Here is a 57,523-nt window from a genome sequence, read left to right as displayed (position 1 = left end):
GGGTTCGGGAACCGCGACCAGCAGCGCCTTCTGCCCGGTCAGGCGCCGCACGGACGCCAGCCGCAGACCGGCCCTTTGCAGCAGCGCCTCGAACTCGCGGGGGGCGCGCTCGCGTCCGGGCAGCACGGACAGCATGTAGAGGCTCATCAGCGCGGTCATCCGGGCGGCGGCGTCCGTGCCGGGGCGGTCGTCGGCGGCGAGCTCGATCACGACGAGGCGGGCGTGCGCGGGCATGGCCCGGCGGCAGGCGGCGAGGACGGCGACGCACTGGTCGTCGTCCCAGTCGTGCAGGACCTCCCGGAGCAGATAGACGTCCCCGCCGCCGGGTACGGCGCTGAAGAAGTCCCCCGAGCGTGCCTCGGCCCGGTCGCCGAACCCGGCGGCGGTGAACCGGGCGAGGGCCGCGGCTGCCGCGGCGGGCCGGTCGAGCAGGATTCCGCGCAGGTCCGGGTGTGCCTGAAGGAGATGGCAGAGCAGGGCGCCGTCGCCGCCGCCGACGTCGACGAGCGTGCCGGCCGCCGAGAAGTCGTGGGCGCGCAGGATTGCCGCGCTCTCCAGTTCGACATCGCGGGCCTGTGTGGCGTCGAACAGGTCGCGCAGGTCGGGGCGCCGGTCGAGGGCGGTGAAGAAGGAGGCGCCGAACTCCTTGTCGAAGGCGGGTGTTCCGGTGCGCACGGTGTCCGGGATGCCCTGCCAGGCCCGGGAGGAGAGGGCCTGCGCCATCAGCGCGCTGGGCAGGGCGCTGCCGGGTGCGCCCGCGGTGAGGGCGGTGCCGAGGCGGGCGAGGCCGAACCGGCCGTCCGGCAGCAGCTCGAAGACCTCGAAGGCGGTCAGCGCGGTCAGCACCTGATGCAGGGCGGGCTCGTGGGCACCGGTGTCCCGGGCAAGCTCGCGGACGGTGCGCGGGCCGGCCGACAGGGCGTCGGGGATGCCCAGTTCGGCGACGCTGCACAGGGCGCGCGAGACCAGGGGCGCGTACAGCAGCGCACGCACGGCGACGGCGCTGTCGGCTTCCTCTGCACGCATCAGGACTCCTTCCGGCGGATGTGACGGCGCTCGGCCGTCGCGTACAGGCCGAGCATCAGCGGCTCGCGGATCCGTCCCTCGGCGAACTGTGCTCCGAAGCGCTCGCGGTAGGCGGCGAACCAGTGCGGGAGTTCGTGAAGGAAGAGGATGTCGTGCGAGGCCATGTGCCGGATTGCGAGCAGGGGCAGCGGGGAGCGGGAGACGCGGAACCCGTCGTTGCGTACCGAGCGCTCGTCGCAGGCCGGGTGGAACTGGCCGATCATGGCGCCGCCGGCCACGGCGGTGTCCTTCAGCCGGGCGTGTGCGTCGTCCAGGGCCGCGTACCCGTCCTCGCCGAGGTCGGGCAGGACCACGACGAGGCTGTCCAGCGAGTCCTCGGCGGGCCGGCGCATGAACCGCACGAGCTCCTCCTCCAGGAGGCTCCTCAGCTCGTCGGGGTCCTTGCCGGACACCTCGTAGTGGAAGCCGGCACGCAGTGCGTCGGCCTGGAGCGCGGCCGGCACGAACGGGCACACCGCTCCCTTGCGGAGCAGCTGCGGATCCGGCCGGCTGATGTAGTCGCACAGCCACGCGTCGAGGACGGCGACGTCCTCGGCGAGGCGGCGCTCGTACCCGCGCGGCGGCGACACACTGGTGTCACCGCTGAACCCGGTGAGTGACGGCTGTGTGCCCTGTTCGGCACCCGTGGTCATGTGATTCCCTCCGGTGGGCACGGCGGCCGGTCAGGCCGTCAGCTTCGTCAGGGCCAGAGTCATCCGCTCCAACTCGCTGCGGATGTACGGAAGTTCGACGGGATCGTCGGAGTCCAGCGCGGTACGGCGCTGTCGGTCGGTCGCCCCGTACAGCAGACTGGTCGCCGCGCGGAAGCGCAGGGCGCCCGGGTCGTCGCCGAAGTGGTGGCCGCCGAGCACGGCGACACCGGCCCGCTCCAGCAGGACGCGCTCCAGGGACGCCGAGTCGACGGCGCCGTGGGCGGCGAGCGCGGCCCGGGCGGGCTCGAAGTCGGGGTAGACGTAGAAGCCGCCGTCGGGGGCGCGGCAGTCGGCGCCCGCGTCGGTCATCGTGCGGTGCACGGCCCGGGCCACGGCGGCGTGCAGGCGCGCGCCGCGGGCGACGTGTGCCGTCAGCTCAGGGGGCTCCTCGTAGGCGTACCGGGCGACGCTCTGCAGCGGGCCGGCCAGGGAGGACCAGACCTCGCTGGCGGTGGCGAGCACACGGGCGCGCAGTTCGGCGCCCCGGTCCCCGGCGGGGAAGCGGGCCGATCCGATGCGCCAGCCGCCGAGGGCGTGCGTCTTGCTGAGCCCGGTGGTGACGACCGTGCGCTCGGGCGCGACCTCGGCGGGGCTGAGGAACGCGGCCGTCGGCTCGTGCAGGAGGTCCCGGTAGATCTCGTCGGAGACGACCGTGAGGTCCTCCGCGCGGGCGATCTCGCACACCGCTCGGATCAGCCCGGGCGGTGCCAGGGTGCCGGTCGGGTTGTCCGGCAGAGTGAGCACGAGCAGCCCGGGCCGCCGGCCCCGCTCCCGCACCTGCCGTACCGTATCGACCAGCGCGGCCGGGTCGGGCACACCGCCGCAGCGCCTCGGGATGTCCACCCCCCAGGCCCGCCGGCCCAGCAGCCGTGCCTGCGGACCATAGGTCACCCAGGCCGGGCGGGGCAGCAGCACATCGCCGTCGACGGCCGCGACCAGGGACATCAGCAGCGGTTTGCTGCCGGGCGCCACGACGACCTGGTCGGCTTCGGTGGGCAGGCGCCGCCGGGCGTGGTAGCCGGCGACAGCGGCCAGCACCTCCGGCCGGCCCGCGACCGGCCCGTACGCGGTGTGCTCGGCACCGTCGCCGAGCGCCCGCAGCAGTCCGGGGGGAAGCGGCAGCCGTGCCTCGCCGAAGCCGAGATGGACCACCCGATTCCCCGCGGCACGCAGCCGGGCGACCTCCTGGTCGAGCGCCAGGTTGGGCGAGATGGCGGTACCGGCGCTCACCGCAGGGCCTCCGTCCGGGCGGCCCCGCCGGAGGCGAGCGCGGCGCGCAGTGCGTCGTCGCCGCCGGCATCGGGCCGCAGTTCGTCGAACCAGGCGGCGGTCGCCGACCACGGCGCCCGGAAGGGCCGCCCGACGAGCCGCGGATCGCGGGCCTGGAGCAGCCGAAGCCGGAAGTACCGCCCCTCGGGGAGCTCTTCCACCCCGTCGACGACGGCCTTGCCGAGCGTCGTCGACATGACGGGACCACGGACCGTGCGGGCGAGACCGGGCAGTTCGCGGTAGGCGCCCTGGTAGACGTCGACCGCGCGGGCGAGCGGGACCCGGTAGTAGGCGTGCGGGCCGGTGTCCCGGGCCACGAACATGTAGTAGGGCACACAGCCGGCGGCGAGTTCGGCCCGCCACAGCGCGGACCAGGTGTCGGCGCTGTCGTTGACATGACCGATGAGGGGGGCCTGGCAGTACACCACGGCACCGGTCCGCCGGATCCGCTCCAGGGCGCGCTGGGCGAGCGGTGTGGCCAGCTCGCGCGGGTGGCTGAAGTGGGCCATCACCGCGAGGGTGCGGCCCGAGGCGACCACTCGCTCGAACAGGCGCAGGACGTCGTCGGCATCGGCGTCGCTGACGTAGCGCTGTGGCCAGTAGGCGGGCGACTTGGTGCCGATCCGCACGGTCCGCACGGTCGGCACTTCGAGCAGCGGCTCCAGATGGGCGCGCAGCCGTGCGGAGGTCATCACCATCGGGTCGCCGCCGGTGACCAGAACGTCGGTGACCTCGGGGTGGCCGCGCAGGTACCGGATCAGCTCCTGCGGGCCCGGGGCGGCGAACCGCAGTTCGGCGTCCCCGACGAACTGCGCCCAGCGGAAGCAGTAGGTGCAGTAGGCGTGGCAGGTCTGGCCCTGGCCGGGGAAGTACAGGACGGTCTCGCGGTACTTGTGCTGAAGGCCGGGGACCGGGCCGGAGTCGTCGCGCGGCACGTTCAGCTCCTGCTGACCGCCGGGGTGCGGGTTGAGCCGGGCCCGGATGGCGCGGACCGCGGCGACCACCTCGGGATCGCCGTCGCGGCGGCCGGCCAGGCGCCGCAATGCGGCCGTGTCGTCCTCGTCAAGCATGCCGTGCTGCGGGAAGACGAGCTGGTACACGGGGTCGTCCGGCACCTGCGTCCAGTCGACGAGTTCGGACAGTACGTATTCGTTCACACGGAAGGGCAGCACCCGGGAAAGCAGCCGGACCGTTTCGCGGGCGGCGTCCGGGAGGGGATACCGCCGGGCGATCTCGTCCAGCTGCCGCGGCCCGTACGCGCGGAAGCGGGTGGTGCCGTCGACCGTCAGGTACACGCTGGGTCCCCCGTCCTTCGACGCCCGGCTCTGGCACGGACGTTCGACTGCGACTCAAGGGGAACGCTAGGTCGGCCGTGCCCGCTCCCCGGGTGCATGGCACGTTCCTGACCGGACGACGTCAGCTTCCGGCAGCGGTCCGGTCCGACGGCCCGTCGCGGGGCTAGCGTCCGGCCTCAGGCGCCGAAGCGCCGGGCCGCCACCGTGCCACCAGCGCGCGCCGGTCGGCCGCATCCACCCGCGAGGAGTGAAGCTGCGATGACCCGACCGATGGAACCGGCGGACGCCGCCGGGACAGCAGAGGTGCCCAAGCCCCCGACGGGCGTCGGCGACGGCCGCGAACTGCTCCAGTGGCTCCGGACGATGCGTGACCGCCACCCGGTCTGGCGGGACGGGACGACGGGCGCCGCGCATGTGTTCCGCTACGACGACCTGCTGCAGGTGCTGTCGTCGCCCGATGTGTTCAGCTCCGACTTCAGCGGCATCATGCCGCCGCCGGACCCCGACGCCCCCAACTTCACCGAGGGCGTGCTGACGATGACCGACCCGCCCCGGCACGGCAAACTGCGCCGCCTGGTCAGCCAGGCGTTCACCCCGCGCATGGTCGCCCAGCTGGAGCCGAAGGTGGCGGCGCTGACCCGGGAGTTGTTCGACACGGTGGCCGGGGCAGGGGATTTCGACCTGGTGACCTCCGTCGCGTACCCGCTGCCGGTGATCGTCATCGCGGAGATGCTGGGCATCCCGCCGGCCGACCGTGAACTGTTCCGCGGCTGGGGCGAGGCCCTGCTGTCGACCAACTACGAGCTGCCGGTGGGCGCGGTGCCCGACGGCACGATGCCCGAGCACATCGTCGGCCAGCTCAAGGACATGCACGCCTATCTGCTCGGCCATGTCCAGGACCGCCGGATCTCCCCGCGCGACGACCTGATCAGCAGGCTGGTGACGGCGGAGGTCGACGGGGACGCGCTGACCGACGGCGAGACCGTCAGCTTTCTCAACTTCCTGCTGCTGGCCGGCCACTTGACGACGTCGCTGCTGATGGGCAACACCCTGCTGAGCTTCGCGGAGGAACCGGAACAGGGGAAGGCGGTGCGCGCGGACCGTGAGCTGGTGCCGGCCGCGCTGGAGGAGGTGCTGCGGCACCGCCCGCCGGTGGTCTTCCAGGCCCGCGTCACCAGCCGGGAGACCGAACTCGCCGGGGTCACACTGCCGGCGAGGACGCCGGTGATGTGCTGGCAGATGTCCGGCAACCGCGACGAGCGGCACTTTCCCGACCCGGACCGTTTCGACATCACACGCCGCCCCAACCAGCATCTGACATTCGGTCACGGCATCCACTTCTGCATCGGCACGCCGCTGGCGCGGATGGAGTCCCGGATCGTCCTCAACGAACTCCTCGACCGATACCGCTCGGTGGACGTGGGAACGCCCGTCTACTACGAACGCAGCCCCGAGATCTTCGGGGTCAAGAGCCTGCCGATCACCGTCCAGCCCGCCTGAGGAGAGCCGATGACGTCAACGACACCCGAGGCCGAGCCGTTCGAGGGGCCGCCGGCCGTGGTGGGGGACGGCAAGGAGCTGTACGCGTGGCTGAAGCGGATGCGGCGCGACGCCCCCGTGTGGCTCGACCCGGCCAGCGGCTCGTGCCATGTCCTCACCCACGCCGACGCGCTGCGGGTGCTGTCCGAGCCCTCGGTCTTCTCCTCCGACTTCAGTTCCCTCGCCCCGCCCCCGGAGCCGGGTCTGCCGAACTTCGCGGAGGCGTCGCTGAGCGTGACCGACCCGCCGTTGCACGGCCGGCTGCGCAGGCTGATCAGCCAGGCGTTCACGCCGCGCACGGTGGCCGGGCTGGAACCCCGGATCCAGGCGGTCACCGCGGAACTCCTCGACTCGGTGTCGGGGCGGACCGACTTCGACCTGGTGGAGGAGTTGTCGGGCCCGCTGCCCGTGGTGGTGATCGCCGAGTTGCTGGGCATCCCGGCCTCGGACCGGGAGATGTTCCGCCGCTGGGCGGAGTATCTGCTGCCGCCCAGCGACGAGGTGACGGCCGGTGAGTTCCTGGAGGGCGGCTACGCCAAGACGCGCGCCGCCGAGCTCAACGAGATGGCGGACTACCTGCTCGGCCATGTGCGCGACCGCCGCAGCACCCCCCGGGAGGACCTGCTGTCGCGGCTGGTCGCGGCGGAGGACGACGGAGAGCGGCTGAGCGACAGGCAGATGGTCAACTTCTCGGCGTTCCTGCTGCTCGCCGGGCATCTGACCACGACGCTGTTCATGAGCAACGCGCTGCTCAGCTTCGATGGGACGCCGGGCACCCTGGCGCTGCTGCGCGAGGACCCGTCGCTGATCTCCGGGGCGCTGGAGGAGGTGCTGAGGTACCGCCCACCGGTGTCCTTCCTCTACCGGCTCACCCGCGAGGACACCCGGATCGGGGAGGTGGACGTCCCGGCCGGCCGGATCGTGGTCGTCTGGCTGCTGTCGGCCAACCGCGACGAGCGGCTGTTCACCGACCCGGACCGCTTCGACCCGCGCCGCACCCCGGGCGGCCATCTGACCTTCTCCCACGGCATCCACTTCTGCCTGGGCGCGCCGCTGGCCAGGATGGAGTCGTCGATCGTGCTGCGCGCGATGCTGGACCGGTATGCCGACATCCGCTGCGGTACTCCGGTCTACCACCAGCGTCCCGACATCTTCGGCGTGACCAGCCTGCCCGTGTCGGTACGAGCGGCCTGAGGCCCGGGCAGGGGGCCGTTCCCGCCCATTTTGCGAGGGCGGCCCCGCGCACCGCGTACACCCTGCCTCGCGCGCACCGCGTACGTGCGTCACCCGGGCTCATCCGGCCGGGGCGACGTCCCATGTCCCGGTGGCGGTGAAGCGTGCCAGGTCGGACAGCGGCCCGTGCGGGCGCCACCCCTTGGCCTCGGTCCAGGAGTCGTCGTAGTACGTGTCCCGGTAGTTCTCCCCGCCGTCCCCGACGACCATCACCACCGACCCGCGGGCGCCTTCCCGGCGCATGCGGTCCAGGACATGGAACGCACCCCACAGACAACTCCCGGAGGAGGGGCCGGCCATCAGTCCGGTGATGGCGTGCAGATGGCGCATCGCCGCCACGCTGGCGACGTCCGGCACCGGGATCACCAGGTCGACCACCGAAGCATCGAAGGCGGGTTCCATGCGCGGTCGCCCGATGCCCTCGATCCGGGAGGGCATGCCGGTGGTGTAGCCGGGGAAGTCGGCGGCCCAGCCGGGGAAGTACGCCGAGTTCTCCGGGTCGACCACGGCGAGCCGGGTGCCCGCGCCGCGCATGCGCAGATACCGGCCGACGGCGGCCGAGGTGACCCCGCTGCCGACGCCGACCACGATCCACGCCGGTGCCGGCTCGCCACTCGTCTCCAGGTCGCGCAGGATCGCGGTGCCCAGGCCGTAGGGGCCGTTCCAGTCGACCGCGTCCCCCGCCCGCCGGAGGTGGTCGAAGAAGTGGCCGCCGGACTCCTGCGCGAGGGAGCGGGCCTTGTCGTAGATGGCGAGCGGGGGGTCGAAGGCATGGCAGCGCCCGCCCTGCTCCTCGATCCGGCGCCGTTTGGCCGGACCGGTCCTGCCCGGCACGACGGCCGTGTACGGGAGTCCGAGGAGCCGCGCGAAGTAGGCCTGCGCCACGGCCGTGTTGCCGCTGGTGGCCTCGAACAGGGGGGTGCCGGGGGCGATCTCGCCGCGGCGCAGGGCGTCGAGGAAGAGGTCACGGGCGGGCCCGTGCTTCAGACTGCCCGACGGCCGCCGGGACTCGTCCTTCAGATACAGCGCCGTGCCCGGCGGCCCGGCGAGCGGGAACGCCCGCAGGGGCGTGGGCGGTTCCGCGGCCCGGTCGGCCAGCAGCAGGTCGATCGCCCGGCTCACCCAGGAGCGGGCTGTGTCGTCACCGGTTCCCCGTGCCACGCGATGCGTCTCCGTTCTCGTAGCGCTCGGCTGTACGGACGGTCTTCCCGGCCCGGCCGCCTCTCACATCGCCCCTCGCAGGTTGGCCTGAATCAGCACCCAGGCAGGCTCGTCCAGTGTACGACTGAATCGTATGGTGTACGAGACCGCGCCGGAAGGAGCACGCGCATGGCGGCATCCGAACGTGACCGCAAGTGGTGGATCCTGGGGGTCCTCTGCCTGATCCTGCTGACGACGGTGCTGGACAACACCGTCCTCAACGTCGCCGTCCCCACCCTCATGGAAAGCCTCAAGGCCAGTACGGCCGACGTGCAGTGGGTGATCAACGGCTATTCGCTCGCGCTGGCCGGCTTCCTCATCGCATCCGGCGGCATGGCCGACCACTTCGGGCGCAAGCGGGCCCTCTTCGCTGGGCTCGCCCTGTTCGGCGCGGGATCCCTGACCGCCGCGCTGGCCTCTTCCCTGGGCACGCTGGTCGCGGCCCGGGTGGTCATGGGCCTCGGCGCCTCGTTCCTCATGCCGGCCACGCTCGCGGTCCTCATGCACGTCTTCGGCGACGAGGAACGGATGAAGGCCATCGGCATCTGGATGGCCCTGTCAGCCGCCGGCATGGCAGGCGGTCCCGTCATCGGCGGGTTCCTGCTGGCCCACTTCTGGTGGGGCTCGGTGTTCCTGATCAACGTACCGATCGCTGTCGTCGGTCTGGTCGCCATCGCCTGGCTGGTCCCCGAGTCCCGCAACCCGCACAGCGAACGGCCCGACTTCGTGGGCCTGCCGCTGTCCGTGCTGGGCATGGTGTCCCTGGTCTGGGCGGTCATCGCCGCACCGGAGCACGGCTGGACGAACGCGGTGGTGCTTGGTCCGCTCGTGGTCGCCGTGGTCGCGGTGGCCGTGTTCGTGCTGTGGGAGCGCCGGGCGCCCCATCCGATGCTGGACATGGGACTGTTCACCGAACGGCGCTTCACCGGGGCGGCGCTCGGCGGCCTGCTCGCCGCGTTCGGCATGGGCGGCTCGCTCTTCCTGCTCACCCAGCAGCTGCAGTTCGTCCTCGGCTACACCCCACTTGAGACGGGCCTGCGGATCGTGCCTTTCGCCGTGGCCCTGCTCATCGGCAGCGGTGCCGTCAGCGCACCGCTGGGCAAGAAGTTCGGCCTCGCCCGGACCGTCGCGCTGAGCATGGTGGTGGCCGCGCTCGGCCTGTGCGCCATCGCCGCGACCAGCGACAGCGGCTACGGCTGGACCCTGCCCGGCCTGATCGTGGTCGGTTGCGCCATGGGCACCGCAGGCCCCGCCGCCGGCGCCGCCCTGATGAGCGCCATCCCGCCGGCCCGGGCCGGCACCGCCTCGGGCGTCAACGGCACACTCCAGGAACTGGGCACCGGTCTGGGGGTGGCCGCGCTCGGCGCGGCGCTGGTCGCCCGCTTCGACGCGGGACTGCCGGACAGCCTTCCTCGCGGCGCGGAGAAGTCGCTGCCCGCCGCGCTCGCTGCCGCGGGCGGCAGCGTGGAGAAGGTCCGCGACGCCTTCGTCTCGGCGCTTCAGACCAGCCAGTTCCTCGGCGCCCTCGCGGTGGCGGTGGGGGGTGTCGCGGCCGGCGCGCTGCTCGGCTGGGCCGAGCGGGAGCCGACCGCCCCGCCGACGCCGGTCGGCGCGGTGGTCTCCGGCGACCCGGGCGAACCGGGTGACCCGGACCGGCACACCTCGGGATGACCGACGCGCACCCGTGATGGCACGCGGCCGTACGATGACAGGTCTGCGACGGAGTGGCGGAGCGAGACCGGGGAGGCCGGGCGTGGGTGAGCGCAAGCGGGGGGCGGCAACGTACGCGAGCGTGTGGCTGACACCCCCCGCGCGGCAGCCCGGTCCGCCGGGACTGAGCCGGGACCGCATCGTGCGGACCGCGGTCGAACTCCTCGACACCGAAGGCCTGCAGGCCGTGTCGATGCGCCGGGTGGCGGCACAGCTCGGCGCCGGGCACATGTCTCTGTACTGGCATGTGACCACCAAGGGCGCCCTGCTGGAGCTGGCCCTGGACGAGGCGTTCGGCGAGGTGGTGGCCCCCCCGGACGACCTCCGCTGGGACGAGCAGCTGCGTGCCCTCGCCGGCAGCCTGCGCGCGGTGTTCGCCCGGCACCGGTGGGCCGCCCGGCTGATCGGCGAGTACCTCAACATCGGCCCGAACGCCCTGCGCATGACGGACACCGCGCTGCGCGTGGTGAGCGGCTCGGGGCTCGCCCCCGACCAGACCGACAGCGCCGCTGCCCTCGTCCTTGAGTACGTCTGCGGATTCGCCACCGCGGAAACCCGCATGATCGATGACGCTGCGTCGGCGGAGCGGAACGGCGAGCAGTCGGCGGACGAGGGCTTCGCGGAGGTTTCCGACGCGGTGCGGTCCGGATTCACGGAATTCGCGTCCCTGCGCGAGCTCGCGAGCCGCGACATCGGCACGGCCACCGAAATCCGTGACCGCAACTTCGCCTTCGGCCTCCAGTGCATTATCGCCGGCCTCAAGGCCCTGGCCGACACCCGCGAGACACCTGCCTGACGCAGTCCCCCCTTGATTCGGTTGCGACGCCTGCCGGGACACTGGTCGGCACCTGCCGCTTGGCCGCGACGTGGACCCACACGTCTGCCTGCTCATCCCGCTCCAGGCTCCAGGAAGTGGAAACCGGGCCGCGGGTGCATCAGGAAGTCGTGGTGGGAGATGTTCCACGCGTAGGCACCCGCCAGCGAGAACGCCACCCGGTCCCCGGCCCGGAGGCCGGGCGCGGGCACCGAGCGGGCGAGGACGTCCTTCGGGGTGCACAGCTGCCCGGCCAGGGTGACCCGCCCGCTCCGTGCGGCGGGCCGGGGCCAGGGATGCGGCCAGGCGTCCGTCCGCAGGACCGAGCACGGCTGGTCGTGGCCCTTCGTCGCCGGGGTGCGCAGATGATGTGTGCCTCCCCGGACCACGGCGAACTCCTCGCCGTGACTGCGCTTCACGTCCAGCACCTCCGTCACGTACCAGCCGCAGTACGCGCTCAATGCCCGCCCCGGCTCTGTCCGCAGGGTCAGACCGGGGTGCGCCGCGGCCAGCCGGGCGAGCCCGCGGCCGTACGCGGCCCAGTCGAAGCGGCGCTCCGCGGCGGCGTAGTCGACCGCCATGCCGCCGCCGACGTTCACCTCGGCGAGCGGCACGCCCAGCCCCATGGCCCAGGACACAATGCTCCCGGCCACCGCCAGCTGGTCCGTCGCCTCCAGTCCGCTGGCCAAGTGGGCGTGGATGCCCCGCAGTTCGAGCTGGGGGTGGGTCCCGTCCGTCAGTGCCGTGACGGCCTCGCGTGCCTCGGCGGGATCCATGCCGAAGGGGGTGGGGCGCCCGCCCATCGTCAGCGAGCCGCCCGCGGGCGCCCCGTCGGCCGTCGGCAGGTTGACGCGCGGCAGCACCCCCACCCGCCGCCACGGCACGAGGCGCCGGGCGAGCTCCGCCAGGACGCGCAGCTCGTGCCCGCTCTCGACGTGGAAGCGCTCGACCCCCTGTGTCAGCGCGGCCGCCAGTTCGTCCGGGGTCTTGCCGGGGCCGCCGAAGGCGAGCGGCCGGCCCGGCACCGCCGAGGCGACATGGGCGAGTTCGCCGCCCGAGGACACCTCGTAGCCGTCGACGTACGGCCCCAGCGCGGCGAGGATCTCCGGCTCGGGGTTGGCCTTGGCCGCGTAGTACAGCTCGACGCGGCCGGGCAGCGCGCCCCGCACGGCCGCCGCATGGGCGCGCAGGGCTCCCAAGTCGTAGAGATAGGCGGGCAGTTCGCAGGAGGCCAGGGACAGGGCGCGGTCCCGGACCGCGGCGGTGGGGTCGGTCATCGGGCGCTCCCGGCGGTGTCGTGCAGAAGATCCTCGGCCAGCGGGGACGGCAGCCGGACGTAGCCGGCGTCGCGGTCTGCCCTGCGCTCCCAGCGGGTCAGCAGATTGGCCTTGGCGGGCAGCGGCACCCCCGCCAGCAGGGCGGCCAGGCGGGGCGGGCAGCCGAGCCGGTCGGCGTAGGCCTGGAGCGCGGCGCGCACCCGGGCCCACAGCGTCGCCTCCGCACCCGGGTGCAGGTCGGCGAGCGCGGCGAGCAGCTCGGCGACGTGGTTGACCAGCAGGCAGTACACGACACGGTCCCAGCCGCGCTGCGCATCGTACGCCAGCGGCCCCGCCACCTCGGCGGGCAGCGCGGCCAGCGTGTCCGCGTGGTGCTCGGGGACCAGCTTGGTGCCCTCCAGGTCGCGGAAGAGGACCTGGGCGGGCATGCCGTCGGGGTCGACGCAGACCAGCACGTTCTGCAGATGCGGCTCCAGGACCAGACCATGGTCGAAATAGGCGGCGAGGACGGGCGGCAGGAGCAGATCGAGGTATGCCGACCACCAGGCCAGGGCGTGCGCGGCGTCCCCGTCCCGCAGCAGCCGGGAGATGTGGGCGGCGCCGGTGGGGTACTCGTCGGCGACCGCGGCCGCGAGCAGCGCTGTCGTGCCCGGGGCGAGCCGTCGCGGCAGGCCCTCGCGGACGATGACGCCGAACCCCTCGAACAGCGCGCGGTCCGGTGTGCCGTCCGGCCCGGGCAGGGCGAGCGTGCGGTAGGCGGGCTCGCGGAGCACGGCGCTGCCGGGGAAGCGCGCGGCCAGGTCGCCGAGCGCCGGTGCGAGGGCCCGGCTCAGCGCGACGGCGCCGCGCAGCTCGTAACTGCTGTTCTTGCGCACGCAGTTGGTGATCCGCACGTTCAGGCTGAACTTCAGGAAGGTGTCGCCGTCGTACAGGGTGCGCACGGAGGCGGTGGCGGCGAAGGGTGCTCCGCCCGGTCCGAGGTCGAGGACGTCACCGCGGTCGAGGGCCGCGCGCAGGGCCGGATGCCCGCGCAGCGTCTCGTACTGCCAGGGGTGGGCAGGCAACAGCCGGTAGCCGTCCGGCAGTTCCGGGCGCTGCCGGTCCAGCGCGGCCGCGGCCCACGGTGCCGCGGACTCCTCCGCGATCAGCTCCGAGCGGACCGCGAGATGCCGCAGCGGGAAGGCGGCCCGGGCCTCCGGCGCGTACGCCGCCCAGGAGCGCGGGTCGCCGGTCCGGGCCTTGGGCGTGGGATGGAAACGGTGGCCGAAGAGCAGGGCCTGCTCGGAGGCGACATAGGCGGACACCGGACCGTCCGGGGCGCCGCTGCCGGGCCGGGCGGCCAGGGCGGACGCGATCGCCGCGTGGCTGGAGGCGATCTGTTCCAGGAACTCCTCGTTGCGCACACCGGTGCGCAGCCACAGCTCGTCGTGCGTGTACGCGGCCAGTTGCCGCCAGTCGACCACCGACCAGCCCCCGTCCCGCTGTTCGCTCACCGGGCCGGTGAACCGGTGCGCGCCGAACAGCGAGGTGCGGCGCAGCGCGACCCGCAGCAGAACCCCGCGGCGGGGCAGCCGCAGCAGCAGCCGGCCGCCGCTGACGACGCTCTGGTGCTCCGGTCCTGTCACCTCGCGCAGCAGACAGTTCAGGAGCGTATGGGCCACGGCCTCGTCGGCGGTGGGCAGTGCGGCGGGTGCGGTGCCGCTCCCGGGCGTATGGGTCAGCGAGGGCATCGACGGCTCCAGCGGATGCGGCGGTTGAGTGGGGGGATCAGGGTCGCGAGGGCGGTGACCGTCGCGGCCGCGCTGCCGGCCAGGACGGGGGCGGCCGGCCCGTAGCGGGCGCTGCCCACGGCCGCGGCCAGGCCGGCGGCGACCGCGCCGGCCTTGGAGAAGAACTCCAGCGAGCCGAACAGCCCGCCGGGCGAGCGGCCCGCGGCGCAGTCGGCGGCCAGCACCTGCAGGCACACGAGGCCGAGGGTGAGCCCGGCGCCGAGCAGGAGACGCACGGCGACCAGCGCGGGCAGCGAGCCGGCCACGCCGTGTCCGGCGAGGCCCAGGGCTATGCACACGAATCCGGCGGCCATCCCGGTCGACGGCCGGTCCCGGAAGGCGGAGTGCACGGCCAGGGCCGACACCAGATAGCAGAGATGGGGCAGGGCGAACAGCACACCGGACACCAGGGGCGTGGTGCCCGGCAGCCGGTCGTCGACCAGGGCGATCAGATAGGGGAAGGAGACGACGGTGCAGAACACGAAGGCGAACTCCAGCAGGAACAGCACCCGGGGCCGCACCCGCGGCGCGCCCACGACGCCCGGCTCGGGCAGTGCGCCGCCTTGTTCCGGCAGGGCGGCGTCCCGCTCCGGCAGGGTGGCGGCATCCGGCTCCGGCAGGGCCGCCAGCAGCAGCGCGGCCGTCAGCGGGAGCACGGCGAGCAGCGCGTACTGGCGGTGCGGCGACAGCCAGCCGGACAGCGCGCCGACCACGATCGGCGCGAGGACCAGCGCGGCCCGCGCGCTGCCCTGCATCACCGTGAGCGCCCTGGACAGCGCGGCACCCTCCAGGGCGGCCCCCAGATAGCCGTTGGAGGCGGCGAACGTGCCGCCCAGGATGCCCTGGAGGACCAGTGCCGCGGTGAAGGCGGCGAGCGAGTCGGCCCAGCCCGCCAGCAGGAAGGACAGGGCCAGCCCCAACTGGGCGCGCAGCAGCAGGCGTTTACGGCCGAAGCGGTCGGCGAGCCGCCCCCACAGCGGCGCGCAGAGCCCGCCGAACAGCGTCGGTACGACATAGAGGACACCGGCCCAGCGGGCGTGCCGGTCGCCCAGCTCCGGCAGGATCTCGGTGAGATAGGGCGGCAGTCCCAGCGCCGCGAAGGACGCGACGAAGTAGCACCCCGCCACGGAGAACACCTGGCCCCGGCCGGGCGCCGGACGCGGCAGTCTCAGCACACCCCCGCTCATGCCGGACCCTCGTTCCGCAGCAGGTAGTTGGGGCCCGTCGTGTAGTGCTTGTTGACGTCGGCCGCGCCCGAACGCTCCTTGGACAGCAGCGTGCCCGCGCTGACCATCGCCTTCACCGGAAGCCGGGGGGCGTTGAGCACCCGGGCCCGCAGCACGGCGCCCGCGTCACCGCCGAGCCGGTCCACCGCCTCGGTCAGCCGGGCCCGGACGAGGTCCAGCAGGGCCCGGCGCCGCCCGCCGAGTCCGAACGCGTAGGCGCCCGCGCAGAGATGGACCGTGATGGTGGTGAACAGGTCCGTGACCGGCCCGTCCTCGGTGGTGCACGTCCGCGCGTCGTCGAAGCCCCACGGCCCCGGGAGTACGGCGGCCAGGCGGCGGGTGTTGATGCGCGGCCCGTCGTTGTCCTTGAACAGCAGCCGCAGGCTCCCGGGCCGCAGGACCAGCGAGACGTTCTGCTGGTGCGACTCCAGCGCGACGCCGAGTCCGAACAGGGTGGTCTGCCAGTCGAAGAGCAGCGTCAGGAACGCGTCCAGCAGGGCGAGCGGGTCACCGCCGTAGTAGCGGTCGGCGAGATGGCCGAGGACCGGCCGTCCGTCGGGAGCCGGCGCGAGGAGCGCGGCCAGCGGCACGACCGCGGCGCCGTCCAGACCCGCGGGGTGGCGGCGGCACAGGACGGCGAGCAGTTCATGGCCCGCGTGCGCGTAGGTGCTCTCGTCGGCGTGCAGGATCATCGCTCGGAAGCGGGGCTCGCGGCCGGCCGCCGCCTGGAGCAGACGTTGCCCGGCGGCGCCGTCCACGAGCGTCCCGGGCTTGATGCTGCGCTTGTTGCGCAGGCCCAACGTGGCGGTGGCCAGCGGGAGTTTGAGGTGTACGGACGGGTCGGCGGCCACTGCCACGGTGCGCATCGACAGGGTCGGTACGACCTCCAGGTACGCGCGTTCGGCGAGCAGCGCGCTGCCGGTCAGCCCCGTCGCTGCCAGCGCCTCGTCGAGCGGGGCGCCGACGGTCAACGGGTGGACGGGCAGGGCCAGATGCGTACCCTCCGCCTCGGGCAGACCGAGTGCGGCGGGGGTGGGCCAGAAGTCCGGCAGCCGGCCGGCCAGGGTGACCGCCTCGCGCGGCACGGCGAGCCAGCGCAGCGCGAAGCGGGGGTGGAACTCGGGTGCGTAGGCGCGCAGTTGACCGTCGGTGAGTCCGGCGCGGCCGCGTGCGGTCGGGTAGACGGGATGATCCAGCCGGGCGGCGAGCGTGTCGTACGCCAGGCTGCCGGCCGGGCCGGTCCAGCGCGCGGGATCGGCGTGGTGGAGCGCCGTCAGCCGGCCGGTGACCTCCGCCCGGGTCGCGGCGTGCAGCCGCATCGTCGCCAGCGTCTGCCGGCACTCCTCGGCGAAGGCGTCGAAACCGTCCCGGTCCACCGGTGCGGCGAGCGCACGCAGCGCACCGAGGACGTCGGGGTACGCGCTCAGCTCGACGCCGTCCGACTCGCGCAGCAGCAGCGGCCGCCGGGCGGCGTACTCGCACTGGAAGCCGTCCGGGGCGACGGGCAGCAGCAGCGCGTCCGCGTCGGGTGTCGCCCGCCGCAGCCAGTCACCGTCCCCGCGCCGGACGAGCGTGCTGCGGGTGCGCAGCCCGACCACGTCCTCGCGCAGCAGGGCGCTGAGCACCCGGGTGAGCAGCTCGGCCTCGCAGGTGTCGGTCGTCGTCGGCGCGCTCACGGCCGGATCTCCCAGCGCCGCGCGGCCAGGAAGCCGGCCGAGACCCGGTCCACGGCCCGCTGGTCGGTGCCACTGGCCCGCAGGACGCCCAGGTAGTCGCGGTTGGTGTGATACAGCTCGTGCCGTTCGCCCAGCGGGCGCAGCGGGCGGTACACCAGACGCACGCCGTCGACGGTGAGGTCCTCGGCGGCGGGGGCGTCGACGAGGGTTCCGGCGCGGTCGGCGCAGGGGTATTCGAGCCGGGCGGCGCCGTCACGGCGGAGGTCCAGGCCGGCCGGGAGCGGTTCGCCGAGGTGGGTGCGCAGGATGTGCTCGAAGAGCGGGACGCCCAGCAGCCGGGCCAGCAGCAGATCGCACTGGTCCCCGATGGCACGGTAGTTGACCTCGATGATCCGCGCCCGCCCCGCGTGCACCACGAACTCGGTGTGGCAGGCCCCGAACCCGACGCCCAGCGCGTCGAGTTGGCCAAGGACCTGGGAGACCACCGGTTCGGGGTGGGCCGGGACATAGACGAGCCGTTCCTCGATGAAGTACGGCGGCGGGGACAGCTCGGTGCGGAAGCCGCCCAGGACATGCCGGACGTGTCCGTCGCCGAGCGTCTCCAGGGTGCACAGCTCGCCGGGAAGGTACTCCTCGACGACCAGCGCGGTGCCCGGACGCCGGTCGAGGATCTCCTTGGCGTGGGTGACGAGGTCCTCCGGGCCGTCGACAAGGACGACGTCCTCGCTGGCCACGCCCTCGCGCGGCTTGACCACGCACGGGTAGGGCGCGCCGGGCGGCGCCACCGGTCCGGTCAGCTCGGCCGACCACACGGTGTCGGCGCCGGCCGCGGCCAGCCGACGGCGCATCTCGGCCTTGTCCTTGGTGCGCAGGGCGGCCCGCCAGTCCTTGCCGGGCAGGCCGAAGTAGGCCGCGGCGAGGGCCGCCTGGGTCTGGAGGTGGTCGCTGTTGGTGAAGACGGCGTCGGGCCGGTGGTGCGTGGAGATCCGGGTGATGACGGCCCGGACGTCACGGACGTCGCAGTGGAGGACTTCGACGCCGGGATGTGTGCGGCGGTGGGGGCCGGGCTGGTCGGTCAGGACGGTGACGTCCAGGCCCAGCCGGGCGGCCGCGGGCAGGAACCCTTCCGTGACGGAGTCGGTCGGGTTGAGGGCGAGCAGATACAGGCGCATGACGGTGCACTTCCGCGAGCAGTGGGGGGTGGGGGGCGGGCCGCGCTCATGGCCGCGGCCCGCCCTGGTTCAGCGGGAGTCACTTCTTCGGGAGTGCCACACCTGTGTCCTTGGCGACGTCAGCGAGCATCTGTCCGGCGGCCTGGACACCGATGCCGGACATCCAGGTCTCGTCCGGCACCTCGAAGACCTTGCCGTTCTTGACGGCCCGCAGGGACTTCCACACCGGGTTGGAGGTGACCTGCCGCTTCTGCGTCTTGTCGGCGGCGTCGGCGGAGGTGACGAAGACCAGGTCGGCGTCGGCCCGGTCGATCTGCTCGGGGCTGACGTCCTTCATCGTGACCGCGGGGTCGTTCGACACCTGTGAGGCGGGGCGCCTGAGGCCGATGTCGTTCAGGACGACACCGCTGTAGGAGTTGGACTGGTACAGACGGGTCGGACCGGCGATGAAGCGCACCACGGAGGCCGTCGGCATGGTGCCGCCGTCCTTCTTCCTGATGGCCTCGCCCAGCGCCTTGGCGCGCGTCTCGTACTCCTTGAGCCGGGCCGCCGCCTCCTTCTCCAGACCGAGCGCCTCGGCATGGACCTTCAGGTTCTGCTTCCAGACACCACCGGTGGTCTCGGTGAAGACGGTCGGGGCGATGGCGCTGAGCTTGTCGTAGATCGCCTCGTGGCGGACCTTCGAGGACAGGATCAGATCGGGCTTGAGCGAGGCGATCTTCTCCAGGTTGGGCTCCAGCAGGGGGCCGACGTCCGCGGTGCCGCCGAGTTCGCCCTTGAGGTACGACGGGAAGCCGCCCTCGGTCTTGAAGTGCGGGGCGACCGCGCCGACCGGGTCGATACCGAGGAGGGTGACGTCGTCCAGCTCACCGGTGTCGAGGACGACGACCCGCTTCGGCCGCGCCGGGATCTTCACCTCGCCCATCACGGTCTTGAGGGTGCGCGGGAAGCTGCCGCCCGACGCGGTGCCGGGAGCCTTCGCCGAGTCGGTGCCGTCGGACTTCTCACTGCCGCAGGCGGCCAGCAGGGCCGTACCGAGGACGACGGACAGCAGCACGGCGAGCAGCCGGCCGATTCCGCGCAGGGGAGAGCGCTCGAACATGGGGGGTGGGTCCTTCTGAGAGGGGTCGGGGGGTGGTCAGGCGGACACTGCGGAGTGCCGCACCGCGCCGGCCTTCGGGATGACCAGCGGGGTGCCGGTCTCCGGGTCGGGAATCACCCGGCAGTCCACGTCGAAGACGGACTTGACCAGGTCCGCGTCGAGGACGTCGGCCGGGGCGCCGGTGGCGGCGAGACGGCCGTCCTTGAGGACCACCATGTGGTCCGCGTAGCGGGCGGCCTGTCCGAGGTCGTGCAGCACCATCACCACGGTGCGGCCCGCCTCGGCGTGCAGGGCGGCCACCAGGTCGAGGACGTCGAGCTGGTGGCGCAGATCGAGGAAGGTGGTCGGCTCGTCGAGCAGGAGCAGCTCGGTGTCCTGCGCCAACGCGAGCGCGATCCAGGCGCGTTGGCGCTGTCCGCCGGAGAGCTGATCGACCGGGTGGTCGCGCAGCCCCGCGGTGCCGGTGCGCTCCAGCGCCTCGTCGACCGCCCGCTGGTCGGCCGCCGACCAGGGGCTCAGCAGCCGCTGGTGCGGGTACCGGCCCAGGCGTACGAGGGCCTCGACGGTGATCGCCTCGGGGGTGACCGGCTGCTGGGGCAGCAGCCCCATCCGCAGGGCCAGCGCGCGGGCGGACATGCGGTGGATGTCGGCACCGTCGAGCGTCACCCGGCCGGCGGCCGGGGCGAGCAGCCGGCTGAGCCCGCGCAACAGGGTCGACTTGCCGCAGGCGTTGGGGCCGACGATCGCGGTGACCGCCCCGCCGGGCAGCGTCAGATCGAGTCCGCCCACCACGAGCCGGTCGCCGTAGCGCAGGTCGAGGCCGTGGGCGGCGAGCTGGTCGGCGGTGGTCATCTGCGGCTCCTTCAGGTGCTGTGCTGCGGCGGGCGGACGGCGCGCTTCGCGCACGCCGGCCGGGGGTGACGTCCGGCTGCCGGTCATACGTGCTCCCGGCGCGCCGGCGCGCTCTGGCGGAACATCAGCACCAGCAGCCAGGGCGCGCCGAGGGTGGCGGTCACCGCGCCGACCGGCAGCCCCTCGACCGGCAGCAGGTGCTGCACCACCAGGTCGGAGGCGAGCAGCAGCACTGCCCCGGTGAGCGCGGCGAGGACCGGTGAGGCGACGGTGGGCGGTCCGGTGAGGAAGCGCACGATGTGCGGCACGGCGAGCGCGACGAAGGTCACCGGACCGGCCAGGGCGGCGGCCAGTGACGCCAGCACGACGGCGAGGAACAGCAGACGGAGCCGTGCCCTGGAGGTGCGCAGGCCGAGGGCGCCCGCCGAGTCGTCTCCCAGGTCCAGCACCGCGAGCCCGCGGTGCAGGGCGAGGGTGGCGGCCAGCGCGACCACCATGGCGGCGCCCGCTCCCCATACCTGCGTCCAGGTGCGCCCGTACACGGAGCCCGTGGTCCACTGCAGCGCGGAACCCGCGAGTTCGGTGGGGAAGCGCACGATCATCAGGTTCACCGCGGCCGCGAGCCCGGCCTGCACGGCGAGACCGGTGAGCACGAGCCGGGTGACGGCGAGCCCGGAGCGCCAGGCGAACGCGCCCAGCAGCAAGGCCGCGACCAGTCCGCCGGCCAGCGCCCCCACCGGGACGAGGGTCTGGGAGGCCCCGGCGGCCAGCAGCGCCACCGCCCCCAGCGAGGCGCCGCCGGTCATGCCCATGACATCGGGAGATGCCAGGGGATTGCGGAAGAGCCGCTGCAGGACACAGCCCGCCGCCCCCAGCCCCGCACCGGCGACGACGGCGGCCACCGCCCGGGGCGCCCGGAACTGCTGGACCACCAGCACGTCCCCCGCATCCCCGAGCCCGAGCAGGGCGCGCAACGCGGTGGGCGCGGACATCGGCATCTCACCGGTCGTCAACGAGACGGTGAGCAGCGCGAAGAGGGCCACCAGGCAGGCACCGGCGAGCACCAGGACGCGGCGCCGGTGCCGGCGGCGGGCGCGGGACGCCGTACGGCGGGAGGCGACGGCGGCGGTCGTCGCCGGCGGCATCGAAGTCGTCGAAGTCGTCGGGGTCATCGGGTCACCTTCCGGGCCAGGAGAGCCAGCAGGGGCGCCCCGAGGAACGCCGTCACGATGCCGACCTCCAGCTCCGAGGGGCGGATCACCAGCCGGCCCAGCACATCGGCCGCGAGCAGCAGCAGCGGGCCGGCGATGAGACAGCCGGGCAGCAGCAGCCGGTGGTCTCCGCCGAGCAGGGGGCGTACGAGATGGGGCGCGGCGAGACCGATGAAGGCGACCGGACCGGCGACGGCCACCGCCGCCCCGGCGAGGAGCACCACCGCCACGCCGCCGGCGAGGCGGATCCGGGCCACCGGCACCCCGAGGGACTGGGCCGTGTCGTCGCCCAGGGCAAGGGCGTTGAGGGCGGGGGAGAGGGCCAGCGCGATCACCAGCCCGAGCACCAGCGCCGGCAGGACCGGCAGCAGCACATCGAGCGATCTGCCGGACACCGACCCGGCCAGCCAGAAACGGGCGTCGTCGAGCGTGCGCTGATCCATCAGCATCACCGCCGACGTCCAGGAGAGCAACACGAGTTGGAGCACGGTCCCGCCCAGAGCCAGGCGCACGGGGTCGATGTCGCCGGCGCGCCGCGCCATCGCTTGGGCCAGCAGGGCCGCGCCCGCCGCGCCGGCGCAGGCGAACCACACATACTGGGCGGGGGAGTCGAGCTTCAGGGCGAAGATCGCGACGACTACCGCGAAGGCCGCGCCCGCGTTGATGCCGAGGGTCGTCGGTGACGCCAGCGGGTTGCGGGTGACCGCCTGGGCGACGGCGCCCGCGACGCCGAGTGCCGCGCCGACCGCCAGGCCGATGACCGTGCGCGGCAGGCGCAGCCCGGTCACGACGAGCGCGTCGCGTCCGTGGGCGTCGCCGAACAGCGCGTCGGCCACCGTCGAGGGCGACACGGAACGCGCGCCGAGGGCGAGGCTGGCCGCGACGCACAGCGCCAGGGCGGCGAGGCCGGCCAGGAAGAGGGGCAGATGCCTGACGGCACGGAACGGCGCACCTGTGGTGGGTACGCCCTGGTGGGTCGCAGTCACAAGCCGTGAGCTTAGGTTAGCCTTGGCTTAATTTTCAACTACCCCTCGCGGCCCCTCACGCCCCCGCGCGGCCTCGAAGTACCCCCGCAACCTCGAAGTCCCTTGATCGCGCTCGCTCTGCAGTCGAGCTAAGGTAAGCCTTACCTGTCTGGTTCCCTTCGAATCCTCTGTGCGGGAGTTCCGTTGTCAGTTGGCTTGAAGACTCCGTCGGACGGCGCGGTCGCGGATGCGCTCGGCGAGGTCTACCGGCGGCTCGCCGACATCTGCGAGGCCCTGGCCGTGCGGGTCGCGGAGCCGGGTGAGGGTGCGGCGGGCGCGGGGGTGACGGCCGCCGCGCTGATGTCCGACCGGGAGGTGCTCGACGCCTTCGTCCAGGCGGAGATGACACGGATTCAGGAACGCCACGGTGTGCGGGTGCCCGCGCATGTCGCCGCCTCGCGGGCCCTGCACGGCTACGCCTGGACGCTCGGGGTGCTGCTGGGCGGAGCCTGGTACCTGGAGCGCCGGGTGCCCCGGATCCGGCCCGAGGATCTTCGGCTGGACCTCGACTCGGACACCTGTGTGATCACTCCCGGCGCGGAACTCGCCTGCCTGACGGGCGACCCTGTCGGCACCCTCCCCGGTGTGCTGACACTCCCTCAGGAAGAGGAACTGCGGGCCGTGTTGCGGATGTCGCTCGCCGATCACATGCGTCCGCTGCTGGTCGCGATCGGCCCGGTCGTACGACGCCGGGCGCATGCCCTGTGGGGAATGGTCGCCGACGATCTCGTCTCCGGTATCTGGTATCTCGGCCGGATGCTCGGCGAGGAGGGCGCGGCCGTGCGGGCGGCCACCGATGTGCTGCCGATCGGTATTCCGCCGTACCCGGACGGCGCCGATTTCCGCCACCTGCTGGGCGAGGGCGGTCGTCGCCATATGACGCGCACCCGAACCGGCTGCTGCATGTTTTATGCGGTCCGGCCCGAAGAAGCCTGCGTGACCTGTCCGCGCACCCGTGACGCGGAGCGGCTGCGGCGCCTGGGGAATTGAAAAGCCCGGTGCCCCGGCCGGTCGGCCGGGGCACCGGGGGAAGGGCTGTGAATTACTTGCCGACAGTGTTGTCGCAGCCCATCGTCGAGCCCAGGTGGGTGTCCTGCGCCCCCGCGTTGCCCTCGCCGTTCAGCCCGTTGCCCAGCAGGCCGTTGAGCAGCCCGACCGCGCCGAGGACGTCGAGGTTCAGGTCGTGCGAGCGGCAGGTGGTGCTCTGCAGGACGGTGAAGCTGTTGCCGCCGCGGCCCCCGCCGCCCTGTCCGCCGTGAGCCTGGGCGGCGCCGGTGCTCAGGAGTCCGACGCTGCCGAGGGCGACAACCAGAACGGCGGCCTTGCGGAGCTTGTACATGTTTTCTCCGGTGGTGGTGAAGTGGATGCGATCTTTGGCAGATCGACTTCATGTGTGGTGGAGGCTAATTAGAAATATCGCCAGAACATCTTGAGGCGCGCCGAATTCTGCGATTCATCACCGAATTGGCCGTTGGTCGGGAAGTATCACCCGTGCATGAATTGCGACGACAAAATAACAACGTGTCTATATGCTTTTATTCGGGTCGATATTCAGCTGAATTCATGCCCTTGGTGCCCGTCGCCGTGCGCATCCTGTTTTCACCCGTACGGCGGTATGCCTGATGAATCGCCCGTGATGCGACACGCCCGAGGCGAATCGTTGCTTCGGGGGCGGGGCGGAGGCACAGTGGAGCACCGGTCAAGACGCGGCTGGCTGATCCTTCCCCGCTCAGGAAGGCCGATCCCCATGGAAAACGGTCAGCTGTCCCGAAGACTCGCCGGCCCTCGGACCGGCGGTATCCGTCGGTGACCACGGCGCGGGTGATGCCATGAAGGCCCCCTCCGAAGCGTCCGCCGCCCCCGCCCCGCTCGTCATCGAATCGTCCGTCGTCGACGGACTGCCCGCCGAGGCGGCACTGCTGCTGCGCATCTCCGGCGGTCTCGACGCCGCGGGCGCCCAGGCCTGGTCGACGGAGCTGCGCGGCCACCTCGAACAGGCGGACCGCGCCGGTCTGCGGCCCGTCCTCGACATGGCGCATGTGCAGCTCGGCGGCGCGGCCGTGCTGCACACGCTCAGCGAGACCACCCGCTCGCGCACCGGCCGCCCGGACCTGATCATCGTCCGCGCCCGGCCTGGAGTGCGCGAGGCCGTCCACCTCGCCCGCCTGGACGGCGTACGGCTCTACGCCACCCTCGACGAGGCGCTGCGGGAACTGGCCCGCGCCGCCTCCCGCGTGGAGGACCTGCCCGCCTGGCGCTCACAGATGGCGGATCCGCTGCGGCCCAGCTACGAGGATCTCCGCAAGGAGGTCCGCGCGCTGCGCGCCCGGGTGCGCACCGCCCCCGTCATCGGCCTGGCGCAGGGCGTGCTCATGGTCCGCTACGGCCTGCCGGACGCCGGCACCGCGTTCCGGGCGCTGAGCGAGGCCTCACAGCGGTTCAACGTGCCCTTGCGCGTCCTTGTCTCCGCCGTGGTGGTGGCCCGGCCGCCGCAGGGCGAGGTGTGGTTCCCGGGCCGGCGCGCGCTGCCCGTGCCGCAGCTGCGGATCCTGGCCCGCGACGGCCGCGACTTCCGCTACCGGCGCCGCACGGTCGAGGCCGTGCTGCGTGCGGCGCTGGCCATCGGGCGGGCACCGGCCGGATACGTGCGATTCGTCGACCCGGCCGTGAACGCGCTGATGCTGGAGACCCACCACGGCTGCCCGGACCCGTTTCTCGACCACCTCGTGCGCGGTCGCGACGAGGGCACGGCCGATACCGTCGCCCGGCTGCGCGGGCGCCGGGTGGGTGTGCCCGACGTGGCCGACGACGCGCTGCTCTCCGAGGAGTCCCGGCGCGTCCTGCTGACCACGGGCACCGGCGCCCTGCAGAGCAACCCGGTGCTGTCCTCGGCCGGCTGCTGCGTCGGCGTGATCACCCTGCACTGGCCGGACGCCGGACACCGGCCGACCGCCGCCGAGGCCGAGGCCCTGGAGGCGCTGGCCGCCGACACGGCGGCCTGGCTGAGCTGGTACCACCGATCGGTGCTCCTGGACGCCCTCGAACACATCCACCGAACGGTGACCGGCGCCGCGTCACCCACGCCCGGCTGACGACAAGGCGCTGAGATCCGCTCCCGGCCCGGGCGCCGCAGGCACTACGCTCACCGGTATGCGGATCTCCGTCTCCTCCGACATGGACGAACCCGTGGCCCGTCTCCTCGTCGCCGAGCTGCGGCGCCGCGGCCACGAGGTGCGCACGCACGGCGCTCTGCGGCCCGGCGCCGACGCGCAGTGGGCGGCCTGCTCGGAGGCGGCCGCCCGGGATGTGGCCGACGGCGCCGCCGATCAGGCGGTGGTCTGCTGCTGGACCGGCACCGGCGCCTCCATCGCGGCCAACAAGGTGCCCGGCGTCCGCGCGGCCCTGTGCACGGACGCTGTCACGGCGGACGGCGCACGCCGCTGGAACGACGCCAACGCCCTCGCCCTGAGCCTGCGCCTGACCTCCGAACCGCTGCTGAAGGAGATCCTGGACGCCTGGTTCGCCGGCGCGCCCAGCCAGGATCCCGACGACCGGCAGAACGTGGCCCGCGTCGGCCGCCTGGACGCCGTCCGGACGGATTCCTAGCGGCGTACGGCGGTCCGGCGCGGGCCGGGCCTGCCTGCTGAGGGTCGGGATGTTCAGTGGGCGCCGAGTCCGCCGCCGCCGAACGAGCCGCTCGACCCCCGGCTCCAGCGCGGACGCTCCTTCGACGTGCTCGGCCTGGAGTCCATGTTGGTCAGCTCGTACGGGGTGAGCGGGCGGCCGCCCTTGGGGGTCTGGGGCACCTCCTGGGATTCCCTGTTCTCCCGGACCTCGCGCACCGGACCTTCCGGCGGCAGGGTGGGCTGTTCCTCGGGCCGCGGCCGGGGAGACTCGTGGTACTTGACGCGGGAGTTCATCCAGAAGCCGCCGGCGAGCAGCGCCAGGACGCCCACGGCCACGATGAACAGGACAAGGCTCATCAGGCCGCTCGCTGCGGCCAGCTGCATCGATGCGGTACTCATAGGACAGGGATACCCCCTACAGAACCGGGCGAATCGGACATGTTCCGTAGTGTGCCGTCGACGTGCGGCGACCGCGCGCCTCCCCTACGGTGCGCTCTCGCCGACGCGCGGCGGCCCCGCCCGTCCCGGAATTCGCCCGGGGCGTGTCATTCCCTATTTCTGAAACACGTTCTACGGTGTGCGCCGTCAGGACCGCCCTTGGGGAGCCTGGAGGCGCCGTGCATCTCGACCACACGCCCGAGCAGCAGCGACTGCGCGCCGAACTGCGCGCCTACTTCGCCCAGCTGGTCCCGGACCACGCCTATGCCCGGTACACCGACCCGGCCGCGCAGAAGCGCTTCTACCGCGACACCATCCGTCGGCTCGGCACGGACGGCTGGCTCGGCGTCGGCTGGCCCGAGGAGTACGGCGGGCGCGGCATGACGGCGATGGAGCAGTTCATCTTCTTCGACGAGGCCGCCCAGGCCGGCGTGCCGCTGCCGCTGATGGCGCTGAACACGGTCGGCCCGACGCTCATGCGCTTCGGCACCGACGAGCAGAAGGCGTACTTCCTGCCGCGCATCCTCTCCGGGGAGATCGACTTCGCCATCGGGTACAGCGAGCCGGACGCCGGCACCGACCTGGCCGCCCTGAAGACCAGGGCCGTACGCGACGGCGACGCATACGTCGTCGACGGACAGAAGATCTGGACGACGAACGGCGACACCGCGGACTGGGTGTGGCTGGCCACCCGCACCGACCCCGCCGCCCCGCCGCACAAGGGCATCACCATGCTGCTGGTCCCGACGTCCGACCCGGGCTACTCCTGCACGCTGATCAACACCCTCGCCTCGCACGACACGACCGCGAGCTACTACGAGAACATCCGTGTACCCGTCTCCCGGCGCGTCGGCGAGGAGAACCAGGGCTGGCGGCTGATCACCAACCAGCTCAACCATGAACGCGTCACCCTCGCCGCGCACGGCACCATGGCCATCCGCGCCCTCTACGACGTGCAGCGCTGGGCGCGCGAGACCAAGCTCGCCGACGGCCGCCGGGTCGCCGACCTGCCCTGGGTGCGCCGGCTGCTGGCCCGTACCCACACCCGGCTCGACGCGCTGAAGCTCATGAACTGGCAGATGGTCACGGCCGTCCAGGAGGGCACCCTCACCCCGCAGGACGCCTCCGCCGTCAAGGTCTACGGCTCCGAGGCCCGCCGCGACGCCTACGCCTGGCTCATGGAGATCGTCGCGGCGGCGGGCCCGCTGAAGGAGGGCTCGGCCGGCGCGGTCCTGCACGGTGAACTGGAACGCGGCTACCGCTCGGCCGTCATCTTCACCTTCGGCGGCGGCAACAACGAGATCCAGCGCGAGATCATCTCCTGGATCGGCCTGGGCATGCCGAGGGTGCGGCGTTAGGGTCTTGACCTCAGGAGGCGCTGCCCCTGGGCTTCGTCTGCCCCATGTTCTGAGCTGCTGTCTTACCGGGTCGTTCGGGGCTCGGATGCGATGTGCATGCTCGTCTCCTGTGCAACCGCGGTGGCTGTGTCGACGGAAAGCAGCTCGATTTGGTCGCGCGATGCCCCGAGTTGTGTCGCGCAGAGGCTCAGTCGTTGCCTGAGACCACCGACGCGTTACCTCTCAGAGGTGACGGCGCATCATCTCCAGGCACCTGGCCCGGGCACCGGCGCGTACGCGAGCCCAGCCAAGGTGAACAGCCCGAAGACCATGTCGCAGCAGCTCGCGGTGTTCCTGACGGTCATCTCGGGGCGCTAGCCGCCGTCGCGGTCGTAGAGGACGTCCAACACGTACAGCGAGTCGCGCGGGGTGCCTGGTCGGCCTGGCTTGCTCCCACGCTTCCCCGTCCGGCAGCTTCGCCCTCGGGTCGCCCCACTTCGAGGAGTTCTTCGCGACCACCTGCCTGCTTCGCAGCATCCGGTGGACCTGCTCCAGCACGCAGAAAAGGGCAAGCTCAAAGACCGACCGGCTTCCGCGGGCGCCTTGCGGGCCCCATCAGGGGTCATCTGGCGGGCGGTGCCGTTATCAGGTCCATGCTCGGGTAGCGGCCGGTGACGAAGCCCGCGGCTTCGGAGACCGGCTTTCCGCCCTGGCTGGCGTGCAGTTGGACGGAGTGGATGCCTGCTCCGTGGAGCCAGTCGACCAGTTCGTCCACGATGCGGCGTGCGTGGCCGCGGCCACGGGCCGGGGCATCGATGACGATGCCGTCGAGGTAGCCGCGGCGCCCGTCGGGCCAGCGCGAACCGGGCAGATGGTAGGTGACCCAGGCCATGCCGCAGGCGATGAGGGGTTCGCCGGGGTCGCCGCCGACGACGAGGCAGACACAGTCGTCGCGGCGGTTGATGCGCTCGTCGAACCAGTCGCGGGCGATCCGCCGCCATGGTGTGTCGGCCGGTCCGGGGTCGGTGCCCAGGCTCTCCAGCGCGACAGCGCGCAGCCGGATCAGTTCCGGAATATCGACCGTAGAGGCCTTGCGAGGCTGCTGCGCGCAAGGGTGAGCCCCGGCCGGCCCCGCTCGGCGCTTCAGCCGGAGCGGGCGGCCAGGGTGTCCCGCAGGACGTCCGCGATCGAGACCGCCGCGAGCTCCCGCCGGACGGCCTCCTCCGTGTCGACGTAGACGCGGCGCAGCGCGGGCTGGATGCCGCGGCCGACGGGGCATGCCTGGTTCGGTTCGCCGTGGTGCAGGGCGAACAGGGGCTCGGCGTGCACCACGCGGTAGACGTCGAGCAGTGCGATGGATTCAGGCTCGCGAGCCAGCGTCCAGCCGGCCCCGGCACCGTGCCGCACCGTCACCAGGCCCGCCTTTCTCAGATCGGCGAGGCTGCGCCGGATCACGACGGGGTTGGTGGCCACGCTCGTGGCGATCTGGTCCGAGGTGACCACGTCGCGTCCGCGGCCGTGCACCAGGGCCATCCAGGTCAGCACATGGACGGCGACCGTCATCCTGCTGTTCGCGCTCACGTCCTTCACACCCCCTTACTGTAACAATAACAGTTACAGCAGGGCCTTCAGGGGCTACGGCTGGTTCTTTTGCCAGGATCCGGTCCACGAAGTCGCACCAGGCCAGGTGTGCGGAGACGCCGAGGGCCAGGGCGCGTGTCGAGTCGTGATCAAATTTCGGGGGCGGGCCGCCTGCGGCGACTCGCGTGAGACCATCCGTCCATGAGTAGCGACCTGGAAGTGAGTGCTCTGGCGATCAACGTCACGATCCCGCAGGCGCTCCGTTGGACGGACACTCGACGCGGTGAAGCGTTCACACTCACCATACTCAACGTCCGGCTCCTCCCGGATGGTCACCTCGCCGTAAAGGCTTATGGCCGCCCAGTGGGCGGTGGTCGGGGCGCATACGTCTCGTTCCCTGTCCCCGACAAACCCGAGCCGGCGGCCCTGGTTGCCGACGCTGCCGGCCGCGCCGGGGCGTTGTGAGCCGCCCATCGTGGTCTCGGCTGAGCCGAGTTCGATCCGAAGACGGTTGGTGGCGGTCTCGGACTTCGCCCTCGTGGCGGGGCCTGGGACGGTAGATCTTCCTGCATGACGCGAGCGCAACTGGCGGATGCGGAGTGGGAGTTCATCGAGCCGTACCCTGCCGATCGGCGAGTACGGCCCGTACCCGGTACGGCTGCGGCAGCAGTTCGAAGGGGTCCTTCGGCGGTTCGCCACCGGAGCGCAGTGGCGGGAGATCCCAGCCGGGTTCGGTGCCTGGTCGACCGTCCACAACCGTTTCCGGCAGTGGCGCGACGCCGGTGTCTTCGAGTCCCTGCTGGAAGGGTTGACAGCCGAGGCCGCGAAGCGGGGCGAGATGGACCTGTCCCTGGTGAGCGTCGATTCCACCACTACTCGGGTCCACCACGACGCCGCTGCCGACAGTCCGAAATTCATCCCCGTGCTGAGCCAAGGTGCGGGTCCGCGGGCCCGTCGGCCGTCCCCGCAGCCGGCCGGACGCGGTCGCCGGGGACAAGGCGTACGTGTCCCGCGGCAACCCGCGCCCACCTGCGCCGACGCGGCATCAAGACCGTCATCCCAAAGAAGCGGGACCAGGCCGCCAACCGGAAGAAGAAGGGCAGCAGGGGAGGACGGCCCGTCAGTCACGACGCCGGGCTCTACAAGGAGCGGAACACCGTCGAGCGCCTGATCAACTAGCTCAAGGCGTGGCGCGGCATCGCGGCCCGCTACGACAAAACCCCAGAAAGCCACCTCGCCGGACTTCATCTGCGTGCCTCGATGATCTGGATCAAAGACCTCACCCGGATCACTGAGCTTCTTCGGGCCGGCCACCGATCAGATGACGGTCCGTGACGCGCAACGAGCGAGGCCCCGAGCTGTTGACCGAGATGTCTGACGTCTCAACCACGTTGCTCGGGGGCCTCGTTGGTCATCTGTCCTGCCCACTCGACCTGCCGCATGCGCTCGTGCAGTGGGTGACCGTGCTCGTCGTCACCGTGAGGGCGACCGGCGCTGCAAGTCCACCCGTCTCGGCGTGCGATGGTGGCACTGGTGTACCTGCGCGAGCACACCACCCTGGCGAAGACCGCCGCCGGGTTCGGGATCAGCGAGTCCACCGCCCATGCCTACACCGGCGCGGTCATCCACCTGCTCGCCGAACGTGCGCCGGGTCTGCTGAAGGTGCTGCGCGAGACCGAGGCGGACTTCGTCCTGCTGGACGGCACCCTCGCCGAGTGCGACCGGGTCGGCGACGCACGGGCCGACTATTCCCACAAGCACCGCCGGCACGGGGTGAACGTGCGGGTGGTCACCGATCCAGGTGGCCGGCTGCTGTGGATCTCACCCGCACTGGCCGGCCGCACTTACGACCTGACCGCTGCCCGCGCCCACCGGATCATCCGCATCTGCGAGCGCCGGGGCGTCCCCATCCTGGCCGACCTCGCCTACCAGGGCGGCGGCCCCTGTCACAGAGGCGGGAAGAGCTTCACCGACCGCTCGGGCCGTGCTCAGGCGGCGAGGTGTCCTCCCGCTATGAAGGCCGCGAGCACGAGATAGATCGAGTTCACCATCACGAGCTTGGACTGGCCGAGGCGGCCATGGGTGACCATCGCGCCGACCATCAGAAAGATCCAACACAGGGCGGTCACCGGCACCATGACCGGTGCGATGTCCAGCGCGGCGGGCAGGATCAGGCCCACCGCAGCGAGCAATTCAAGGATCCCGAGAGCCTTGACGAAGCCGGCGCCGGCCTTTGCGGTCCACTCGCCGCCATGCTGCGCAGCCAGTTTCTCCTTGGGGATGAACGTCTTGGTGATGCCGCCGAGCAGGGCGACGGAGGCCAGCAGTCCGGCAGTGATCCACAGCGCGAGGTCCATGAGGTACTCCTGATCTGGGTGGAAGGGGGAGGTCTGACCGTTCGGTTCCGGGCCAGTCGCGCGTCGCGCCTAGCCCCGGGGAGCTGCGGGCAGCGGCGAGCCTGCCAGCGGGGTGGAGTCCAGGTACCTGACCTCGTAGAGGCGTTCGCTGAACCTCCAGCCGTCCGGGGTGCGCTGGTAGTGGTCGTGGTAGAGGGCGTAGTTCAGGTGGGAAGCGCCGTCGCGCATCCGCCCGAATTCCTGGATGTACGCGCGGCCGGTCGCGGTGTCACCGTCCAGCCGGATGACGCCCGGGTGAACGTTCTGCACGAAGAACTCCCAGAGCCCCTGCCCCCACTCGACCCCGGCACGGATCTGCTCCCGGCTGATGAACTCCTTGTCGATGTGCGGCCACCGCATCACGCCCTGAGGTGTGAACAGCGATGCAACACGTTCGAAGTCACGCATCATCACCGCGTCGGTGAGCTCGGCGCGCAGCGCCTCGATCTCGACTCGATCAGCGATCGCCTGCATGGCGCTCATCGTTTTCCCCTGCCTTATCGATGCGTTCTTCGGACATGTGACGCCCGTCCAGTGGTGGTACTCAGCATCGATGCAGGTCAACGGCAGATCAATGTAAGGTTCGCGCAGAGATTAATAACATGGGGGTTATCCATGGAGCTGCGCGACATCGAGATCTTCCTGACCTTGGCCGAGGAACTGCACTTCGGCCGCACCGCCGAACGGCTCCACGTGTCCCAGGCCCGCGTCAGCCAGGCCATCGGCAGACAAGAACGGCGTCTCGGCGTGGCTCTGTTCGATCGCACCAGCCGACGCGTGAGCCTGACTCCCGTCGGCCGACGCCTCCGTGAGGACCTCCAGCAGGCACTCGACCTCCTCCACGCGGGACTGGCCCGCGCCGAAGCGGCCTCCCTGCGCGCCGGCCAGACCCTGAGGCTGGGCGTCTTCGGCCACGCTGGACACGAACTACGCCCACTCGTCGACGCGTTCCTCGCTCGTCACCCCGGCTGCGACGTCCAGTTCGGCGAAATCAACGGCAGCGACCCTTTCACCGCCCTGCGCACCGGAGACCATGACGTGCATGTGCTGTGGCTGCCCGTTGCCGAACGGGACCTCACTGTCGGTCCCACCGTGCTCACCGGAGGCCGCGTGCTGGCCATATCGACCAACCATCCGCTGGCCGATCGCGCCAGCGTGTCCCTGGAGGATCTCGCCGACAACCACGTCGCCGACCTCGGCCCCGGGGCCCCCGAGTACTGGGTGTCGGCCATGGTTCCCACGCGCACACCGCTCGGCCGCCGCATCCCACGCGGGCCCGCCGCACGGACCTTCCACGAGATCCTCTCCCTGGTCACCGCCGGACACTGCGTCCACCCGCTCGGCGAAATCGCCGCCCGCTACAACAGCCCCCCTGGCATCGCGTTTCTGCCCATCCACGACGCCCCTACCACCCAATTCGCCCTGACGTGGCGCTCCAACAACGACAGCCCCGTCATCCGTGCGCTGGCCCAAACCGCCGCCGACCTCGGCCCCATCTCCCTGTGACCAGGGGGACTCTTCCCATCTCCCCTCCCCCGTGCCGCGCCTCGCCGCCGTCGTGGCAGGGGTCGGCATGGTGAGAACACTGGTCCACCCACGCACTGGCGCCGGCCCGACACTCCTGCACGAGTAGACGCTGGGCGACGCGGAGGGTGCGGCCCGCCACATGAGATGCCCAACTGCCCCCTGATCCACAGGAATTGACAATCGCTCGCGGAGGTTACCAACCGACGGTGATCGGCTGGCGCTTGCCGGCCAACTTGCTCGGCACCACCGAGGCCGCCGAGCGCGCCGGCGCCCGCGTACGCGAGATCCACAGCATGCTGACGGCGACCGACCCGGACACCGGCGAACGGTACGGCGTCGACGAACCCGAGCTGCTGCTGTGGGTGCACTGCGCGGAGATCGACTCCTGTCTGCACGTGCTGCGCCGCTCCGGATTCCCGCTCACCGACGCCCAGGCCGACCGGTATCTCGCCGAACACCGGGTCAGCGCACGCCTGGTGGGCCTCGATCCGGCGGCCGTACCGGCGAGCCGGGCCGAACTCGCCGCGTACTTCGAGAAGGCGCGGCCGGAGCTGGCCGCGGGACCCGAGGCGCGCGCCGTGGACGACTTCCTGCTCCGCCCGCCGACGCACCCGCTTCTCGTACCGGCGCGCGAGGTGCTGTGGCGGCGCGTGGCGCAGTTGGCGTACGCCGCCCTGCCGCCGTACGCCCATGAGCTGTACGGAAGACCGGCCCCCGCACCCGCCGCCGTCACCCGCAGGCTGAAGGGCACGGGCGCGATGCTGCGCCGCGTTCCGGCACGTGTGCGCTGGCAGCTGCCGCCCAAACACATCCTGCGGGCCATGGCCAGGCTCGGCCCCGAGGCACGTCCGGCGCCGTACAAAGTCGGGCTATAGGTCGTCATACTGGACGAGCAGGGGGGTAGGAGTGGACCGGGCCGGCGTGGTGCGGCCGGGCGCGGTCCGGGGGCGGCCTCCCGGCGGCGGGGCGGACGGCGACGGGGGCGGCGGATCGCTATGGGGGAGAACAGACTGATTCACGGCCGGTACCGACTGCTCGACCTGATCGGGCGGGGCGGGATGGGCGAGGTGTGGCGGGCCCGGGACGAGTCCCTGGGCCGGCAGGTCGCGGTCAAGTGCCTGGAACCGCTCGGCCCGTACCGCGATCCGTCCCTCACCCGGGTCCTGCGGGAGCGGTTCCGCCGTGAGGCCAGGGTCGCGGCCGCCCTCTCGCACCGAGGGGTGACCGTCGTTCATGACTTCGGCGAGTCCGACGGGGTCCTGTACCTGGTCATGGAGCTGCTGGAGGGCCGCGACCTGAGCCGGCTGCTGGAGGACAACAAGGGGCACCCGCTCCCCGTGGACGATGTGCTGGACATCGCCGCCCAGATCGCCGCCGCCCTCTCCTACACCCATCGGCAGGGCGTCGTGCACCGCGACCTGAAACCGGCCAACATCGTGCGGACGGCCGACGGCACCGTGAAGATCTGCGACTTCGGCATCGCCCGCCTCGCCCACGACATCGGCTTCACCACCCGGCTGACCGGCACCGGCGTGGCCCTCGGCACCCCGCACTACATGTCCCCGGAACAGATCGCAGGCGGCGAGGTCGACCAGCGCAGCGACCTGTACTCACTGGGCTGCGTCCTGTACGAGATCGCCACCGGCGCACCGCCGTTCGACCTGGAGGACGCCTGGGCGATCCTCATCGGCCACCGCGACACACCGCCCCCGCCCCCGCGCGAACGGCGCCCCGAACTGCCCGGCCACCTGGAGGAGATCATCCTCGGTCTGCTGGCCAAGCAGCCCGGTGAACGCCCGTCCGGCGCGGGCGAGTTGGTCGACCGGATCCGGGCCGGGCGTGCCACGGGCGCTCTCCCCGGGCCGGTCGTGCCCGCGCCCCCGGACGCCGCGGACACGCCGACCCCGCCGCCGACCTGGACCCAGGGCATGACCACCGGCCGCAAGGCACTCGGCACCGGCCTCGGCGCGCTGCCGCCGGTCCCGGGGGCGCTGCTGTCCTGCGAGTGGGCCGCGGTGCCCCGGAAGGACGCGGGGCTCCGGCGCCCTACGGCTGCACCGCCCGACGCGGGCGACCACGGCGGCCCCGTGGACGCTCGACGGCCCGTACCGGCACCTCCCGCGAAACGCGCGGCACCTCCCGCGGAGCGCCTGGTGGCCCTCGCCGTGCGGCACCGCGAGGGCGTCCGGCTGGCCGGGCTCGGCCGGTGGGCCGAGGCGGGCGAGGCACACCGGGCCGTGGCCGCCGAGCGGGCCGCGCTGCTCGGCCCCGACCATCCCGAGACCCTGGCGAGCCGCTACGAGACCGCCTTCGCCCTCGTCCGGGCCGGCCGTGTCACCGAGGCGCTGACCGCCTACACGGACCTCGCCGAGGCCAGGGCGGGTGTGCTCGGCGCCGACCATCCCGACACCCTCGCCGCCCGCCAGGAGACGGCCTACGCGCTGGGCCGGCTCGGCCGCCACTTCGAGGCCCACCAGATGTACGCCGAGGTGCTGGCCGCCCGGGTGCGCGCCATGGGCCCGGACCACCCCGACACCCTGCGCTGCCGGCACAACCTCGCCTGTACCCTCGGCCGGCTCGGCCGGCTGGACGACGCCCGCCGTACGGCCCTGGAGGTGGCTGACGCACGGGCCCGGGTGCTCGGTCCCGACCACCCCGACACCCTGGTCTCGCGCTGCGAAGTCGCTTATGCCGAGGGCCAGTCGGGCCGCTGGGAGGAGGCGCTGCGCCTCTATCACGAGGTCGCCGGGGCGCGGGCGCGGGTGCTCGGCGCCGACCACCCCGACACCCTCGCCGCCCGCTACGAGACCGCCCTCAGCCTCGGCCGCCTCGGCCGCAGCGCGGACGCCCTGCGCCTGTACCGCGAGCTGATCGTGGACCGCACCCGCGTCCAGGGCCCCACCCACCCCGAGACGCTCCGCGCCCGGCACGGCCGCGGAGTCAACCTCGGCCGGCTGGGCCGCTGGGCCGACGCCCTGGCCGAGGCACACGACGTCTGTCTGCTGCGCGAGCAGACCCTGGGGCCCGCCCATCCGGACACGCTGGTCAGCCGGCGCGAGGTCGCGGTCGCCCTGGGCTGGCTGGGACGCTGGGCCGAGGCCCTCACGGAGTACCGGAGGATCACCGCCACCCGCGCCCAGACCCTCGGCCCGGACCACCCCGACACCCTGGCCGGCCAGGGCGACGAGGCCCACTGCCTGGAGCGGCTCGGCCGGGCCACCGAGGCCGGCGAGCTGTACCGCAGGGTCGCGGTGGTCCGCCGGCGCTCCGGGCCCGACGGCGCCTGACCCGCTCGGGGCGGCGGCGCGTGGCCATGGCCGGGGCCCGCCTCTGGCCGCCGTGGATCATCACGTGTTACGAAGAACCATGGCTGCCCACGAGCACACCCGCACCTACGACGCCGTCATCGTCGGCGGAGGACACAACGGCCTGGTCGCCGCCGCCTATCTGGCCCGCGCGGGGCGTTCGGTCCTGGTACTGGAACGGCTGGACCACACCGGTGGCGCCGCCGTCTCCACCCGCCCGTTCGCCGGCGTCGACGCCCGGCTGTCGCGCTACTCCTACCTGGTCAGCCTGCTGCCACAGAAGATCGTGCGCGATCTCGGGCTCGACTTCCGGGTGCGCGCCCGCACCATCTCGTCGTACACCCCCGCCGACCGGGACGGCCGGCCCACCGGACTCCTCGTCGGCGGGGGCGAACAGCGCACCCGGGAGGCCTTCGCCCGGCTGACCGGGGGCGAGCGCGAGTACACGGCCTGGCAGCGCTTCTACGGCATGACAGCGCGCGTCGCCGAACGGGTCTTCCCGACCCTCACCGAGCCCCTGCCCACCCCTGACGAGCTGCGCCGCCGTATCGACGACGAGACCGCCTGGCGGGCCCTGTTCGAGCAGCCGATCGGCGTCGCCGTCGAGGAGAACTTCACGGACGACCTGGTGCGGGGCGTGGTGCTCACCGACGCGCTGATCGGCACCTTCGCCGACGCCCACGACCCCACCCTCGTGCAGAACCGCTGCTTCCTGTACCACGTGATCGGCGGCGGCACCGGCGCCTGGGACGTGCCGGTCGGCGGCATGGGCGCCCTCACCGACGCGCTGGCCGGCGCCGCCCGCTCGGCCGGCGCGGTCCTCGCGACCGGGCACGAGGCGGTCCGGATCGCCACCGACGGACACACGGCCGAGGTCACCTATCGCACGCCGGACGGCGAAGGTGTCGTCGCCGCCCGGCACGTCCTGGTGAACGCCTCCCCGCAGGAGCTGGCCGTCCTGACGGCAGACCCGTCACCCGAACCCGCCGAGGGCGCCCAGCTCAAGGTCAACATGCTGCTCACCCGGCTGCCCGCACTGCGCGACCCGGCCGTCGACCCGCGCGAGGCCTTCGCCGGCACCTTCCACATCGCCGAGGGCTACCGGCAGCTCGCCACCGCCCATGCCCAGGCCGCCGCCGGTGAGCTCCCCGCCGCCCCGCCCTCGGAGATCTACTGCCACTCCCTGACCGATCCCACCATCCTCGGCCCCGACCTCGCCGGGCGCGGCTACCAGACCCTCACCCTGTTCGGACTGCACACCCCGGCCCGGCTCTTCGACCGCGACAACGACGCCGTACGCGAGGAACTGCTGAAGTCCACCCTCGCCCAGCTCGACGCCCATCTCGCCGAGCCCCTCGCCGACTGCCTGGCGACGGACGCCGACGGCCGCCCCTGCATCGAGGCGAAGACCCCGCTCGACCTCGAACGCGATCTGCGGCTGCCCGGCGGGAACATCTTCCATCGCGCCCTGTCCTGGCCCTATGCCCAGCCGGACACCGGCCGCTGGGGAGTGGAGACCCGGCACCCGAACGTCCTGCTGTGCGGCGCCGGCGCGGTGCGCGGCGGAGGGGTGAGCGGGGTGCCGGGCCACAACGCGGCGATGGCCGTCCTGGAGGCCACCGGGTAGCGCCCTCGCCGCACCATCCTCATCGACACCCCAGCCGGCAAAAGAATCTGACGGAACGTCAGGAATGCTCTTCCGTCGTCACGCCGGCTGCGGCATCCTGCGCCCATGCAGACGGAGCTGAGCAGGAAACTGGGCGTCGAGCACGCCGTCTTCGGCTTCACGCCGTTCCCCGCCGTCGCCGCGGCCATCAGCCGGGCCGGCGGCTTCGGCGTGCTCGGCGCGGTCCGCTACACCGCTCCCGGCGACCTCAAACGCGACCTCGACTGGCTCGACGCGCACGTCGGCGGCCGGCCCTACGGGCTGGACGTCGTCATGCCGGCCAAGAAGGTCGAAGGGGTCACGGAGGCCGAGGTCGAGGCCATGATCCCGGAGGCGCACCGGCAGTTCGTGCGCGAGACCCTCGCCAGGTACGCCGTCCCCGAGCTGGCCGAGGGCGAGGCGTCCGGCTGGCGTATCACCGGCTGGATGGAGCAGGTCGCCCGCACCCAGCTCGACGTCGCCTTCGACTATCCGATCCGGCTCCTCGCCAATGCGCTCGGCTCCCCGCCCGCCGACGTCGTGGCCCGCGCCCACGAGCGCGACATCAGGGTCGCGGCACTCGCGGGCAGTGCCCGGCACGCCCGCAAACACCAGGAGGCGGGCATCGACATCGTGGTCGCCCAGGGCTACGAGGCCGGCGGCCACACCGGTGAGATCGCCACCATGGTGCTCACCCCGGAAGTCGTCGAGGCCGTCGACCCCTTGCCCGTCCTCGCGGCCGGCGGCATCGGCAGCGGACAGCAGGTGGCGGCAGCCCTCGCTCTGGGCGCACAGGGTGTGTGGCTGGGCTCCATATGGCTGACCACCACAGAGGCCGATCTGCACGCACCCGCCCTGACCCGTAAGCTCCTCGCCGCCGGGTCCGGCGACACCGTCCGCTCCCGTGCCCTCACCGGCAAGCCCGCCCGCCAGCTCCGTACCGAGTGGACCGACGCCTGGGACGACCCGGCCGGACCCGGCACCCTGCCGATGCCGCTGCAGGGACTGCTGGTGGCCGAGGCGGTCTCCCGGATCCAGAAGTACGAGGTCGACCCGCTGCTCGGCACCCCCGTCGGCCAGATCGTCGGCCGGATGAACAGCGAACGCAGCGTCCAGGCCGTCCTCGACGACCTCACCCGCGGCTTCGAACGAGCCGTGGACCGCATCAACCGCATCGCCGGAAGGAGCGGCCAGTCGTGAGCACACCCCCCGCCGGATTCTGGGCCGACGCCGCCCAGCACCCCGACCGCACGGTCCTCGTCGCCCCCGACGGCGAGGAGTGGACCGCCGGACGACTGCACAGCGCCGCCAACCGGCTCGTCCACGGGCTGCGCGCGGCCGGGCTGGAGCGCGGCGACGCCTTCGCCGTCGTCCTGCCCAACGGCGTCGAGTTCATCACCGCCTATCTGGCCGCCACCCAGGCCGGCCTCTATCTGGTCCCGGTCAACCACCACCTCGTCGGCCCCGAGATCGCCTGGATCGTCGCCGACTCCGGTGCCAAGGTGCTCATCGCCCATGAGCGGTTCACCGACGCGGCCCGCGCCGCCGCCGACGAGGCGGGCCTGCCCGCCACCCACCGGTACGCGGTCGGCGACGTCGACGGCTTCCGGCCGTACGCCGAACTCCTCGACGGACAACCGGAGTCCGCGCCCACCGGCCGTGAACTCGGCTGGGTCATGAACTACACCTCCGGTACGACCGGCCGCCCGCGCGGCATCCGCCGCCCCCTGCCCGGCAAGGCGCCCGAGGAGGCCTACCTGGGCGGCTTCCTCGGCATCTTCGGCATCCAGCCGTTCGACGACAACGTCCATCTGGTCTGCTCGCCGCTCTACCACACGGCCGTCCTGCAGTTCGCGGGCGCCTCCCTGCACATCGGCCACTCCCTGGTGCTGATGGACAAGTGGACCCCGCAGGAGATGCTCCACCGCATCGACACCCACCGGTGCACCCACACCCATATGGTCCCCACCCAGTTCCATCGCCTGCTGGCCCTCCCGGACGAGATCAAGGACCGCTACGACGTCTCGTCCATGCGGCATGCCATCCATGGCGCCGCGCCCTGCCCCGACCACGTCAAACGAGCCATGATCGACTGGTGGGGGCAGTGTGTGGAGGAGTACTACGCGGCCAGCGAGGGCGGCGGCGCCTTCGCCACCGCCGAGGACTGGCTGAAGAAGCCCGGCACCGTCGGCAAGGCCTGGCCCATCAGCGAACTCGCCGTCTTCGACGACGGCGGCAACCGCCTCGCGCCCGGCGAACTCGGCACCGTCTACATGAAGATGAGCACCGGCGGCTTCGCCTACCACAAGGACGAGGCCAAGACCCGCAAGAACCGCATCGGGGACTTCTTCACCGTCGGCGACCTCGGCTACCTCGACGCGGACGGCTATCTCTTTCTCCGCGACCGCAAGATCGACATGATCATCTCCGGTGGCGTCAACATCTACCCGGCCGAGATCGAGTCCGTGCTGCTCTCCCACCCGGCCGTCGCCGACGCCGCCGCCTTCGGCATCCCGCACGACGACTGGGGCGAGGAGGTCAAGGCCGTGGTCGAACCGGCACCCGGCCACGAACCCGGCCCGGCCCTCGCCGCCGCCCTGCTCGACCACTGCGCGGGACAGCTCGCCGGCTACAAGCGGCCCAAGAGCGTCGACTTCACCGCCGAGATGCCCCGAGACCCCAACGGCAAGCTGTACAAGCGGCGGTTGCGGGAGCCGTACTGGGAGGGGCGCGCACGGCAGGTGTGACCGCACACCCGGCGCTTCAGGGCCGCATCCGAGGACAGCTCTCCAGGAACCCGGCGAGGCCGGCGGCGTCGGTGCCGATCTTGCGGTAGACACTGGACAGCAACTGGCGCACGCCCTGCTCGGTGAGGCGCAGTTCCTTGGCGATGACGGCCACCGGGTGTCCCTGGGCGGACAGTTCGGCGGTACGGCGTTCCGGGGCGGTCAAGGTGTCCGCCTGGACGTAGCGCAACGGCAGCGGACGCAGGCCGGCCGCCGAAAGTTCTGTCCTGGCCTGGGCGGCGAGTGCCGCGGCTCCGCAGTGGACGGCTCCCTCCAGGCCTTGATAGAGGCGGTCGGCCGCCTCCTGCAGTTGCCCGTCGCGGGACAGCGCGGCGCCGTGGCCGATCTGGGCGCGGGCGAGTTCGTAGGCGGCGGGCGACTGTTCGAGGTGGTCGACGGCCTCGGCGTAGAGGTCGAGGGCCGCCGGTCCGCCGGTCACCTCGGCGAGGGTGTGCAGGGCCTGGCCGATGGTGGAGGCGGCGCCGAAGTCGCGGGCGCGCTTCACGGCTTCCTGAGCGTGGCCCACCGCCTCGTCCGGGGCGGTGGGGGCGAGCGCGGACGCGAGGCGGAGCTGCCACGGGCACCAGGCCGGGTTCCGCCAGCCCCGTTTGTCCAGCCAGTCCCCGACCGAGGCCAGCAGCGGTGCCGCCTCGGCATGCCGCTCCTCCGCCAGCAGCAGTTCCGCGTAGACCGTGCGCGGGTCGGGATAGATGACCGCATTCGGAGTGATGTCACCGAAGTGGTGCTCGTCGGCGAGCGCGCGCGCCTCGGTGACGCGACCACGGGCCAGCAGGGTCTGGATCAGAACGCTGACGCCGTACCACTGAGCGGGTACGGCACCCTCCACCTTGTTGGCGATACGCAGACCCTCCCGGACGAGGTCCTCGGCCTCGGCCAGGCAGCCGCGGTGGTACCGGATATAGCCGGCGAGGGCCTGACCGAGTGCCAGGTGGGAGCCGCGCCACCCCTTGGCCACGCATTCGGCGATCCCCTTGTTGAACAGCCCCTCGGCCCGTCGGGGCTGGTCGCCGTACATGAACACGAGGGCGACCGAAGCGGGCACCTCGAAACCGCGGTTCTCGTCGGTCCAGCTCATGCCGCCGAGCAAGGCCTTCTCGGCATACGCGAGGGCGGTCTGCCGCGGTTCGCCTCGCAAGGCCGCATCCCAGGCCCGCAGTCCCAGGATGTAGCGCTCCTCCAGGCTGCGACCGGGCAACTGTTCGGCCAGACGCGCCAGTGTCCGCGAGCGGGCGGGCGAGTCGGGGTCGTCGGTACGGATCATGCTCCACACGAAGTGATCGGCCTGCATGCGCAGTTTGACGCGCGGATTGGTGGCCTGCTTCGCCTCTTCGGCGGCCACGGTCACGGCCTTGGCCAGCTGATCGGTGTGAGCCAGTGCTTGCGTCAGCCGAAAGACGATGGAGGCACGCAGATCGGGGTCGACGTCGGGCTCCGCCAGCGCCTGGCGGAGATGCCGCACCGTGGCCACGGGCTCGATCAGGAACGTGGCGCACGCGAGTTCGTGAAGGAGCGCGGCGCGGTCCTCGGGCAGGGGCGGCTCCTGCAGCGCGCGGTTCAGCAGACGCCGGGCCGCCTCGGTCGCCCCGGCGTGAAGATACTCCCGGGCGGCCTCGCGCAGACATGCCACAGCTTCGGGACGGCCCTCGCAGGGGACCTCCAGCAGATGACGGGCGGCGGCGGTGGGGCCGTATCCCGCGGCCAGGACGGCTTCCGCGGCCGCGTTGTGCAGACCGGCCCGGAAGGCCCTGCGGATGGACCGGTAGATCGTCGTGGCGATCAGCGGGTGAACGAATTCGAGCTCGCCCTCGGGGCCATGGCCGTCGGTGAGGATCCGGGACGTGCGCAACTACTGGATCGCCTCGGCGGCGGCCTCGTCGCCGAGCACCGCGACGGACGCGGCGAGCTGTGGGGAGAAGGGCGAACCCAGTACGGCCGCGGTGTGCGCGAAGCGGACGGTCGCCGTGTCGAGTCGTTCCAGACGCTCGATCAGTCCCGGGCCCTTGATCGCCGCGGCGAGCTCACGCATCGCGGGCAGGTCGTCCTCGGTACCGCTCAGTTTCCGCTCGGCGAGTCCGATGGCGAGCTCCACCGCTTCGAAGGGGCTCCCGCCGGTGGCCGACCAGCATTCCTTGCAGAACACGTCCTCGGCGGTCTCACCGACTTCGTTCCTGATGATCTGCGCCACGCCGTCGGCGGTGAGGTGTGCCAAGTCGTGGGGGCGGTCCCCGTGGGGCCCGACGAGCGTACGGAGCTGGCCCGCCTCGGGCGGCAGTTCGTCGGGCCGGTAGGCGACGACGATCAGCAGGGGCAGGTCGTCGACTCGCGTCGCGAAGGAGTCGAGCCAGCTCAGGGACTCGGGGTCCGCCCAGTGCAGGTCGTCCAGGAGCAGGACGACGGGCGCCTTCTTCACGGTGAGACGCGTCATGACCCAGTCGAGTCCTTCGCGGACCCCGGCCGGGTCGGGCGCGGCGGCGGGACGGCTCGCTTCGAGGCCGAGAACAGCGGCCACGATGTCGTACCAACTGCCCAGGAAGGTACGGAGTTCCGTCGCGTCCATCCGCGCCAGCGAGGGCTGCACCAGCTGGCGCACCACGCGGAACGCCGAGCCCTGTTCCGTCTCCCCGCCCCTTCCCGACAGCACGGTGAACCCGCATGCCGCAGCGCGGTCACGTGCCTCCGTGATGAGTGCTGTCTTGCCCAGTCCGGCCGGCCCCGTAAGGGCGAACAGCCCCCTGCGCCTCGCTCGCGGCACCCCGTCCGTGCTGCGTCGCAGCTCCTGGAACGCCGCATCGAGGGCCTGCAGTTCCCGTCGGCGCTCGATCAACGTTCGCTGCTCCGTGATCGGTTGCCGCGGTCCCATCGCCATGTGCCGTACCGCCTTCTGTCGTTCGGCCTGGAGGCAGCCGAGCGTACGCCTCGTCGAGGTGAGGCAGGCCGGAATGGGCACCATAGGATGAAAACACCGACTACGAGTGAGGGAATGCCCGTCCTGCTGGGTAGAAGACCTGGATGGACGCCTTCCGGCGTAACCGGAACGCGCCCGTCCCCCTACGGCATGGCGGGAACCAAAGCCACCTCCGCGTAGCGTGGGACCGTGCGGGACCAGTGGTAGCACCCGCGGATCCAGCCGATCATGCCCTCCACATAGCCGACGCCTGCGGGACTCAATTCCGGTTTGATCTCCTCGTAGAGCCTCTGGAACTCCTCGATCGTGCCGTTGATCTTCTGGATGGCCAGGAGAACGGCGGTTTGCAGAGAGCACCGGTGCTGGCGCTGATGGGCCAGGGCCAGGTTGATCAGCTCGCCCGCGCGCTGTTCTTTCACCGCGGAGAACAGATCGGGTATCCACACCGCCGCGTCGGCCGAGAGCCGGCCCAGTCGCGCCACCACGGGGTGGTGGAGTTCGGCAGACGACAGTTCGTGTGGCTGAGCGGCCTCACACAGCGGGTAGAACGGCTCGACGCCCGCGGTCAGCGACCGTATCGAGGTGCAGTCCCGGGTCCGCAGGAGGAACGGCTGGGCTTGGGCGACCGCTTCATACAGCAGGCCGTGTACATATTCACGGCTCTTCCAGGCCCACCGTTCGGCCTGCGCGGGTGTGCACCGTTCCCGGACCTGCCGGTGGAGATCGGCCAGCGCGGTTCCGAGGAGAGTGGTGGGCGGCCGGTCGTCCCGCAGAATCTCGACGCTCTCGCACAGCATGGGCAGCAGCCTGCCCGGAGAGAGTCGGCCGACGTCCTCCGCACGGTCGTCGAAGACGAACTGATAGGCGATCTGGCGGGCCACGATCTGAAGGAGCCCGGAATCCACGGTGGGGCTGGTGCAGGAAGCGAGTTCTGCCGGCCGGGTACGGCGGATCATCGCCGTCACACCTGGCTCCCGGTCCAGCCCCCACGTGCTCAGCCACGCGTCGACGCCGGCCGCGGCTTCGGACTCATGGGGGTTCCGCTGGAACGGGAACGGCATGTGGAGGTTGTCGTCGATCAGGTCCCTGAGGTTGGAGACCGGTTTTTCACCCGGTACGCCGAGCGTGACTTCCTCATGTGTTGTGGACACCGTGGTCACCTGCCGTTCGGGAATCCGATGCGCGAGGGGCGGCTGTTGCCCGGGGCGTGGCCGGGACGGCGGAGGGCGTGGCTGAACGGGATGCGCAGGCCATGACCAGTGAACGCGGTCCCATCGTGATTCCGGGACGCGGTTTCTCTTCGACGTGTCCCGGCAGATGGCGCAGGCGCCGGCGGCCGGCGATGGTCGCGAGCGCCAGGACGGCCTCCACCATGGCGAACTCGTCGCCGATGCATTTGCGATTGCCCGCGGAGAACGGCATCATCGCGCGGCGCTGCTCGGCGGTGGGCCGCCCCGGCAGCCAGCGGTCGGGGTCGAAACGCTCGGGGTCGGGGAACGACGAGGGATCGTGGTGCAGCAGATAGGGGCTGTACAGAACGGTCGCCCCCTCGGGCAGACGGCACCCGGCGAGTTCCGTGTCCCTGGTGGTGACGCGGGTGAAGAGCCAGCCGGGCGAGGAGTGGCGCAGTGTCTCGGAGACGACGCACCGGGTCTGGACGAGGTGCGGCAGATCGTCGGGACCGGGCCTACGGCCGCCGGGGAGGACGGCGTCGAGCTCGGCGTACAGACGGCGCTCCGCCTCCGGGTGGCGGGCCAGCAGGCTGAAGGCGCTCGCCAGGCACAGCGCCTGGGTCTCGACGCCCGTGAGCAGCAGCGTGATCAGGTGGTCGTGGACCTCCTGGCCGGAGATCGGCGCCGCCGCGCCGTCAGCGCGCGTGGCCGCCAGCAGCGTGCCCAGCACATCGTCGCGGTCGGCACCCCGGCGCCGCTCGGCGATCACCGCGTCGATGATCGTGTGCAGCCGGGACAGTGCGTTCCGGTAACGGCGGTTGGCCGGTGTGGGGAGACGGAACAGGGCGTCGATCGGCACGACCGTGCGGACGAAGAGGCCACGGACGACGTCGGTGAGACAGTCCCGCACCTCGGCGGTCGTCGGGTCGTCGAGCGAGTCGGAGAGGAGGACCCGGCTGATCACACGGGTCGAGAGGGTCGTCATCGCCTCGGTGACGGGGACCGTCCCGCCCGCGGGCCATGCGTCGCACAGCGCCGCGGCTTCTTCGGTGACGAGATCCGTGTACGCGGCGACATGGGAAGGACGGAAGCCGGGTTGCAGCAGCCTGCGCTTGTCCCGGTGCGTGGCCTGGCGGCAGGTGACGAGACCGTCTCCCATGAGCTTGCCGAGCCGGTCGTACAGCGGGCCCCCCTTGTCGAAGGTGTGCGGATCCATGAGTACGTCGTGGGTCAGTTCCGGATGGCACACCATCCAGGCGCGCTGGGGGCCCAGCCGTATTTCGACCAGATCCCCGTGCGCGGGCAAAGAATTCAGAAACGCCAGCGGTCGGCGGTATAAGGCGATACCGTGGCCGAGGAGTGGGAATATGCCGGGAGCAGTACCTGTCGTCCACGTTCGTTTTTGTTCAGGCACAGCACGGCTCATGGATACCTCCTGCCCAACGTGTCACGTGAAATGCGTGAAGTGCTACGGACTTGACGCTTGAGACAAGTCCTGCCCAGGTTCAACGGTGCTTGGTTTCCGGAATCCTTTCTCCAAAGGGGCGCACAGAAGCACGCAGAAGCAAAAAGGTGCATTCAGCGAACAGGTGTTGACGTCTCTCGATGCTTGACCTGACTGCGTGCCGGACCCAGGATCATGAGCCATGACGCAGGGACACGGCAGCACGGTCGACGGGGTGCTGCGGCGCAGCGCCCGGCGCACCCCGGCCCGCCTCGCGGTGGAGTACGGCGAGCGCCACTGGACGTACGAGGAACTCGACGACGCCGTCTCCCGAGCGGCCTCGGTGCTGCTCGCGCGGGGCCTCGCGCCCGGCGACCGGGTCGCCGCCTTCGGCCACAACTCCGACGCCTACCTCATCGCCTTCCTCGCCTGCGCCCGGGCGGGCCTGGTCCATGTGCCCGTCAACCAGAACCTCACCGGGGACGACCTGGCGTACCTCGTCGGCCAGTCCGGCAGCACCCTGGTCCTCGCCGACCCGAAGCCGGCCGGCCGACTCCCGGACTGCGTACAGGTGTTGCCGCTCAGGGACGCCGGCGGCTCGCTCCTCGCCCGGCTGCCGGACGCACCGCCGTACGACGGCCCCGAACCCCGCGCCGACGACCTGGTCCAGTTGCTCTACACCTCCGGTACGACCGCCCTGCCCAAGGGCGCGATGATGACCCACCGGGCCCTCGTGCACGAGTACCTGAGCGCCATCACCGCCCTCGACCTGAGCGCCGGCGACCGGCCGGCACACGCGCTGCCGCTGTACCACTCAGCCCAGATGCATGTGTTTCTGCTGCCGTACCTCGCCGTCGGCGCCACCAACATCATCCTGGACGCGCCCGACGGGGACCGGCTGTTCGACCTCGTCGAGGCGGGCCGCGTGGACAGCCTGTTCGCGCCGCCCACGGTATGGATCGGCCTCGCGGGCCGGCCCGACTTCGCCACCCGCGACCTCGACGGGCTGCGCAAGGCCTACTACGGCGCGTCGATCATGCCGGTCCCGGTCCTGGAGCGGCTGCGCGAACGATTGCCCGGACTCGCCTTCTACAACTGCTTCGGGCAGAGCGAGATCGGCCCGCTGGCCACGGTGCTCGGCCCCGACGAGCACGAGGGTCGGCTGGACTCCTGCGGCCGCACCGTGCTCTTCGTGGACGCGCGGGTGGTGGACGACAAGGGCGAGGACGTGCCCGAGGGTACGCCCGGCGAGATCGTCTACCGCTCACCGCAGTTGTGCGAGGGCTACTGGGACAAACCCGAGGAGACCGCCGCGGCCTTCCGGGAGGGCTGGTTCCACTCCGGCGACCTCGCGGTGCGCGACGCCGACGGCTACTTCACGATCGTGGACCGGGTGAAGGACGTCATCAACTCCGGTGGCGTCCTGGTGGCTTCGCGCCAGGTCGAGGACGCCCTGTACACCCACGGGTCCGTCGCCGAGGCCGCCGTGATCGGCCTGCCCGACGCACGCTGGATCGAGGCCGTCACCGCGGTCGTCGTCCCGCGTGGCGAGGTGACGGAGGATCAGCTCATCACGCATGTGCGGGAGAGGATCGCGCCCTTCAAGGCGCCCAAGCGGGTGCTGTTCGTGACCGAGTTGCCGCGCAACGCCAGCGGGAAGATCCTCAAGCGCGAACTACGGGACCGCTTCGGCGGTTAGCGGGGGCGGTCAGCGGGTCCCGGGTGGCAGCAGGGCGTCGGCCAGCAGACGCCAGTGCGGCAGCGCCGATACGCCCGGCGGTACGCCGATCACCTGTACGGCGACGTGATCGGCGCCCGCTGCCACCTGCCCGTGCAGCTTCCGTACGACCGTGTCCGGGTCGCCCCAGAACACCAGGTCGTCCACGAAGCGGTCGCTGCCGCCGCCGGTGAGGTCGTCGTCGGTGTAGCCGAGCCGACGGAACTTGGCGAGGTTGTACGGGGTTTCCAGATAGCCGTGCAGATGCTCGCGCGCGAGGGTGCGGGCCCGGTCGGGGTCGGACTCGAACAGCACCGCGTGCTCGACGGCGAGGAAGGCGTCCGGGCCGAGGATCTCCCGCGCCTGCGCGGTGTGTGCCGTGTTCACATGGTAGGTCTGCGCCCCGTCGGCCCGGTCCCGGGCCAGCTCCAGCATCTTCGGGCCGTACGCGGCCAGCAGACGCCGGATGGGCTGTGCCGGGCGCGGGTTGGGCGTCTCCATGGCGTCCAGCTCGTCGAGGTACGCCGCCATCGCGGCGAGGGGCCTGACGTCCGGGTGCGGCTGTCCGCCGAAGCCCAGGCCGAGCACATGCCGTCCCGGGTGCGCGTCGGCGAGCAGCAGCGCGGCGCCGTGCGTCCAGCGGGCCTGTCGGGACCAGATCCGGGCGATGCCGTTCACCACGGTCAGCCGCCGGGTGGCCGCCAGCAGATGACCGGCGTGCGTGAACGCGTCCCGCCCGAGCGCCTCCGGGATCCAGACGGCCGGCCAGCCCAGCTCCTCCAGTTCCCGCACCGAGTCCCGGATCTGCGCGGCCGGCTGGTGCTCGAAGTCGAACGTGTAGATCCCGAACGTGCCGAGGTCCATGGGTGTGCTCCCTCGAAGGGTCGATCGAATCGAATCGCTCAATCGAAATATCGCAGAATCTCGATATGAAGCGCAAGCCGGGCGGAGCACGCGTGTCGGTGTGCCTGGGTCGGTGTGCCCGCGCGTCTCTAGAGCGTCTGCCTCAGCTCCGCGACCAGGTCGGCGATGCGCTGCTCGTCACGCTTGTAGTGGGTCCACTTGCCCACCCGGGTGGCGCGGACCAGGCCCGCGCGCTGGAGTTCGGCCATATAGGCCGACACGGTGGACTGGGCCAGGCCGGCCTTGGCCTGGATGTGGCTCACGCACACACCGACCTCGGCCGGATCGGCGATCGCCGTCTCCAGCGGGAAGTGCCGCTCGGGCTCGCGCAGCCAGCGCAGCATCTGCAGCCGCATCGGATTGGACAGCGCCCGCAGCGCGTTGACCAGGTCCGGTTCCGGGGAGGGGGCGGTGTCCGTCATGGCTGTGGAGTATAGGCCGCGACGATGTTTCGAGGTACGTCGATACGACCTCGCTCAGGCCTTCTCCGGCACGCGGGTCGCCCGCGCGAGGCGTCCTACCCCGCGTCCCGCCCGCGCAGATCCACGATGCGGCGGATCTTGCCGACCGACCGTTCCAGCGACTCCGGCGCCACGATCTCGACGTCGACGGACACCCCGACACCGTCCTTCACGGCCGCGGCGATGGACCGGGCCGCGGCGTCCCGCGTCCGGGGGCCCGCGTCCGCGCGTGCCTCGGCCCGCACGGTCAGCCGGTCCAGCCGGCCCTCCCGGGTCAGCCGGAGCTGGAAGTGCGGTGCCACGCCGGGCGTGCGGAGCACGATCTCCTCGATCTGGGTCGGGAACAGGTTGACCCCGCGCAGGATCACCATGTCGTCGCTGCGCCCGGTGATCTTCTCCATCCGCCGGAACGCCCGCGCCGTACCGGGCAGCAGCCGGGTCAGATCCCGGGTGCGGTACCGGATGACCGGCATGGCCTCCTTGGTCAGCGAGGTGAACACCAGCTCGCCCCGCTCGCCCTCCGGCAGCACCTCGCCCGTGATCGGATCGACCACCTCGGGATAGAAGTGGTCCTCCCAGACCGTCAGCCCGTCCTTGGTCTCCACGCACTCCTGGGCCACACCCGGGCCGATGACCTCGCTCAGTCCGTATATGTCGACGGCGTCGATCGCGAACCGCTCCTCGATCTCCCCGCGCATCTGCTCGGTCCAGGGCTCGGCCCCGAAGATCCCCACGCGCAGCGAGGTGCCGCGCGGGTCCACGCCCTGCCGCTCGAACTCGTCCAGCAGCGTCAGCATGTAGGACGGGGTCACCATGATGACGGACGGCCGCAGATCCTGGATCAGCTGCACCTGCCGGGCCGTCATTCCGCCGGAGGCCGGGACGACCGTACAGCCCAGGCGTTCGGCGCCATAGTGGGCGCCCAGACCACCGGTGAAGAGCCCATAGCCGTAGGCCACATGCACGATGTCGCCGGGGCGCCCGCCGGCTGCCCGGATCGACCGCGCCACCATGTCGGCCCACATGGAAAGGTCGTTGTCGGTATAGCCGACCACCGTGGGGCGTCCGGTGGTGCCACTGGAGGCGTGCAGCCGGCGGATCCGCTCGCGCGGCACGGCGAACATGCCGTACGGGTAGTTCTCCCTGAGGTCGGCCTTGGTGGTGAAGGGGAAACGGGCCAGGTCGGCGAGGGAGCGGCAGTCCTCCGGGCGGACACCGGCCTGGTCGAAGGACTCCCGGTAGAACGGCACGTGGTCGTAGGCGTGCCGCAGCGAGGTGCGCAGCCGCTCCAGCTGGAGCTGCCGCAGTTCCCCGGGCCCGAGCCGTTCGCCCGTGTCGAGCAGCTCCGTCGCATCCGCCATCGCGTCGTCTCCCTCGCCATCCGCACATACCGGACGACCGATCATTCGGTCGATCCGTTCGGGGTCAGTAATTCAGGCCATGCGGCCCGAGGCAAGAGGGCTGCGACGATTTTCCGCAGCGGCGGACGCGATGCCGAGGGTCAGCCCGGCTGTGGTCCGAACGCCTTCAGGAAGCGGTTGCGGAAGCTGTTCATCGCCCAGATCGGGGCGTTCTCGGCGGGCTTCAGGCCCTCCGTCCAGCCCCAGCCGGAGATCCGGTCCAGCACCTTGGGGTCGCGGGCGACGAGGGTGACCGGCACGTCCTTGCGGGGACTGTTCGCGGTGACCGTCGGCACGGGCTGATGGTCACCGAGGAAGACCAGGACGGTGTTCTCGTTGCCGTACCGCCGCAGGAACCCGACGAGGCTGTTCAGCGAGTACTCGACGGAGGCGCGGTACTCGGCGCGCACGCTCTGCGGGCTCCGCCAGACCTCCTGCTCGGTCTTGCCGTCCCGCCTGATCTGCTGGAAGACCGAGCCGTCGCCCAGCGCCGCCCAGTCGACCGGGCGGGGCACGGGCGCCCACGGATAGTGGCTGGAGGTGAGGATGATCTCCGCCATCAGCGGGCCCCGGCCCCGCTTGCCGAACTCCCGCCGCCGGAACGTCTCCAGGGTGAACTGGTCCGGCACCTGCGACCAGCCGAAGTCCGGGCCGTGGTAGTCGAGGTGATGGCCGTCGTAGACGTGGTCCAGGCCGAAGAACCGGCCCTCCGGCCAGGCCACCAGCACCCCGGGCACCACCCCGACCGTGCGCCAGGCGCCGGTCCTGCGGAAGGCGCCGGTGAGGGTCGTGCGGTCGCTGGAGGTGAGGGTGCGGAACCGCTGCTGGTTGTTGACCCACAGACCGGACAGGAACGTCGAGTGGGCCAGCCAGCTGCCGCCACCGGTGACCGGCGAGCGCAGCCAGCCGCTGCGCGCCCGGAACCCGGCGGCCCGCAGGGCCGCGGTGCCCCGCCGCAGGACCGCGCTGATCCGCGGGGCCATCCCCGGGTCCTCGACCGCCGAGCGGCCGTAGCTCTCGATGAACGTGAACAGCACGTCCTTGCCGCGCAGCCCGGTGAGCAGCTTGCCGGGCGGTGTGTCGGCGAAGGCGTCGACGGCGGCCTCGCGCCGGAAGAGCCGCGCGTCCGCCAGGGAGACGCGGACCTGCTTGGCGCGGTCGCCGAGGAGATCCGCGTCGAGCGTCGAGGCGACCGGCACGCCGCCGCTGCGCAGGCCCAGGACGACGCAGGTGATCCAGGCGGTGCCCAGCACCAGGACGACACGGACGGCTCGGGCGCGGTGGCGCGCCATCAGGGTGGTCAGCCGTACCGTCGCACCCGTGGTCAGGGCGAGGGCGGCGACCGCGAGGAGCAGGGCGCCGGTGAGCGCGGCCAGCTCGCCGGCGCGGCCGGAGGTCTCCCGGAGATAGTCCGCCGCGTTGCCCAGCAGACCCCAGTCCAGCACCAGATCGAAGGGGCGGAACAGCACCGAGTAGAAGCCCATGTCGACGCATTTGAGGAGGGCGACCAGCCCGATCAGCACGCCGACGGCCACCGCCCCGGTCCTGCGTGCCCGGGGCGGCAGCACGAGCAGTACGGCGGCGAGCAGGATGCCCTCGCCGGGCAGCCGCAGGAACGCGGTCGGCGTGAGGAGATCGGGCTGGTTCGGCAGCAGCAACGCGGCCAGCAGGAGTCCCGCGGCCAGAACGCTCACCCCCACGGCCAGGCCCCGCCCGACCGGGCGCCGCCCGCCACCCCGCCCGCCGCCCCACCCAACCGGGCCCCGCCCGCCGGGCCCGCCGCCCCGGCCCATCGCGACGCGCCCCCGCCGGACGAACGACCCGGCTCGTCCGGCCCCCCCGGCTGCCATCGGCCCCGCGAGCCCCCCGGCGTCCGCCTGCCCCGCAGGGCTTCCGCTTCCCGCTTCCTCCGGTCCCGGTCCCGCGGCATTCCCACCCGGCCTCCACCCGGCACGGCCCCCGGTTTCCCCCGGGCCGTTTCCCGGCTCGTGCGGGTCTTCCGGTAGGTGGTCAGGCGTGCGGTGGGACACTCGTTGATCCTTCCGTGCGGGGCCGGTGCCGGTGCCGGCGCTGGTACGGAAGGCCGGGATCGGCGTCACTCGACCGACCGACGGTCACCGAGCGTGGTCGGATGACGTCGATCGTGCGCACAGAGTAGTCCTGTGGGGCGGTGCGGGCGGTGGGACACCCCGGGGTGCTATCGCTGGTCGGCGGCCACCGCCACCTCCCGCGCCCACCGGTAGTCGGCCTTGCCGCTCGGGGACCGCTGGATGGCGTCCGTGATCACCAGCTGACGGGGGATCTTGTATCCGGCCAGCCGGGTGCGGCAGTGGGTCTGGATGTCGGTGAGCGAGGGCTGCGCCGCTCCCGCGCGCAGCTGCACCACGGCCGCCACATGGTTGCCCCAGTTGAGGTCCGGCACCCCGGCGACCAGCGCGTCGTACACATCGGGATGCGCCTTGAGTGCCTGCTCGACCTCTTCCGGGTAGACCTTCTCGCCCCCTGTGTTGATGCACTGCGAGCCCCGGCCGAGCACGGTGACCACGCCGTCCTCGTCGACCGTCGCCATGTCGCCGAGCAGGACCCAGCGCTGACCGTCCTTCTCGAAGAACGTCTCGGCGGTCTTCCGCGGGTCGTTGTAGTAGCCGAGCGGGACATGGCCGCACTGCGCGACCCGGCCGATCTCACCCGGGGCGATCGGCCCGTATGTCGCCGGATCCACCACGCGGGTACGGGAGTTGACCCTGAGGCGGAAGCCGCGCTCGGGGCCCGAGTCCTCCGTCGCCGTCCCGTTGAAGCCGGACTCGGAGGAGCCGAAGTTGTTCAGCAGCATCGCGTTCGGGACCAGCTCCCGGAACTGCCGGCGTACCGTCTCCGACATGATCGCGCCCGAGGAGGACACGCTGAACAGGGCCGAGCAGTCCGTGCCCTTGAGTGGCCCGCTCAGCGCGTCGATCAGCGGCCGGAGCATCGCGTCGCCGACCAGTGAGATGCTGGTGACCTTCTCCTTCTCGACGGTCCGCAGGACCTCCTCCGGCACGAACTTGCGGTGCACGACGACGCGCTGGCCGAAGTTGAAGCCGATGAACGCGGTCAGCGTGGATGTGCCGTGCATCAGCGGGGGAGTGGGGAAGAAGGTGATGCCGTCGCCGCCGGCGGCGACCCGCTCGGCCAGCTCCTGCGGTGACGTCACCGGCTCTCCGGTGGGTGCTCCGCCGCCCAGCCCCGCGAAGAAGAGGTCTTCCTGGCGCCACATCACACCCTTGGGCATGCCGGTCGTGCCGCCGGTGTAGATGATGAACTGGTCGTCCCCGGAGCGGGCCGGGAAGCCCCTTCCGGGCGAGCCGGCCGCCTCCGCGTCGGCGAACGCCATCGCCCCGGGCACCGCCCCGGGCACCGTCACGGCCCCGGGCACTGCCATCGCGCCGGGCGCCACCACCGCCTCGGGGGCCGCTCCCGCCTCGGGGGCCGCTCCCGCCCCAGGGGCCGCTCCCGCCCCAGGGGCTGCTCCCGTCCCGGGCGCCGCGGCCGCCCCCGGGTCCACCCGCAGCAGATGCCGCAGCTTCGGTGCCCGCGGCAGCGCGCCCGCCACCCGCGGGGCGAACTCGGTGTCGAAGACCAGCGCGACCAGATCGGCGTCCCGGTAGAGATACACCAACTCCTCTTCCACGTAGCGGTAGTTGACGTTGACCGGGACGACCCGCGCCTTCAGGCAGGCCAGCACCGTCTGCAGGTACTCGACGCCGTTGTACAGATGCAGGCCCAGGTGCTCCCCGGGGCGGATCCCGCTGTCGAGGAGGTGGTGGGCGATCCGGTTGGCGGCCGCGTCCAGCTCCGCGTACGTCAGCCGCCGCTCCGCGCCGGTGCCGGGATGATCGACGTACACGAGCGCCTCGCGGCCCGGGACCACGTCGACGACCGACTCGAACAGGTCGGCAAGGTTGTACTCCACCGCTCCTCCTGACCCCGGCAGCCCCGACGAAGAAAGGTGAGACCCATCGCTTCGCCGGTCATCAGAGCAAAGGGCGGCGCAACTGTGAAGCCCCCGCGCCAATAAATCTGACTACCTGTCAGAAAACCCTTGAAGTGCCTCCCCGGCTACTGCAACCTGTTCTCGTTCTCACCGAGGGGAGAAGGCCCATGGGCGGGACGGAACACCTCACCGTGCGGCGCGAGGGCGCCACACTGGTGCTCACACTCAACAGGCCCGACGCCAGGAACGCGCTGTCGCTCGCGATGCTCGTCGGCCTGTACGACGGCTGGCTGGAGGCCGACGCCGACGACGGGATCCGCTCGATCGTGCTCACCGGGGCCGGCGGCTCCTTCTGCGCCGGAATGGACCTCAAGGCACTCGCCGGCGACGGTATGCAGGGCGAACACCACCGCGCCCGGCTCAAGGCCGACCCGGACCTGCACTGGAAGGCGATGCTGCGCCACCATCGCCCGCGCAAACCGGTCATCGCCGCCGTCGAGGGGTACTGCGTCGCGGGCGGCACCGAGATCCTCCAGGGCACCGACATCCGGGTCGCGGGCGAGTCCGCGACCTTCGGCCTGTTCGAGGTCAGGCGCGGTCTGTTCCCGATCGGCGGCTCCACCGTCCGGCTGCAGCGCCAGATCCCGCGCACCCACGCCCTGGAGATGCTGCTCACCGGACGGCCGTACAGCGCCCGTCAGGCCGCGGACATCGGCCTGATCGGCCATGTCGTCCCCGACGGCACCGCGGTAGAGGCCGCACTTGAGATCGCCGAGCAGATCAACGCCTGCGGCCCGCTCGCCGTCGAGGCCGTCAAGGCGTCGGTGTACGAGACCACCGAGATGACGGAGACCGAGGGCCTCGCGGCCGAACTGGGGCGCGGCTGGCCGGTCTTCGACACCGCCGACGCCAAGGAAGGCGCCCGCGCCTTCGCGGAGAAGCGGCCCCCCGTCTACAAGCGCGCCTGAACCCGCCGAAGGAGCCTCACGGATGCCCGAAGTCCTCCAAGCCCCCCTCGTCGTCGAATTCCCCTTCACCCGCTCCCTCGGCCCCGTCCAGAGCGCCTTCCTCACCGGTCTGCGCGAAGGCGTCGTCCTCGGCGTGCGGACCGGCGACGGACGCACCCTCGTCCCGCCCGTCGAGTACGACCCCGTCACCGCCGAGGAGATCAGCGACCTGGTGGAGGTCGCCCACACGGGCACGGTCACCACCTGGGCGTGGAACCACGAGCCGCGCCGCGGCCAGCCCCTCGACACCCCCTTCGCCTGGGTCCTGGTCCGGCTCGACGGCGCCGACACCGCCCTGCTGCACGCCCTGGACGCCCCTGGCCCCGACGCTGTCCGCACCGGCATGCGGGTACGCATCCGCTGGGCCGTAGAGCGCACCGGCGCCATCACCGACATCGCCTGCTTCGAGCCGTACGACGCGGAGCCCGGACCACCGGCGGGCCGACAACCGGGCCGTCACACCGGCGAGTTCCAGAACCCGCTCACCGGGATCGTCGCCCCCGCCCGGCTCGACTACACCTACTCGCCCGGCCGCGCCCAGTCCGCCTACATCGACGCCCTCGCCACACAGCGGACCGTCGGCGAACGCTGCCCCTCCTGCCGCAAGGTCTACGTCCCGCCGAGGGGTGCGTGCCCCACATGTGGTGTGGCCACATCGGAACAGGTCGAGGTGGGTCCCCGGGGCACCGTGACCACCTTCTGCATCGTCAACATCAAGGCGAAGAACCTCGACATCGAGGTGCCCTACGTCTACGCGCACATCGCCCTCGACGGCGCCGGCCTGGCCCTGCACGCCCGGATCGGAGGCATCCCCTACGAGGAGGTGCGCATGGGCCTGAGAGTCGAACCGGTCTGGACGCAGGGAGCGCGCTACCCCGACCACTACCGGCCCACCGGCGAGCCCGACGCCGACTACGACGCCTACAAGGAGCTGCTGTGACACGGGAGATCGCCGTCGTCGCCTTCGCCCAGACCGACCACCGGCGCTCCACCGAGGAGTCCTCCGAGGTCGAGATGCTCATGCCGGTGCTGCACGAGGTGCTGGCGCGGACCGGCCTCAGGGCCGCCGACATCGGCTTCACCTGCTCCGGCTCCAGCGACTATCTCGCCGGCCGCGCCTTCTCCTTCACCCTCGCCCTCGACGGCGTCGGCGCCTGGCCGCCCATCTCCGAGTCACACGTCGAGATGGACGGCGCCTGGGCCCTGTACGAGGCCTGGACCAAGCTGCTCACCGGCGACGCCGACACCGCGCTCGTGTACTCCTACGGCAAGAGCTCGCCCGGCTCGGTGCGGGACGTGCTGACCCGCCAGCTCGACCCGTACTACGTGGCCCCCCTGTGGCCGGACTCCATAGCTCTCGCCGCCCTCCAGGCGCAGGCCCTCATCGACGCCGGCCACACCGACGAGCCCGCGCTGGCAGCCGTCGGCGCCCGCAGCCGGGCCGACGCCACCGCCAACCCGCACGCCCAGCTCAAGGGGGCCGTACCGCAGGGCGGCTACGTCGTACGGCCGTTGCGCACCGGCGACTGCCCGCCCGTCGGCGACGGCGCCGCCGCGGTGATCCTCGCGGCCGGGGACCGGGCCCGGGAACTGTGCGAGCGGCCCGCCTGGATCCGGGGCATCGACCACCGCATCGAGGCACACGCCCTCGGCGTCCGCGACCTCACCGACTCGCCCTCCGCCCGGCTGGCCGCCGAGAAGGCGGGCGCCTTCGAACGGCCCGTCGACACC

The 57,523-nt window shown here is 72.0% G+C and carries 47 protein-coding genes and 4 pseudogenes (2 of these 51 only partly in view); 21 read left to right on the top strand and 30 right to left on the bottom strand.

Annotation, left to right across the window (positions count from 1 at the left end):
- The 4 genes in view from IE277_RS27355 to IE277_RS27340 are tightly spaced (at most 30 nt apart) and all read right to left on the bottom strand, a layout consistent with a single transcriptional unit that may run on beyond the window.
- Positions 1-1,026, bottom strand: the 5' portion of a protein-coding gene (locus IE277_RS27355; RefSeq protein WP_189956365.1) for a methyltransferase. 72 nt of this gene lie to the left of the window's left edge; only the first 1,026 of its 1,098 coding nucleotides appear in the window; the start codon lies at positions 1,024-1,026; the stop codon falls past the left edge of the window.
- Entirely contained in the window at positions 1,026-1,718 is a 693-nt protein-coding gene (locus IE277_RS27350) for a DUF6875 domain-containing protein (RefSeq protein ID WP_189956364.1), read from the bottom strand. The genes IE277_RS27355 and IE277_RS27350 overlap by 1 nt, the downstream gene beginning before the upstream one ends.
- Positions 1,719-1,748: 30 nt before the next feature.
- Complete coding sequence (locus tag IE277_RS27345; RefSeq protein WP_229881989.1) at positions 1,749-3,008, bottom strand: pyridoxal phosphate-dependent aminotransferase; 1,260 nt, start codon at positions 3,006-3,008, stop codon at positions 1,749-1,751.
- Positions 3,005-4,342, bottom strand: coding sequence for a KamA family radical SAM protein (locus tag IE277_RS27340; protein ID WP_189956363.1), 1,338 nt, complete (start codon positions 4,340-4,342; stop codon positions 3,005-3,007). The genes IE277_RS27345 and IE277_RS27340 overlap by 4 nt, the downstream gene beginning before the upstream one ends.
- A 258-nt stretch (positions 4,343-4,600) precedes the next feature.
- Here IE277_RS27340 and IE277_RS27335 point away from each other — a divergent pair, with 258 nt between their 5' ends.
- Both IE277_RS27335 and IE277_RS27330 read left to right on the top strand, forming a co-directional pair.
- Positions 4,601-5,842, top strand: a complete 1,242-nt coding sequence (locus tag IE277_RS27335; RefSeq protein ID WP_229881988.1) for a cytochrome P450 — start codon at positions 4,601-4,603, stop codon at positions 5,840-5,842.
- Positions 5,843-5,851: 9 nt separating this feature from the next.
- On the top strand, positions 5,852-7,075 hold the full coding sequence (locus IE277_RS27330; protein WP_189956362.1) for a cytochrome P450: 1,224 nt from the start codon (positions 5,852-5,854) through the stop codon (positions 7,073-7,075).
- Positions 7,076-7,174: 99 nt separating this feature from the next.
- Here the strand turns inward: IE277_RS27330 and IE277_RS27325 are convergent, their stop codons facing one another.
- A complete protein-coding gene (locus tag IE277_RS27325; RefSeq protein ID WP_189956361.1) occupies positions 7,175-8,275 on the bottom strand; it encodes a PLP-dependent cysteine synthase family protein in 1,101 nt (366 codons plus the stop codon).
- Between the two features lie 168 nt (positions 8,276-8,443).
- On the opposite strand from IE277_RS27325, the gene IE277_RS27320 reads away from it, so the two are divergent.
- Positions 8,444-9,985, top strand: coding sequence for a DHA2 family efflux MFS transporter permease subunit (locus IE277_RS27320; protein ID WP_189956360.1), 1,542 nt, complete (start codon positions 8,444-8,446; stop codon positions 9,983-9,985).
- Between the two features lie 82 nt (positions 9,986-10,067).
- The gene (locus IE277_RS27315; RefSeq protein WP_189956359.1) at positions 10,068-10,820 is read left to right on the top strand and encodes a TetR/AcrR family transcriptional regulator C-terminal domain-containing protein; all 753 of its coding nucleotides are present in this window, start codon (positions 10,068-10,070) and stop codon (positions 10,818-10,820) included.
- Between the two features lie 92 nt (positions 10,821-10,912).
- Here IE277_RS27315 and IE277_RS27310 read toward each other — a convergent pair whose 3' ends face one another.
- The 9 genes from IE277_RS27310 to IE277_RS27270 form a co-directional block, all read right to left on the bottom strand.
- Positions 10,913-12,115, bottom strand: coding sequence for a type III PLP-dependent enzyme (locus IE277_RS27310; protein ID WP_189956358.1), 1,203 nt, complete (start codon positions 12,113-12,115; stop codon positions 10,913-10,915).
- Positions 12,112-13,845: an IucA/IucC family protein gene (locus IE277_RS27305; RefSeq protein WP_189956357.1), complete on the bottom strand. Its 1,734-nt coding sequence runs from the start codon at positions 13,843-13,845 to the stop codon at positions 12,112-12,114. Before IE277_RS27305 ends, IE277_RS27310 begins: the two co-directional genes overlap by 4 nt.
- The gene (locus IE277_RS27300) at positions 13,833-15,071 is read right to left on the bottom strand and encodes an MFS transporter (protein ID WP_189956356.1); all 1,239 of its coding nucleotides are present in this window, start codon (positions 15,069-15,071) and stop codon (positions 13,833-13,835) included. The genes IE277_RS27305 and IE277_RS27300 overlap by 13 nt, the downstream gene beginning before the upstream one ends.
- Complete coding sequence (locus tag IE277_RS27295; RefSeq protein ID WP_189956355.1) at positions 15,068-16,786, bottom strand: IucA/IucC family protein; 1,719 nt, start codon at positions 16,784-16,786, stop codon at positions 15,068-15,070. The genes IE277_RS27300 and IE277_RS27295 overlap by 4 nt, the downstream gene beginning before the upstream one ends.
- Complete coding sequence (locus IE277_RS27290) at positions 16,783-17,958, bottom strand: ATP-grasp domain-containing protein (protein ID WP_189956354.1); 1,176 nt, start codon at positions 17,956-17,958, stop codon at positions 16,783-16,785. Before IE277_RS27290 ends, IE277_RS27295 begins: the two co-directional genes overlap by 4 nt.
- A 79-nt stretch (positions 17,959-18,037) precedes the next feature.
- Positions 18,038-19,060: an ABC transporter substrate-binding protein gene (locus IE277_RS27285; RefSeq protein WP_189956353.1), complete on the bottom strand. Its 1,023-nt coding sequence runs from the start codon at positions 19,058-19,060 to the stop codon at positions 18,038-18,040.
- Between the two features lie 36 nt (positions 19,061-19,096).
- Entirely contained in the window at positions 19,097-19,912 is an 816-nt protein-coding gene (locus tag IE277_RS27280) for an ABC transporter ATP-binding protein (protein WP_189956352.1), read from the bottom strand.
- A gap of 83 nt (positions 19,913-19,995) precedes the next feature.
- The gene (locus IE277_RS27275; protein ID WP_229881987.1) at positions 19,996-21,084 is read right to left on the bottom strand and encodes a FecCD family ABC transporter permease; all 1,089 of its coding nucleotides are present in this window, start codon (positions 21,082-21,084) and stop codon (positions 19,996-19,998) included.
- The gene (locus IE277_RS27270; protein ID WP_189956373.1) at positions 21,081-22,049 is read right to left on the bottom strand and encodes a FecCD family ABC transporter permease; all 969 of its coding nucleotides are present in this window, start codon (positions 22,047-22,049) and stop codon (positions 21,081-21,083) included. Before IE277_RS27270 ends, IE277_RS27275 begins: the two co-directional genes overlap by 4 nt.
- Positions 22,050-22,304: 255 nt before the next feature.
- Here IE277_RS27270 and IE277_RS27265 point away from each other — a divergent pair, with 255 nt between their 5' ends.
- Positions 22,305-23,138 (top strand): (2Fe-2S)-binding protein, encoded by an 834-nt coding sequence (locus IE277_RS27265; protein WP_229881985.1) that lies wholly within the window; start codon positions 22,305-22,307, stop codon positions 23,136-23,138.
- A 52-nt stretch (positions 23,139-23,190) separates the two neighbouring features.
- On the opposite strand, the gene IE277_RS27260 is transcribed toward IE277_RS27265, so the two are convergent.
- A complete protein-coding gene (locus IE277_RS27260; RefSeq protein ID WP_189956350.1) occupies positions 23,191-23,487 on the bottom strand; it encodes a hypothetical protein in 297 nt (98 codons plus the stop codon).
- A 490-nt stretch (positions 23,488-23,977) separates the two neighbouring features.
- On the opposite strand from IE277_RS27260, the gene IE277_RS27255 reads away from it, so the two are divergent.
- Together IE277_RS27255 and IE277_RS27250 are read left to right on the top strand one after the other, a co-directional pair.
- Positions 23,978-25,240 (top strand): ANTAR domain-containing protein, encoded by a 1,263-nt coding sequence (locus IE277_RS27255; protein WP_189956349.1) that lies wholly within the window; start codon positions 23,978-23,980, stop codon positions 25,238-25,240.
- Between the two features lie 58 nt (positions 25,241-25,298).
- A complete protein-coding gene (locus IE277_RS27250; RefSeq protein WP_189956348.1) occupies positions 25,299-25,754 on the top strand; it encodes an RpiB/LacA/LacB family sugar-phosphate isomerase in 456 nt (151 codons plus the stop codon).
- Between the two features lie 53 nt (positions 25,755-25,807).
- Here IE277_RS27250 and IE277_RS27245 read toward each other — a convergent pair whose 3' ends face one another.
- A complete protein-coding gene (locus tag IE277_RS27245) occupies positions 25,808-26,173 on the bottom strand; it encodes a DUF6479 family protein (protein ID WP_229881984.1) in 366 nt (121 codons plus the stop codon).
- A 218-nt stretch (positions 26,174-26,391) separates the two neighbouring features.
- Here IE277_RS27245 and IE277_RS27240 point away from each other — a divergent pair, with 218 nt between their 5' ends.
- Positions 26,392-27,570 carry an acyl-CoA dehydrogenase family protein gene (locus IE277_RS27240; protein WP_189956347.1) on the top strand — a complete coding sequence of 393 codons (1,179 nt, stop codon included), beginning with the start codon at positions 26,392-26,394 and terminating at the stop codon, positions 27,568-27,570.
- A gap of 266 nt (positions 27,571-27,836) precedes the next feature.
- Here IE277_RS27240 and IE277_RS47480 read toward each other — a convergent pair.
- The 3 genes and pseudogenes from IE277_RS47480 to IE277_RS27230 all read right to left on the bottom strand — a co-directional run.
- Positions 27,837-27,986: pseudogene (locus tag IE277_RS47480) on the bottom strand (Tn3 family transposase); the annotation flags it as partial.
- A 185-nt stretch (positions 27,987-28,171) separates the two neighbouring features.
- Positions 28,172-28,540 (bottom strand): GNAT family N-acetyltransferase, encoded by a 369-nt coding sequence (locus IE277_RS27235; RefSeq protein WP_268252657.1) that lies wholly within the window; start codon positions 28,538-28,540, stop codon positions 28,172-28,174.
- Between the two features lie 152 nt (positions 28,541-28,692).
- Positions 28,693-29,130: an Rrf2 family transcriptional regulator gene (locus tag IE277_RS27230; RefSeq protein ID WP_189956346.1), complete on the bottom strand. Its 438-nt coding sequence runs from the start codon at positions 29,128-29,130 to the stop codon at positions 28,693-28,695.
- Positions 29,131-29,331: 201 nt separating this feature from the next.
- Between IE277_RS27230 and IE277_RS27225 the strand changes: the two genes are divergently transcribed.
- The 3 genes and pseudogenes from IE277_RS27225 to IE277_RS27215 form a co-directional block, all read left to right on the top strand.
- On the top strand, positions 29,332-29,595 hold the full coding sequence (locus IE277_RS27225) for a hypothetical protein (protein WP_189956345.1): 264 nt from the start codon (positions 29,332-29,334) through the stop codon (positions 29,593-29,595).
- Between the two features lie 105 nt (positions 29,596-29,700).
- A pseudogene (locus tag IE277_RS27220) lies at positions 29,701-30,465 on the top strand (transposase).
- A gap of 35 nt (positions 30,466-30,500) precedes the next feature.
- Positions 30,501-31,074: pseudogene (locus IE277_RS27215) on the top strand (transposase); the annotation flags it as partial.
- A 44-nt stretch (positions 31,075-31,118) separates the two neighbouring features.
- Here the strand turns inward: IE277_RS27215 and IE277_RS27210 are convergent.
- Together IE277_RS27210 and IE277_RS27205 are read right to left on the bottom strand one after the other, a co-directional pair.
- A complete protein-coding gene (locus IE277_RS27210) occupies positions 31,119-31,487 on the bottom strand; it encodes a DoxX family protein (protein WP_189956344.1) in 369 nt (122 codons plus the stop codon).
- Positions 31,488-31,556: 69 nt separating this feature from the next.
- A complete protein-coding gene (locus tag IE277_RS27205) occupies positions 31,557-32,009 on the bottom strand; it encodes a nuclear transport factor 2 family protein (RefSeq protein ID WP_189956343.1) in 453 nt (150 codons plus the stop codon).
- 132 nt (positions 32,010-32,141) lie between these two features.
- Here IE277_RS27205 and IE277_RS27200 point away from each other — a divergent pair, with 132 nt between their 5' ends.
- The 6 genes and pseudogenes from IE277_RS27200 (at position 32,142) to IE277_RS27175 (ending at position 40,750) form a co-directional block, all read left to right on the top strand.
- Positions 32,142-33,032 carry a LysR family transcriptional regulator gene (locus IE277_RS27200; protein ID WP_189956342.1) on the top strand — a complete coding sequence of 297 codons (891 nt, stop codon included), beginning with the start codon at positions 32,142-32,144 and terminating at the stop codon, positions 33,030-33,032.
- A 260-nt stretch (positions 33,033-33,292) separates the two neighbouring features.
- Positions 33,293-33,928, top strand: a pseudogene (locus IE277_RS27195) (oxygenase MpaB family protein); the annotation flags it as partial.
- Between the two features lie 120 nt (positions 33,929-34,048).
- Positions 34,049-36,340: a serine/threonine-protein kinase gene (locus IE277_RS27190; protein ID WP_189956341.1), complete on the top strand. Its 2,292-nt coding sequence runs from the start codon at positions 34,049-34,051 to the stop codon at positions 36,338-36,340.
- Between the two features lie 79 nt (positions 36,341-36,419).
- A complete protein-coding gene (locus IE277_RS27185; protein WP_189956340.1) occupies positions 36,420-37,985 on the top strand; it encodes a phytoene desaturase family protein in 1,566 nt (521 codons plus the stop codon).
- 105 nt (positions 37,986-38,090) lie between these two features.
- Positions 38,091-39,203 carry an NAD(P)H-dependent flavin oxidoreductase gene (locus tag IE277_RS27180; protein WP_189956339.1) on the top strand — a complete coding sequence of 371 codons (1,113 nt, stop codon included), beginning with the start codon at positions 38,091-38,093 and terminating at the stop codon, positions 39,201-39,203.
- On the top strand, positions 39,200-40,750 hold the full coding sequence (locus tag IE277_RS27175; protein WP_189956338.1) for an acyl-CoA synthetase: 1,551 nt from the start codon (positions 39,200-39,202) through the stop codon (positions 40,748-40,750). The genes IE277_RS27180 and IE277_RS27175 overlap by 4 nt, the downstream gene beginning before the upstream one ends.
- Before the next feature lie 16 nt (positions 40,751-40,766).
- Here the strand turns inward: IE277_RS27175 and IE277_RS49260 are convergent, their stop codons facing one another.
- The 4 genes from IE277_RS49260 to IE277_RS27160 form a co-directional block, all read right to left on the bottom strand.
- Entirely contained in the window at positions 40,767-42,656 is a 1,890-nt protein-coding gene (locus tag IE277_RS49260; RefSeq protein WP_308433428.1) for an ATP-binding protein, read from the bottom strand.
- Positions 42,657-43,634, bottom strand: coding sequence for an ATP-binding protein (locus IE277_RS49255; protein ID WP_308433427.1), 978 nt, complete (start codon positions 43,632-43,634; stop codon positions 42,657-42,659).
- Positions 43,635-43,858: 224 nt separating this feature from the next.
- A complete protein-coding gene (locus IE277_RS27165) occupies positions 43,859-44,866 on the bottom strand; it encodes a (-)-alpha-amorphene synthase (RefSeq protein ID WP_229881983.1) in 1,008 nt (335 codons plus the stop codon).
- The gene (locus IE277_RS27160; protein ID WP_189956336.1) at positions 44,850-46,313 is read right to left on the bottom strand and encodes a cytochrome P450; all 1,464 of its coding nucleotides are present in this window, start codon (positions 46,311-46,313) and stop codon (positions 44,850-44,852) included. The genes IE277_RS27165 and IE277_RS27160 overlap by 17 nt, the downstream gene beginning before the upstream one ends.
- A gap of 220 nt (positions 46,314-46,533) precedes the next feature.
- Between IE277_RS27160 and IE277_RS27155 the strand changes: the two genes are divergently transcribed.
- Positions 46,534-48,030: an acyl-CoA synthetase gene (locus IE277_RS27155; RefSeq protein ID WP_189956335.1), complete on the top strand. Its 1,497-nt coding sequence runs from the start codon at positions 46,534-46,536 to the stop codon at positions 48,028-48,030.
- Positions 48,031-48,039: 9 nt separating this feature from the next.
- Here IE277_RS27155 and IE277_RS27150 read toward each other — a convergent pair whose 3' ends face one another.
- The 5 genes from IE277_RS27150 to IE277_RS27130 all read right to left on the bottom strand — a co-directional run bounded on the left by IE277_RS27150 (position 48,040) and on the right by IE277_RS27130 (position 54,764).
- On the bottom strand, positions 48,040-48,912 hold the full coding sequence (locus IE277_RS27150; protein ID WP_189956334.1) for a TIGR03620 family F420-dependent LLM class oxidoreductase: 873 nt from the start codon (positions 48,910-48,912) through the stop codon (positions 48,040-48,042).
- 128 nt (positions 48,913-49,040) lie between these two features.
- Complete coding sequence (locus IE277_RS27145; RefSeq protein WP_189956333.1) at positions 49,041-49,373, bottom strand: ArsR/SmtB family transcription factor; 333 nt, start codon at positions 49,371-49,373, stop codon at positions 49,041-49,043.
- Between the two features lie 95 nt (positions 49,374-49,468).
- Positions 49,469-50,773 (bottom strand): phenylacetate--CoA ligase PaaK, encoded by a 1,305-nt coding sequence (gene paaK / locus IE277_RS27140; protein ID WP_189956332.1) that lies wholly within the window; start codon positions 50,771-50,773, stop codon positions 49,469-49,471.
- A gap of 140 nt (positions 50,774-50,913) precedes the next feature.
- Positions 50,914-52,512 (bottom strand): alkaline phosphatase family protein, encoded by a 1,599-nt coding sequence (locus IE277_RS27135; protein WP_189956331.1) that lies wholly within the window; start codon positions 52,510-52,512, stop codon positions 50,914-50,916.
- Between the two features lie 497 nt (positions 52,513-53,009).
- Positions 53,010-54,764 (bottom strand): acyl-CoA synthetase, encoded by a 1,755-nt coding sequence (locus IE277_RS27130; RefSeq protein WP_189956330.1) that lies wholly within the window; start codon positions 54,762-54,764, stop codon positions 53,010-53,012.
- 188 nt (positions 54,765-54,952) lie between these two features.
- Between IE277_RS27130 and IE277_RS27125 the strand changes: the two genes are divergently transcribed.
- The 3 genes in view from IE277_RS27125 to IE277_RS27115 are tightly spaced (at most 22 nt apart) and all read left to right on the top strand, a layout consistent with a single transcriptional unit that may run on beyond the window.
- Positions 54,953-55,753, top strand: a complete 801-nt coding sequence (locus tag IE277_RS27125) for a crotonase/enoyl-CoA hydratase family protein (protein WP_189956329.1) — start codon at positions 54,953-54,955, stop codon at positions 55,751-55,753.
- A gap of 22 nt (positions 55,754-55,775) precedes the next feature.
- The gene (locus tag IE277_RS27120; protein WP_189956328.1) at positions 55,776-56,732 is read left to right on the top strand and encodes a Zn-ribbon domain-containing OB-fold protein; all 957 of its coding nucleotides are present in this window, start codon (positions 55,776-55,778) and stop codon (positions 56,730-56,732) included.
- Positions 56,729-57,523 carry the 5' portion of a thiolase family protein gene (locus tag IE277_RS27115; protein ID WP_189956327.1) on the top strand. It continues 255 nt past the right edge of the window, so only the first 795 of its 1,050 coding nucleotides appear in the window; it begins with the start codon at positions 56,729-56,731; the stop codon falls past the right edge of the window. Before IE277_RS27120 ends, IE277_RS27115 begins: the two co-directional genes overlap by 4 nt.

Source organism: Streptomyces alanosinicus, from assembly GCF_014650595.1.
Taxonomy (GTDB): Bacteria; Actinomycetota; Actinomycetes; order Streptomycetales; family Streptomycetaceae; genus Streptomyces; species Streptomyces alanosinicus.
The sequence above is the reverse complement of the archived record's forward strand: the minus strand, read 5'-3'. Positions and strand labels throughout refer to the sequence as shown.

What these genes read in the sequence shown, in the direction of transcription:
- IE277_RS27260 (WP_189956350.1), bottom strand. Translation starts at nt 23,487, where the DNA reads ATGTACAAGCTCCGCAAGGCCGCCGTTCTGGTTGTCGCCCTCGGCAGC.
- IE277_RS27145 (WP_189956333.1), bottom strand. Translation starts at nt 49,373, where the DNA reads ATGACGGACACCGCCCCCTCCCCGGAACCGGACCTGGTCAACGCGCTG.
- IE277_RS27320 (WP_189956360.1), top strand. Translation starts at nt 8,444, where the DNA reads ATGGCGGCATCCGAACGTGACCGCAAGTGGTGGATCCTGGGGGTCCTC.
- IE277_RS27125 (WP_189956329.1), top strand. Translation starts at nt 54,953, where the DNA reads ATGGGCGGGACGGAACACCTCACCGTGCGGCGCGAGGGCGCCACACTG.
- IE277_RS27190 (WP_189956341.1), top strand. Translation starts at nt 34,049, where the DNA reads ATGGGGGAGAACAGACTGATTCACGGCCGGTACCGACTGCTCGACCTG.
- IE277_RS27200 (WP_189956342.1), top strand. Translation starts at nt 32,142, where the DNA reads ATGGAGCTGCGCGACATCGAGATCTTCCTGACCTTGGCCGAGGAACTG.
- IE277_RS27245 (WP_229881984.1), bottom strand. Translation starts at nt 26,173, where the DNA reads ATGAGTACCGCATCGATGCAGCTGGCCGCAGCGAGCGGCCTGATGAGC.
- IE277_RS27300 (WP_189956356.1), bottom strand. Translation starts at nt 15,071, where the DNA reads ATGAGCGGGGGTGTGCTGAGACTGCCGCGTCCGGCGCCCGGCCGGGGC.
- IE277_RS27305 (WP_189956357.1), bottom strand. Translation starts at nt 13,845, where the DNA reads ATGCCCTCGCTGACCCATACGCCCGGGAGCGGCACCGCACCCGCCGCA.
- IE277_RS27210 (WP_189956344.1), bottom strand. Translation starts at nt 31,487, where the DNA reads ATGGACCTCGCGCTGTGGATCACTGCCGGACTGCTGGCCTCCGTCGCC.
- IE277_RS27275 (WP_229881987.1), bottom strand. Translation starts at nt 21,084, where the DNA reads ATGACCCCGACGACTTCGACGACTTCGATGCCGCCGGCGACGACCGCC.
- IE277_RS27330 (WP_189956362.1), top strand. Translation starts at nt 5,852, where the DNA reads ATGACGTCAACGACACCCGAGGCCGAGCCGTTCGAGGGGCCGCCGGCC.
- IE277_RS27150 (WP_189956334.1), bottom strand. Translation starts at nt 48,912, where the DNA reads ATGGACCTCGGCACGTTCGGGATCTACACGTTCGACTTCGAGCACCAG.
- IE277_RS27250 (WP_189956348.1), top strand. Translation starts at nt 25,299, where the DNA reads ATGCGGATCTCCGTCTCCTCCGACATGGACGAACCCGTGGCCCGTCTC.
- IE277_RS27180 (WP_189956339.1), top strand. Translation starts at nt 38,091, where the DNA reads ATGCAGACGGAGCTGAGCAGGAAACTGGGCGTCGAGCACGCCGTCTTC.
- IE277_RS27155 (WP_189956335.1), top strand. Translation starts at nt 46,534, where the DNA reads ATGACGCAGGGACACGGCAGCACGGTCGACGGGGTGCTGCGGCGCAGC.
- IE277_RS27335 (WP_229881988.1), top strand. Translation starts at nt 4,601, where the DNA reads ATGACCCGACCGATGGAACCGGCGGACGCCGCCGGGACAGCAGAGGTG.
- IE277_RS27310 (WP_189956358.1), bottom strand. Translation starts at nt 12,115, where the DNA reads ATGACCGACCCCACCGCCGCGGTCCGGGACCGCGCCCTGTCCCTGGCC.
- IE277_RS27120 (WP_189956328.1), top strand. Translation starts at nt 55,776, where the DNA reads ATGCCCGAAGTCCTCCAAGCCCCCCTCGTCGTCGAATTCCCCTTCACC.
- paaK (WP_189956332.1), bottom strand. Translation starts at nt 50,773, where the DNA reads ATGGCGGATGCGACGGAGCTGCTCGACACGGGCGAACGGCTCGGGCCC.
- IE277_RS27350 (WP_189956364.1), bottom strand. Translation starts at nt 1,718, where the DNA reads ATGACCACGGGTGCCGAACAGGGCACACAGCCGTCACTCACCGGGTTC.
- IE277_RS27290 (WP_189956354.1), bottom strand. Translation starts at nt 17,958, where the DNA reads ATGCGCCTGTATCTGCTCGCCCTCAACCCGACCGACTCCGTCACGGAA.
- IE277_RS27280 (WP_189956352.1), bottom strand. Translation starts at nt 19,912, where the DNA reads ATGACCACCGCCGACCAGCTCGCCGCCCACGGCCTCGACCTGCGCTAC.
- IE277_RS27255 (WP_189956349.1), top strand. Translation starts at nt 23,978, where the DNA reads ATGAAGGCCCCCTCCGAAGCGTCCGCCGCCCCCGCCCCGCTCGTCATC.
- IE277_RS27205 (WP_189956343.1), bottom strand. Translation starts at nt 32,009, where the DNA reads ATGAGCGCCATGCAGGCGATCGCTGATCGAGTCGAGATCGAGGCGCTG.
- IE277_RS27225 (WP_189956345.1), top strand. Translation starts at nt 29,332, where the DNA reads ATGAGTAGCGACCTGGAAGTGAGTGCTCTGGCGATCAACGTCACGATC.
- IE277_RS27185 (WP_189956340.1), top strand. Translation starts at nt 36,420, where the DNA reads ATGGCTGCCCACGAGCACACCCGCACCTACGACGCCGTCATCGTCGGC.
- IE277_RS27160 (WP_189956336.1), bottom strand. Translation starts at nt 46,313, where the DNA reads ATGAGCCGTGCTGTGCCTGAACAAAAACGAACGTGGACGACAGGTACT.
- IE277_RS27285 (WP_189956353.1), bottom strand. Translation starts at nt 19,060, where the DNA reads ATGTTCGAGCGCTCTCCCCTGCGCGGAATCGGCCGGCTGCTCGCCGTG.